At 45.3% G+C, this 57,671-nt stretch carries 59 protein-coding genes (1 of these 59 running past the window's edge); 49 read left to right on the top strand and 10 right to left on the bottom strand.

All coding sequences use genetic code 11. The features are described 5' to 3' along the window. The 49 genes from nifS to LUCIF_RS05850 all read left to right on the top strand — a co-directional run. On the top strand, positions 1 to 554 hold the 3' end of the coding sequence (gene nifS, locus LUCIF_RS06095) for a cysteine desulfurase NifS (protein ID WP_122626994.1). The gene continues 655 nt to the left of window position 1, outside the view; the window shows 554 of its 1,209 coding nt (coding positions 656-1,209); its start codon lies beyond the left edge, outside the window; the stop codon is at positions 552 to 554. A gap of 24 nt (positions 555 to 578) precedes the next feature. Further along, positions 579 to 950: a Fe-S cluster assembly scaffold protein NifU gene (gene nifU / locus LUCIF_RS06090; protein ID WP_122626993.1), complete on the top strand. Its 372-nt coding sequence runs from the start codon at positions 579 to 581 to the stop codon at positions 948 to 950. A 4-nt stretch (positions 951 to 954) separates the two neighbouring features. After that, positions 955 to 2,049, top strand: coding sequence for a tRNA 2-thiouridine(34) synthase MnmA (mnmA, locus tag LUCIF_RS06085; protein WP_122626992.1), 1,095 nt, complete (start codon positions 955 to 957; stop codon positions 2,047 to 2,049). A gap of 189 nt (positions 2,050 to 2,238) precedes the next feature. Further along, a complete protein-coding gene (locus LUCIF_RS06080) occupies positions 2,239 to 2,757 on the top strand; it encodes a PRC-barrel domain-containing protein (protein WP_122626991.1) in 519 nt (172 codons plus the stop codon). 18 nt (positions 2,758 to 2,775) lie between these two features. Then, positions 2,776 to 2,973, top strand: a complete 198-nt coding sequence (locus tag LUCIF_RS06075) for a YrzR-like zinc ribbon domain (protein ID WP_122626990.1) — start codon at positions 2,776 to 2,778, stop codon at positions 2,971 to 2,973. Position 2,974: 1 nt separating this feature from the next. Further along, on the top strand, positions 2,975 to 3,175 hold the full coding sequence (locus LUCIF_RS06070) for a hypothetical protein (protein WP_126720579.1): 201 nt from the start codon (positions 2,975 to 2,977) through the stop codon (positions 3,173 to 3,175). 131 nt (positions 3,176 to 3,306) lie between these two features. Beyond that, positions 3,307 to 4,332: an AI-2E family transporter gene (locus LUCIF_RS06065; RefSeq protein ID WP_122626988.1), complete on the top strand. Its 1,026-nt coding sequence runs from the start codon at positions 3,307 to 3,309 to the stop codon at positions 4,330 to 4,332. Between the two features lie 85 nt (positions 4,333 to 4,417). After that, positions 4,418 to 7,030 (top strand): alanine--tRNA ligase, encoded by a 2,613-nt coding sequence (gene alaS / locus LUCIF_RS06060; protein WP_207857085.1) that lies wholly within the window; start codon positions 4,418 to 4,420, stop codon positions 7,028 to 7,030. Positions 7,031 to 7,149: 119 nt separating this feature from the next. Further along, complete coding sequence (locus LUCIF_RS06055) at positions 7,150 to 7,404, top strand: IreB family regulatory phosphoprotein (protein WP_122626986.1); 255 nt, start codon at positions 7,150 to 7,152, stop codon at positions 7,402 to 7,404. Positions 7,405 to 7,430: 26 nt separating this feature from the next. After that, positions 7,431 to 7,847, top strand: a complete 417-nt coding sequence (gene ruvX / locus LUCIF_RS06050; protein WP_122626985.1) for a Holliday junction resolvase RuvX — start codon at positions 7,431 to 7,433, stop codon at positions 7,845 to 7,847. 127 nt (positions 7,848 to 7,974) lie between these two features. Further along, positions 7,975 to 8,313, top strand: a complete 339-nt coding sequence (locus LUCIF_RS06045; protein WP_122626984.1) for a DUF1292 domain-containing protein — start codon at positions 7,975 to 7,977, stop codon at positions 8,311 to 8,313. 69 nt (positions 8,314 to 8,382) lie between these two features. Then, entirely contained in the window at positions 8,383 to 9,399 is a 1,017-nt protein-coding gene (gene mltG / locus LUCIF_RS06040) for an endolytic transglycosylase MltG (protein WP_122626983.1), read from the top strand. Then, the gene (locus LUCIF_RS06035; RefSeq protein ID WP_122626982.1) at positions 9,400 to 10,011 is read left to right on the top strand and encodes an O-methyltransferase; all 612 of its coding nucleotides are present in this window, start codon (positions 9,400 to 9,402) and stop codon (positions 10,009 to 10,011) included. Then, positions 10,004 to 11,221, top strand: coding sequence for a peptidase U32 family protein (locus LUCIF_RS06030; protein WP_122626981.1), 1,218 nt, complete (start codon positions 10,004 to 10,006; stop codon positions 11,219 to 11,221). Before LUCIF_RS06035 ends, LUCIF_RS06030 begins: the two co-directional genes overlap by 8 nt. A gap of 4 nt (positions 11,222 to 11,225) precedes the next feature. Continuing rightward, entirely contained in the window at positions 11,226 to 11,426 is a 201-nt protein-coding gene (locus LUCIF_RS06025) for a DUF4911 domain-containing protein (protein ID WP_122626980.1), read from the top strand. A 41-nt stretch (positions 11,427 to 11,467) separates the two neighbouring features. Then, a complete protein-coding gene (locus LUCIF_RS06020; RefSeq protein ID WP_122626979.1) occupies positions 11,468 to 13,126 on the top strand; it encodes a peptidoglycan D,D-transpeptidase FtsI family protein in 1,659 nt (552 codons plus the stop codon). Positions 13,127 to 13,286: 160 nt separating this feature from the next. After that, positions 13,287 to 14,360 carry a M24 family metallopeptidase gene (locus LUCIF_RS06015; protein ID WP_122626978.1) on the top strand — a complete coding sequence of 358 codons (1,074 nt, stop codon included), beginning with the start codon at positions 13,287 to 13,289 and terminating at the stop codon, positions 14,358 to 14,360. A gap of 15 nt (positions 14,361 to 14,375) precedes the next feature. Further along, entirely contained in the window at positions 14,376 to 14,933 is a 558-nt protein-coding gene (gene efp, locus LUCIF_RS06010; protein WP_122626977.1) for an elongation factor P, read from the top strand. A 128-nt stretch (positions 14,934 to 15,061) separates the two neighbouring features. Continuing rightward, positions 15,062 to 15,523 (top strand): CD1247 N-terminal domain-containing protein, encoded by a 462-nt coding sequence (locus LUCIF_RS06005; protein WP_122626976.1) that lies wholly within the window; start codon positions 15,062 to 15,064, stop codon positions 15,521 to 15,523. 496 nt (positions 15,524 to 16,019) lie between these two features. After that, entirely contained in the window at positions 16,020 to 17,048 is a 1,029-nt protein-coding gene (locus LUCIF_RS06000) for an ABC transporter substrate-binding protein (protein ID WP_122626975.1), read from the top strand. Positions 17,049 to 17,091: 43 nt separating this feature from the next. Further along, positions 17,092 to 18,423 (top strand): 30S ribosomal protein S12 methylthiotransferase RimO, encoded by a 1,332-nt coding sequence (gene rimO / locus LUCIF_RS05995; protein WP_122626974.1) that lies wholly within the window; start codon positions 17,092 to 17,094, stop codon positions 18,421 to 18,423. Positions 18,424 to 18,527: 104 nt separating this feature from the next. Next, positions 18,528 to 19,775, top strand: a complete 1,248-nt coding sequence (locus LUCIF_RS05990) for a competence/damage-inducible protein A (RefSeq protein WP_207857083.1) — start codon at positions 18,528 to 18,530, stop codon at positions 19,773 to 19,775. 18 nt (positions 19,776 to 19,793) lie between these two features. Continuing rightward, positions 19,794 to 21,377 (top strand): DEAD/DEAH box helicase, encoded by a 1,584-nt coding sequence (locus LUCIF_RS05985; RefSeq protein ID WP_207857081.1) that lies wholly within the window; start codon positions 19,794 to 19,796, stop codon positions 21,375 to 21,377. A 43-nt stretch (positions 21,378 to 21,420) separates the two neighbouring features. Continuing rightward, a complete protein-coding gene (gene recA, locus LUCIF_RS05980; protein ID WP_122626973.1) occupies positions 21,421 to 22,482 on the top strand; it encodes a recombinase RecA in 1,062 nt (353 codons plus the stop codon). Beyond that, a complete protein-coding gene (locus LUCIF_RS05975) occupies positions 22,463 to 22,939 on the top strand; it encodes a regulatory protein RecX (protein WP_122626972.1) in 477 nt (158 codons plus the stop codon). The genes recA and LUCIF_RS05975 overlap by 20 nt, the downstream gene beginning before the upstream one ends. A 188-nt stretch (positions 22,940 to 23,127) precedes the next feature. Then, complete coding sequence (rny, locus tag LUCIF_RS05970) at positions 23,128 to 24,663, top strand: ribonuclease Y (protein ID WP_207857147.1); 1,536 nt, start codon at positions 23,128 to 23,130, stop codon at positions 24,661 to 24,663. A gap of 131 nt (positions 24,664 to 24,794) precedes the next feature. Continuing rightward, entirely contained in the window at positions 24,795 to 25,316 is a 522-nt protein-coding gene (locus LUCIF_RS05965; protein ID WP_122626971.1) for a hypothetical protein, read from the top strand. A gap of 166 nt (positions 25,317 to 25,482) precedes the next feature. Next, positions 25,483 to 25,743 (top strand): stage V sporulation protein S, encoded by a 261-nt coding sequence (locus LUCIF_RS05960; protein WP_122626970.1) that lies wholly within the window; start codon positions 25,483 to 25,485, stop codon positions 25,741 to 25,743. A gap of 179 nt (positions 25,744 to 25,922) precedes the next feature. Next, the gene (locus LUCIF_RS05955) at positions 25,923 to 27,425 is read left to right on the top strand and encodes a leucyl aminopeptidase (protein ID WP_122626969.1); all 1,503 of its coding nucleotides are present in this window, start codon (positions 25,923 to 25,925) and stop codon (positions 27,423 to 27,425) included. Continuing rightward, positions 27,422 to 28,249: a PHP domain-containing protein gene (locus LUCIF_RS05950; RefSeq protein ID WP_122626968.1), complete on the top strand. Its 828-nt coding sequence runs from the start codon at positions 27,422 to 27,424 to the stop codon at positions 28,247 to 28,249. The genes LUCIF_RS05955 and LUCIF_RS05950 overlap by 4 nt, the downstream gene beginning before the upstream one ends. A 55-nt stretch (positions 28,250 to 28,304) precedes the next feature. Continuing rightward, positions 28,305 to 28,577 carry a translation initiation factor 2 gene (locus LUCIF_RS05945; RefSeq protein WP_122626967.1) on the top strand — a complete coding sequence of 91 codons (273 nt, stop codon included), beginning with the start codon at positions 28,305 to 28,307 and terminating at the stop codon, positions 28,575 to 28,577. A 127-nt stretch (positions 28,578 to 28,704) separates the two neighbouring features. Beyond that, positions 28,705 to 29,532 carry an Asp23/Gls24 family envelope stress response protein gene (locus LUCIF_RS05940; RefSeq protein WP_122626966.1) on the top strand — a complete coding sequence of 276 codons (828 nt, stop codon included), beginning with the start codon at positions 28,705 to 28,707 and terminating at the stop codon, positions 29,530 to 29,532. A 21-nt stretch (positions 29,533 to 29,553) separates the two neighbouring features. After that, complete coding sequence (locus LUCIF_RS05935; protein WP_122626965.1) at positions 29,554 to 29,901, top strand: DUF3870 domain-containing protein; 348 nt, start codon at positions 29,554 to 29,556, stop codon at positions 29,899 to 29,901. A 174-nt stretch (positions 29,902 to 30,075) separates the two neighbouring features. Further along, positions 30,076 to 31,440: a tRNA (N6-isopentenyl adenosine(37)-C2)-methylthiotransferase MiaB gene (miaB, locus tag LUCIF_RS05930; protein WP_122626964.1), complete on the top strand. Its 1,365-nt coding sequence runs from the start codon at positions 30,076 to 30,078 to the stop codon at positions 31,438 to 31,440. A gap of 27 nt (positions 31,441 to 31,467) precedes the next feature. Beyond that, positions 31,468 to 34,059 carry a DNA mismatch repair protein MutS gene (gene mutS / locus LUCIF_RS05925; protein ID WP_122626963.1) on the top strand — a complete coding sequence of 864 codons (2,592 nt, stop codon included), beginning with the start codon at positions 31,468 to 31,470 and terminating at the stop codon, positions 34,057 to 34,059. Beyond that, the gene (mutL, locus tag LUCIF_RS05920) at positions 34,056 to 35,861 is read left to right on the top strand and encodes a DNA mismatch repair endonuclease MutL (RefSeq protein ID WP_122626962.1); all 1,806 of its coding nucleotides are present in this window, start codon (positions 34,056 to 34,058) and stop codon (positions 35,859 to 35,861) included. The genes mutS and mutL overlap by 4 nt, the downstream gene beginning before the upstream one ends. Before the next feature lie 33 nt (positions 35,862 to 35,894). Next, positions 35,895 to 36,677: a class I SAM-dependent methyltransferase gene (locus LUCIF_RS05915; RefSeq protein WP_122626961.1), complete on the top strand. Its 783-nt coding sequence runs from the start codon at positions 35,895 to 35,897 to the stop codon at positions 36,675 to 36,677. A gap of 1 nt (position 36,678) precedes the next feature. Beyond that, a complete protein-coding gene (gene miaA, locus LUCIF_RS05910; RefSeq protein WP_122626960.1) occupies positions 36,679 to 37,608 on the top strand; it encodes a tRNA (adenosine(37)-N6)-dimethylallyltransferase MiaA in 930 nt (309 codons plus the stop codon). A 50-nt stretch (positions 37,609 to 37,658) separates the two neighbouring features. Further along, positions 37,659 to 37,916, top strand: coding sequence for an RNA chaperone Hfq (gene hfq, locus LUCIF_RS05905; protein WP_122626959.1), 258 nt, complete (start codon positions 37,659 to 37,661; stop codon positions 37,914 to 37,916). Positions 37,917 to 38,089: 173 nt separating this feature from the next. Then, positions 38,090 to 39,016: a type I phosphomannose isomerase catalytic subunit gene (locus tag LUCIF_RS05900; RefSeq protein WP_122626958.1), complete on the top strand. Its 927-nt coding sequence runs from the start codon at positions 38,090 to 38,092 to the stop codon at positions 39,014 to 39,016. A 246-nt stretch (positions 39,017 to 39,262) separates the two neighbouring features. Next, positions 39,263 to 40,219 (top strand): AAA family ATPase, encoded by a 957-nt coding sequence (locus tag LUCIF_RS05895; protein WP_122626957.1) that lies wholly within the window; start codon positions 39,263 to 39,265, stop codon positions 40,217 to 40,219. Then, entirely contained in the window at positions 40,216 to 40,821 is a 606-nt protein-coding gene (locus LUCIF_RS05890) for a GTPase domain-containing protein (protein WP_122626956.1), read from the top strand. The genes LUCIF_RS05895 and LUCIF_RS05890 overlap by 4 nt, the downstream gene beginning before the upstream one ends. Further along, positions 40,802 to 41,389, top strand: a complete 588-nt coding sequence (locus LUCIF_RS05885) for a hypothetical protein (protein WP_122626955.1) — start codon at positions 40,802 to 40,804, stop codon at positions 41,387 to 41,389. Before LUCIF_RS05890 ends, LUCIF_RS05885 begins: the two co-directional genes overlap by 20 nt. Beyond that, positions 41,386 to 41,619 carry a hypothetical protein gene (locus LUCIF_RS05880; RefSeq protein WP_122626954.1) on the top strand — a complete coding sequence of 78 codons (234 nt, stop codon included), beginning with the start codon at positions 41,386 to 41,388 and terminating at the stop codon, positions 41,617 to 41,619. Before LUCIF_RS05885 ends, LUCIF_RS05880 begins: the two co-directional genes overlap by 4 nt. A gap of 503 nt (positions 41,620 to 42,122) precedes the next feature. After that, positions 42,123 to 43,925, top strand: coding sequence for a GTPase HflX (gene hflX / locus LUCIF_RS05870; RefSeq protein ID WP_122626952.1), 1,803 nt, complete (start codon positions 42,123 to 42,125; stop codon positions 43,923 to 43,925). Between the two features lies 1 nt (position 43,926). Then, positions 43,927 to 45,180 (top strand): methionine gamma-lyase family protein, encoded by a 1,254-nt coding sequence (locus tag LUCIF_RS05865; protein ID WP_122626951.1) that lies wholly within the window; start codon positions 43,927 to 43,929, stop codon positions 45,178 to 45,180. A gap of 302 nt (positions 45,181 to 45,482) precedes the next feature. After that, on the top strand, positions 45,483 to 46,370 hold the full coding sequence (locus LUCIF_RS05860; RefSeq protein WP_165865904.1) for a hypothetical protein: 888 nt from the start codon (positions 45,483 to 45,485) through the stop codon (positions 46,368 to 46,370). A 50-nt stretch (positions 46,371 to 46,420) separates the two neighbouring features. Further along, positions 46,421 to 47,206, top strand: a complete 786-nt coding sequence (locus LUCIF_RS05855) for a PRC-barrel domain-containing protein (protein WP_122626949.1) — start codon at positions 46,421 to 46,423, stop codon at positions 47,204 to 47,206. Between the two features lie 159 nt (positions 47,207 to 47,365). Further along, a complete protein-coding gene (locus LUCIF_RS05850) occupies positions 47,366 to 48,637 on the top strand; it encodes a VanW family protein (RefSeq protein WP_207857076.1) in 1,272 nt (423 codons plus the stop codon). Positions 48,638 to 48,729: 92 nt separating this feature from the next. Here LUCIF_RS05850 and LUCIF_RS05845 read toward each other — a convergent pair whose 3' ends face one another. The 10 genes from LUCIF_RS05845 to LUCIF_RS05800 form a co-directional block, all read right to left on the bottom strand. After that, positions 48,730 to 49,668 carry a ketopantoate reductase family protein gene (locus tag LUCIF_RS05845; protein ID WP_122626948.1) on the bottom strand — a complete coding sequence of 313 codons (939 nt, stop codon included), beginning with the start codon at positions 49,666 to 49,668 and terminating at the stop codon, positions 48,730 to 48,732. Between the two features lie 26 nt (positions 49,669 to 49,694). Then, a complete protein-coding gene (locus tag LUCIF_RS05840) occupies positions 49,695 to 50,135 on the bottom strand; it encodes a MaoC family dehydratase (protein WP_122626947.1) in 441 nt (146 codons plus the stop codon). 36 nt (positions 50,136 to 50,171) lie between these two features. After that, the gene (locus tag LUCIF_RS05835) at positions 50,172 to 51,761 is read right to left on the bottom strand and encodes an acyl CoA:acetate/3-ketoacid CoA transferase (protein WP_122626946.1); all 1,590 of its coding nucleotides are present in this window, start codon (positions 51,759 to 51,761) and stop codon (positions 50,172 to 50,174) included. Positions 51,762 to 51,799: 38 nt separating this feature from the next. Continuing rightward, the gene (gene aroQ / locus LUCIF_RS05830; RefSeq protein WP_122626945.1) at positions 51,800 to 52,243 is read right to left on the bottom strand and encodes a type II 3-dehydroquinate dehydratase; all 444 of its coding nucleotides are present in this window, start codon (positions 52,241 to 52,243) and stop codon (positions 51,800 to 51,802) included. Positions 52,244 to 52,462: 219 nt separating this feature from the next. Further along, complete coding sequence (locus LUCIF_RS05825; protein WP_122626944.1) at positions 52,463 to 53,353, bottom strand: LysR family transcriptional regulator; 891 nt, start codon at positions 53,351 to 53,353, stop codon at positions 52,463 to 52,465. A gap of 47 nt (positions 53,354 to 53,400) precedes the next feature. Beyond that, complete coding sequence (locus tag LUCIF_RS05820) at positions 53,401 to 53,868, bottom strand: NanQ anomerase/TabA/YiaL family protein (RefSeq protein WP_122626943.1); 468 nt, start codon at positions 53,866 to 53,868, stop codon at positions 53,401 to 53,403. A gap of 512 nt (positions 53,869 to 54,380) precedes the next feature. After that, entirely contained in the window at positions 54,381 to 55,202 is an 822-nt protein-coding gene (locus tag LUCIF_RS05815) for an XdhC family protein (protein WP_122626942.1), read from the bottom strand. Positions 55,203 to 55,392: 190 nt separating this feature from the next. Continuing rightward, entirely contained in the window at positions 55,393 to 55,716 is a 324-nt protein-coding gene (locus LUCIF_RS05810) for an ArsR/SmtB family transcription factor (RefSeq protein WP_122626941.1), read from the bottom strand. 161 nt (positions 55,717 to 55,877) lie between these two features. Beyond that, on the bottom strand, positions 55,878 to 56,693 hold the full coding sequence (locus LUCIF_RS05805) for a sulfite exporter TauE/SafE family protein (protein ID WP_122626940.1): 816 nt from the start codon (positions 56,691 to 56,693) through the stop codon (positions 55,878 to 55,880). A gap of 69 nt (positions 56,694 to 56,762) precedes the next feature. Then, positions 56,763 to 57,368 (bottom strand): FmdE family protein, encoded by a 606-nt coding sequence (locus tag LUCIF_RS05800; RefSeq protein WP_122626939.1) that lies wholly within the window; start codon positions 57,366 to 57,368, stop codon positions 56,763 to 56,765. Positions 57,369 to 57,671 lie beyond the last annotated feature (303 nt).

The following is a 57,671-nucleotide window of genomic DNA, read 5'->3' as shown; positions in this document are numbered from 1 at the left end:
GGCTGGAAGCCCAGCAGCAGGGCGGTGGACAAGAGCGCAGTATCCGGCCGGGTACGGAAAATACGCCAGGTATTATCGGGCTGGGAAAAGCGGCGGAAATTGCCAAGCGGGATATGAACACCAAAATTGCCCAGGTTGCCCGCCTGAGAGATAAGTTAATTGCGGGTATCGAGGCAAAGATTCCTCATATTAAATTAAACGGCCATCGTACCATGCGGGCGCCGGGCAATGTTAACTTTAGCTTTTTATATGTCGAAGGGGAATCGCTGTTACTTAATCTTGATTTAAAAGGAATTGCCGCTTCCAGCGGTTCAGCCTGCACGTCCGGTTCGCTGGATCCGTCCCACGTACTTTTGGCAATGGGTCTAACCCATGAAGTAGCCCATGGGTCGCTGCGGATTTCTTTGGGGCGCGGCAATACGGAAGAAGAGATTGATTACTGTCTGGAAGTACTGCCCGGAATTATTGAAAAACTCCGCAGCATGTCGCCGCTCTATGGAACGGAAATGCAGCCAATGTCCTCCAATCCGTGCAATCTGTGTCACCGTCATTAATTCGTCTAGAGGAGAGGGTTTTTTATGTATACAGAAAAAGTTATGGATCACTTTACCAATCCCCGTAATGTCGGCGAAATTAAAAATGCCGACGGCATAGGCGAAGTTGGTAATGCCAAATGCGGCGATATTATGCGCATTTACTTAAAAGTGGAAAATGACATTATCGAAGATGTAAAATTTAAGACTTTTGGCTGCGGTGCCGCCATTGCCACCAGCAGCATGGTCACGGAAATGGTAAAAGGAAAAACCTTGTCGGAAGCGCTCCAAATTTCCAACCAGGCGGTAGCGGAAGCGCTGGACGGTTTGCCGCCCGCTAAAATGCACTGTTCCAATTTGGCCGCCGATGCACTGCATGAGGCCATTAAAGACTACATCCAGAAACGGGGAAAGTGATTGCATGGGTACTAAAGCAAGAGTCTTAGTGGCCATGAGTGGAGGGGTGGACAGTTCATTAACTGCCGCCCTTCTTGTACATCAGGGCTATGATGTAATTGGCGCCACAATGCAGCTATGGGATGAGAATTTACCGGCTGCCGATCCGGAACACCGGGGCTGCTGCTCCCTGTCGGCGGTGGAGGATGCCCGGCGGGTTGCCGATAAAATCGGGATTCCCTACTATGTTTTGAACTTCCGGCAAATGTTCCAGCAAACCGTGATTGATTATTTTATCCGGGAATATTCCGCGGGACGAACACCGAACCCTTGTATAGCCTGCAACCGCTATCTGAAATTTGACGGCTTTTTGCAAAAGGCCCTTGCCTTGGGGGCGGAGTATGTCGCTACCGGCCATTATGCACGCATCCGCTATGACGATTCACTGGGCCGTTATTTATTATGCAAAGGACTGGACAATACGAAAGATCAGTCCTACGCCTTGTATCACCTGACACAGGCCAGTTTAAAACATTTTCTCATGCCTCTGGGGGACTACACCAAAGTCCAGACCCGTCAAATGGCCAGAGAATTCGGACTGGCGGTGGCGGAAAAACCAGACAGCCAGGAAATTTGTTTTATACCGGATGACGATTATAAGCGTTTTATGGAAGAACAAGCGCCGGAAGCATTGCGGCCGGGAAATTTTGTCGATACTCACGGCAGAATTATCGGGCGCCATAAAGGATTACCCCTTTATACGGTAGGACAGCGCAAAGGCTTGGGACTTGCCGCCGGCAAGCCGCTGTACGTGGTCGGTCTAAAGCCGGAGAGCAATGCAGTAATACTGGGGACTAACGAAGAAGTCCTTGCCCGGGAACTCATTGCCGGCGATCTCAATTGGATTCTATTCGACCAGCTTGATAAACCGCGCAAGATAAAGGCCAAGATCCGTTACAGCGCGAAAGAGGGCGATGCCGAACTCACCCCGTTGCCCGCAAACAGGGTTTTGGTCCGGTTTAAGGAACCGCAGCGGGCTATTACGCCGGGGCAGTCGGTTGTTTTTTATGAAGACGATCTTGTTGTCGGCGGTGGTACAATTATTGAGAAATCAGGCTGAAAAATTCATGAAAATGCAATAAAAACCCCTCATAATGGTCATAATAGAAATACAATCTGTTTTAGCCCACTTTTCGCAGTCCGCTGTCATTCGACAATAATTCTCCCGCGTTATTTGCTTTGTGGCTATAAATTAGGAGAAATATTGTTGCCATAAGTTCAGGGTGCGAAATGTGGGTGGGAGGCCGTTATGCAGAAAGTGTCCAATGTATTTGGCCTGCCGGTGCTGGAAACGGAAACCGGTACCCAGATTGGAGAGGTGCGGGAAGTAGTTTTAAATTTTCATCATGCCGCTGTGTGGGGACTTATTATTGCTGGTATGGATTGGCTAATAGAAAAAGAGCAGGGTATTGCTTTTTTTGATTTGCTTAGTATCGGCAGAGATGCCGTTATGATTCGCAATTATGAGTGTTTGCAGATTATGACGGATGTTTGCCAGCAGGAACCGTCTCTGCATCTTGTGCATGACCTTCTAGGCAAGCCGATTTTTACGGAACGGGGCCGGGAATTAGGGATTCTGACCGACATTGTTTTTGAGGAAGTTACCGGTGAACTTAAGGCATACGAAGTGTCCGACAGTTTACTGACCGATTTGTTGTATGGACGCCAAATGATGCCCTTGCCGCCCGCGCATGTAATAGGTCAGGACAAAATGATTGTTCCTGAATGCATGAAGGAACTACTTTATACCAATCCTCTATCTCAGTAATACTATGAGGTGGTTGGGATGATAACCTGTCCTGTGTGCGGACAGCGAACTGTGGGAAAAGTTGGTGCCGACCAGTATTTTTGCTGGGATTGTTGTGTAGAGTTCATAATGAGCGGCCAAAGTTTTAAGGTTTTCGATGTAGAATTGGACGGCACGCTGACTCTGCATGATGATCCAATGCAGAATGCTGTCAATTTAGAGGTACAAAAGGGGTGATATGATGCGCAGTAAATTTTGGCAGGGACTAATGTGGGGCGGAATTCTAGGTACCGTAGTTGGCGCCATCATAGGGCCCGCGGCCAGGCCGCAGAAAAAGCCTTTAGTAGAACGCAGCACCGACGCGATTCGTTGTACAACTCGAAATTTGATGCGGGAAGCCCGTTTGGCGCGAAAACGCTTAATCAAAAAAATGGATTAGTCATGCCGTGGAGACCAAAATGGTCTCCCTTTTTTTCAGTAACAGAAAGTAAGACCCTTTGGATCTTTCTTGAGGAAAAGAATTACACATGTTTTGCTTTTTGGTTACATACATTATCCGGGGTGTTGAATATGCAAATTACAAAACGTGTTGTCCGTTTTGTCGTTGCCGGCGGAGCATGTATAATCGGCTTATATGGTTTATGGCTTGTTCGCCGCAGCCTCTATCCGTTTGCGATCGCTTTATTCTTAGCTTATCTTCTAAATCCGTCCGTATGCCTTTTGGAAGCGAAAGGTTTAAAACGGTCCTGGGCCATTGCCGTTGTTTATTTTTTTGTTTTTGGCGGTCTTATGATCGGTGGTTCCCAACTGTTACCGGCTTTAATCCGCGAGATGGAAAACTTCGGTAAAGATATGCCGCAAATGGTTAAAAAAGGGGAGGAGTTTGTTTATAACCTTCAGTGGCATTATTCAAACTGGCAAATTCCACAAGCGTTTCGTACGGCCTTGGATGACACGTTATTTGCCTTGGAAGAAAGTGTACAGGACTCCATTCATGGAATTATAAACGGGCTCATCGGCCTGCTCGGCCATTTTATCGGCATATTAATCAGTCCGGTACTAGCATTCTATCTTTTGCATGACTGGGACAACATTAAAGAGGGACTGCTTCATTTACTGCCGGGGTACTGGCGGCATGAAGTCGTGCTGACTTTCAAAGACGTTGATAAGGTGCTGGGCGGCGTTATCCGCGGACAATTTATGGTGGCTGTCCTGGTAGGTGTTTTGGCTGCCACAGGCATGTTCTTTTTGCATCTGAAATATGCCTTGTTAATCGGCATATTTGCCGGTATCCTGGACATTATTCCTTACTTCGGCGCATTTATCGGCGCAGCGCCGGCAGTTGCCGCCGCCTTGCTTGTTTCCCCCTTGCTAACTTTAAAAGTTATAGTCCTGTTTTTTTTTATACATCAGTTGGAGGGTTCGGTTATCCAACCCAAAATTATTGGTGATTATACCGGGCTTCATCCTTTATCGGTCATCTTTTTTGTTTTTGTCGGCGGAGAACTGGCCGGATTGACGGGAATGTTGCTGGGGGTGCCGGTAGCTGCCGTTATCAAAGTATTTTTGCAACATTTGGCGCGTCTCCTTATTTAGGCGATACTCTCCAATTATTGACATTGCAATTTAAATTATGTATAATTCCAGAAGAAAACGCCTGATAATTTGGAGGTTGATTAAATTGACCGGAAACGAACTGCGTAAGAAATTTTTGCAGTTTTTTGCCAGTAAAGATCATCTGATTCTACCCAGCGCTCCTTTAATTCCCGAAAATGACCCAACCTTGCTTTTGATTGGTGCCGGAATGGCCCCGTTTAAGCCATTTTTCACCGGCAAGATGAAACCGCCCCATCTCCGGATTTCGACCAGTCAAAAGTGTGTTCGTACCGGTGATATTGAAAATGTTGGGCGAACCGCCCGTCATCATACATTTTTTGAAATGTTAGGCAATTTTTCCTTTGGCGATTATTTTAAGAAAGAAGCCATTGGCTGGGCCTGGGAGTTTATTACTCAGGAGCTTACGCTGCCGGTTGATAAACTCTGGGTAACAATCCATACCAAAGATGATGAAGCCTATGATATATGGAAAAACGATATTGGCGTCTCGCCGGAACGGATTATCCGGCTGGAAGATAATTTTTGGGAAATTGGACCCGGTCCCTGTGGTCCCTGCTCGGAAATTTATGTTGATTTGGGAGAGGACCGCGGCTGCGGTAACCCGGACTGCGGTGTCGGTTGTAACTGCGACCGGTTTCTGGAAATATGGAATTTAGTATTCACCCAGTATGACCGCGATGAGGCCGGCAATTATACGCCGCTGGCGAAAAAGAATATTGATACCGGCGCCGGTCTGGAACGGATCGCGTCGGTATTGCAAAATAAAAAGTCCAACTTTGAAACGGATTTATTATTCCCCCTCATTGAGCAAACCGCGAAACTGGCTGGTGTAACTTATGGCCAGTCGGCTAAAACCGATGTATCTTTAAAAGTAATTGCCGATCATGCCCGCAGTGTAACCGTTATGATTGTTGACGGTATTTTGCCGTCCAATGAAGGGCGGGGCTATGTAGAGCGGCGGGTGCTGCGGCGGGCCGTCCGCCATGGCCGCCTGCTGGGCATCAATAAACCGTTTATGGCTGACTTGGTTGATGTTGTGGCCGCGATTTTTTCCGAACCGTATCCCTATATCGCCGAAAAGAAGGCCTATATTAAAAGAATAATCCTCCAGGAAGAAGAACGTTTCGGCGAAACTCTGGCCCAGGGAATGGAATTATTGAATACCCATATTCAGAACATGAAACAAAATCAGGTTAAGGTACTGGACGGGGAAATTGTTTTCCGGCTCTATGATACGTTCGGTTTTCCCTGGGAATTAACGCAGGAAATTCTGACGGAGCATGACTTGTCTTTGGATAAAACCACCTTCGATCAGGCCATGGATAAACAGCGGGAACGGGCCCGGGCGGCACGCCAGGAACAGGCGGAAAAAGTGATCATTCCCGATTTGTCCCAACTAGTCACCCAAGAGCTTGGTTATGACGAAAAAGCCGATACCGCCGAGATTGTATTGATTTTAAAAGACGGACAAGTTGTTGAATCGGCAGTTCAGGATGAGGATGTCGCGGTCATTATGAATGTCACGTCCTTTTATGCCGAAGGAGGCGGCCAGGTGGGCGACATCGGCCGTATTACGGCTCCGGCCGGACAGATCACCGTCGTCAATACCAAAAAACTGCCCGACGGAACCATCTATCATATTGGTCATGTCTCTGCCGGAACTGTTAAAACCGGGGAGCCCGTTAAATTATTGATTGATGCGGCCCGGCACCGGGATACGGCCAGAAACCACACGGCAACTCATCTTTTGCATGCCGCTTTAAAGCAAGTGCTGGGGAGTCATGTAAATCAGGCCGGTTCTTTAGTAACTCAGGAACGGCTGCGGTTTGATTTTTCACATTTTGCCCAGGTCACAGAGGAAGAATTAGCCCAGGTTGAGAGCATTGTCAATCAGGTTATACTAGCCGGTATTCCTGTCGGTATCATCGAAACTACGCAGGAAACGGCTAAAGAAATGGGTGCCATGGCGCTGTTCGGCGAAAAATACGGTGAACGGGTCAGAGTGGTCATTGCCGGCGATTTCAGTAAGGAACTGTGCGGCGGTAGTCATGTAAGCCATACCGGGGAAATCGGTTTGTTTAAAATCATCGGGGAAGCCGGTATTGGTTCGGGGCTGCGGCGTATCGAGGCTGTAACCGGCCAAGGTACTGTCAATTATGTTAAGCAGTTGGATGATGTGATGGCAAAAGCGGCCCGGTTGTTAAAGATCCGGCCCGACGCCCTTGCCAACCGCCTCGAGGCTGTGCTGGCTCATGTTAAAGATTTAGAAAAAGAATTAACTTTGGCAAATGCGAAACTGGCCCGAAACCAGGTGCAGGAATTGCTGAACACGGTCAGTGATGTCAATGGCATTCAGGTTGTTACCGGTCAAGTCTCAGCCGCCGATATGGATGATTTACGCTCCATTGCGGATATGGCCAAAGACCGCCTGGACAGTGGTGTGGTTGTTTTCGGAGCAGTAAGCAATGAAAAAGTAAATTTTGTTGCTATGGCGACAAAGAAAGCGGTTGAACGGGGAATTCACGCCGGAGCCATCGTAAAAGCAGCCGCACAAATGGCCGGCGGCGGCGGCGGCGGCCGGCCGGATATGGCGCAGGCCGGAGGCAGACAGCCGGAAAAAATTGCCGCCGCTTTAGACAAAGCCAAAGAAATAATTAAAAACCAGATAAATAAATAGAAGCGGGTCCAGGCCCGCTTTCTCCACTTTATAAATTTGTCCCGCTGGACAGGAAAATACTAGCTAAGGTAGAATATAATGGTTATGGCAGGAGATAATATAAGGGAGGAGGATGTTCAATGACTAATTTATCCGAAGAAACGATGATGTTTCGTGTCGACAACGAAAAAAGCGATGCCGCAGTTATCATTGAAACTGTCTATCAGTCATTAAAAGAAAAAGGCTATAATCCTATTAATCAGCTTGTCGGATATTTGTTGTCCGGCGACCCTACATATATTACCAGTCATAACAACGCACGGGGTTTGATACGTAAACTGGAACGGGATGAACTCCTGGAAGAACTGGTCAAGGCGTATCTTGCGGATAAATAAAACAGAGAGTTTATTGGAGTGATTTTGTGGGTATACTAGCGCTTGACGTCGGCGATAAGACGATTGGCGTCGCGGTTAGTGATTCCTTGCTATTAACGGCTCAGGGGTTGGAAGTAATTCGCCGTACGTCCATAGCCAACGATTTTTCCCGGTTAAAGGAAATTATTGCTCAATATCAGATTCATACTATTATTGTCGGATTTCCCAAAAATATGAATGGTACCATCGGTCCGAGAGGTGAACTGACAAAAAAATTCGCCAGCCAGTTATCGCAGTCGTTCTCTCAAGTTCAAGTCAAATTATGGGATGAGCGCTTGTCCACGGTAGCCGCCGAACGGTCGCTGATTGCTGCCGATGTAAAAAGGGCCAAGCGGAAGAAGGTAATTGATAAAATGGCGGCGGTGTTTATCTTACAAGGTTATCTGGACAGTTTACCACGCTAGTGATTTGGCAGTGACAACCTATAGAGTAAGTATGTTCTGTTTGGGCAAAGATCCTTTGCTCTTTCTTGACAGTATAAATTTTCTAATATAAAATTACATTACACGGAAAAGGATGGGGTGACAACCAATGGATGATTTTGAAAAAGAGGATATGGAAGAATTCGATGATGAACCTGTCGTTGTTATGACCGATGAAGAAGGTAATGAATATTATTATCGTGAAGATATGGTTATTCCTATTGGCGAAAAACGTTATGCAATCTTAGTGCCGATCGATATTGAAGAGGATTGCGATTGTGGTGACGAAGCCTGTGATTGCGGTTGTGAGGATGAAATCGATGTCTACATTGCCCGGGTCGATACCGATGAAAACGGGGAAGAAATTTATGTCGACCCGACGGACGAGGAATTCGAACAAGTCCGCCAGGCTTATGAAGAATTGATGGACGAAGAGGAAGAAGCTTAACGGCTTCTTTTTTTCTGTCTATTTGTGTATAATATACTTACTCTGGTTATGGAACTGAGGTGATATAATATGCAGTTGAAATTCATCAGGAATCAATGTTTGGCACATCGCAAGATATTACTGGAGGCATTCGCGCTTTTCTTTTTTTCCGGTATCGCCTATCTGGGACTAGCCAATCTGCCTACCGGCGATGAACCAGTTTTTGTTACGATTCGGTCCGGCATGACGACCCGGGAGATAGGTGACTTATTATACCGGGATGGAATTATCAATAATGTATATTTGTTTCGCATCCTGGCACAAATGGAGGGTCTGCAAAAATCATTGCAGGCGGGAGAATATTCCTTTACTCCCGATATGACATTACGTCATGTAGTTGACGTGCTGGCTAAGGGTGACACCGACTATATACAGTTTACGATTCCCGAAGGATACACCATAGACCAGATCGCCAAGCTGATCGAAGAGAAAAAACTTGGCAGCGGCACCGAATTTAAAGCGCTGGCCAAGAATTTTACCCCTTATGATTATATGCGGCCCGGCGCCGGAGTAATTTACGCCAGCGAAGGGTTTGTCTTTCCTGATACGTACAAAGTCTCCCGGAATATTAAAGAAAAAGACCTGTTGCAAATGATGGTCACTCACTTTGATAAACAATTTACACCGGCCATGCGTAAGCAGGCTCAGAAACTGGGTCTTTCCATCCGCGAAGTCATCATTTTGGCCTCCATAGTGGAAAAAGAGGCCAAAATAGAACGGGACCGTCCGATTATTGCCAGTGTTTTCCTCAATCGTTTGAAAAAAGGCATGCCGTTGCAATCGGATGCGACAATTCAATACATCTTAGGGAACTTGAAACCGGACCTGACGATTGAAGATACGAAAATTTCCTCTCCCTATAATGCGTATCAGCATGCCGGGTTACCGCCGGGGCCCATTGCCAATCCGGGATTAGCTTCGATAAAAGCTGTATTACAGCCGGCAAAAACAGATTATCTCTATTTCGTTGCCGACAAACAGGGAATGAACCACTTTAGTAAAACCTACGAAGAACATATGGCTCTGGTAGAGAAGGTGCGCAGCTAAATGTCCGATGTGACCGCTATACTAGAGAATATGCAAGAATATGCCCGGCAATTCCGGGTGCCGATTTTATCGGCGGAGGGAGTTTCTCTTCTGTCTCAGGCAATTCAGATCCATCGTCCCCAATCAATCCTGGAAATCGGTACGGCAATCGGTTATTCCGCCATAATCATGGCCGGACATGCTTCCCCCGGTGCCCGGATCCTAACCATTGAGCAGGATGAGGCCCGTCTGATGACAGCCCGGCATTTTATTCAACAAGCAGGAATGGAAGCCATGATTACGGTTGTACCCGGTGATGCGGGAAACGTGTTACCCGAGTTAACCGGCCGGTTTGATTTTGTTTTTATCGATGCGGCCAAAGGCCAGTATTTAAATTATCTGCGGCAAATTATGGACCGGCTGCTGCCGGGGGCCGTCATTATCGCCGACAACGTTTTATTTCGCGGCATGGTCGGAAAAGCCGATCCGCCACGAAGATACCGCACCATTGTGAAACGTCTCGAACAGTATTTGACGTTTGTCACGGAAGACCGCCGATTTCAAACGACAGTTTATTCCCGCGGCGACGGTATCGCCATATCCCGATTTCAAGGAGACATAGCACATGAATAAACCTGAATTGTTAGCACCTGCCGGTAATTTGGAAAAATTGAAGATGGCGCTGATTTACGGTGCGGATGCCGTGTATCTGGGAGGGCAGTCCTTTGGGCTCCGGGCATTTAGCGATAATTTTTCCGAAAGTGAAATGAAAGAGGGAATCTCTTTCGCCCATTCCTTGGGAAAAAAAGCCTATATCACGGTAAATGTCTTCCCTCATAATGAAGACCTGGCTGCACTGCCGGCTTATCTCCAGTTTATATGGCAAGCCGGTGCCGACGGCATTATTATTTCGGATGCGGGAGTATACCGGGTCGCCCGTGAAATAACTCCCGGCCTTCCATTGCACATCAGTACCCAGGCCAATAATACAAACTGGTCGTCGGTACTGTTCTGGCAGGAATTAGGCGCCCGGCGGGTTGTCCTGGCCCGGGAACTGTCTCTGGCCGATATAGGCGTCATTCGTAAAAAAGTAAACTTGGAACTCGAGGCTTTTATCCACGGGGCTATGTGCATATCTTATTCGGGACGCTGCCTGCTCAGTAATTACTTTACCGGACGGGATGCCAACCGGGGCGAATGCGCTCAGCCATGCCGCTGGAAATATGCTTTGCAGGAAGAAAAAAGACCGGGACAATATTTTCCGGTTGTGGAAGACGACCGGGGAACCTATATCTTTAATTCCAAGGATTTGTGCCTTCTGGGGCATTTACCGGAACTAATAAACAGCGGCCTTAACAGCTTTAAAATTGAAGGACGCATGAAAAGTGTTCACTATGTAGCTACGGTTGTCAAGGTATACCGGGAAGCGATTGACGCCTACGCTGACGCTCCCGAAAAATTCCAGGTTAAGCAGGAATGGAAGGATGAACTGGAAAAAATATCTCATCGTGCTTACACAACCGGTTTCTACTTTAATAAAACGTCCGCCGAGGATCAAATATACGGATCGTCGTCCTATATGCAGAGCCACGAATTTATTGGGCTGGTAAAGGCCTACGATTCTCATACGGGCTTGGCGGTGATCGAACAGCGTAATAATATGAAAACCGGGGAAGAAATTGAAATTATGCAGCCCGGCCAGCCCAACTTCAGTCAAAAAATAGAAATTATGTATAACGAATTCAATGAACTAATTGATGTGGCTCCCCATCCGCAACAACTGATAACAATGCCAATGAAAAAAGCGGTAGCGGAGTACTCCATGCTGCGCCGGAGGGTTTGATTTTATGACTGATATGATACGGATCCGCGTCAACTCCCAAGACATCAATTATATAAACCGGATTATGGAAGGGTATGAGCACCTGGGGGTTGTCACTACGGTCAATAAGGAAGAAGGAGTTCTCGCGATCCGGGTTACGCCGGACACCCGGCGGGAAGTGGAAACGATCCTGAATCATCTGCCGGTTTCCTTTCAATTTGTATAATAGGCTGCTTATAAGTGCCATACTATCCTTGAGGTGGAAGTATGGTATTTTTCATTCGCCGTATTTATAAAATCACGCTGTTCTTTTTGTTAATCGTCACGGCGCTGCTTTTACGGCTCTTTTATTTACAGGCGATGGAGGAAAATAAGCTGGCATCCCAAAGTTTAAGCGGCCGTATCTATGAAATGCCGGTAGAGGTAGCACGCGGTGAAATTTTGGATCGCAACGGAACTCCTTTAACCAATACGGCATTGCATTTCAAGGCAATACTATTTCCCCGTTATATCAAGGACCAGAAAAAAACAGCGCAGTCTTTATCTTCACTGGCCAACGAAAAAGCGGAAACAATTTTAGCGGAATTTCCGCAGACGGACCATCCTTTCCAACTGCATACAGAACTGGATGCGCTGGCGGCAAAAAAGGTGAGCAGTCTAAAGCTGCCGGGAGTGATCGTGGTCGGTGAACGGATGCGTTATGGCTACAGCAGTCTGGCATCGCATGTTGTCGGTTATATTAATTCGGCCGATAACAAAGGGGTCAGCGGCATTGAAGGAATGTACGATTCCGTACTGCGGGGAAGCCGGCCTGAATATGTGGCCGCCATTGTCGATGCAGGGCGGCGGATTATTCCGGGACTGGGCTATAAACGGCTGCGGATGGGAAACGGCGCAGAACCGAATAATATCATATTAACAATAGACAGCAATATCCAAAAAATTGTCGAGAATGTTATGGATCAGAAAATAACCAAAGGGGCGGTAGTCGTCATGCGGCCGTCAACAGGGGAAATCTTAGCTATGGCTTCCCGGCCGAATTTTGATGCCAATAATCTGAGCAATTATCTGCAGAAAGATACGGCCCCCCTCATGAACCGGGCTTTGGCCGCCTATCCGCCGGGATCGGTCTTTAAGCTGGTTATAGCCGCCGCCGCGCTGGAAAACAATCTGGTTCATCCCGATGACCTTTTTTTTGACCCGGGTTACATTGATGTGAATCATCAACGCTTCAGAGGCTGGGATTATGATACGGGAGGGCTGGGAAATTTGACATTTACGGAGGCGTTGGCCTATTCCAGCAACCCCGTGTTCATTCAAACCGGTTTGAAAATAGGCGCAAACCGTCTTATTGCTTATGCGAAACGATTTGGCTTTGGTAGCCGGACAAAATTGGATTTCAGCGGAGAAGCAGCAGGAAATCTCCCGGAACCGGACACTATGTATGCCGGTGATTTGGCCAACCTTTCCATCGGCCAAGGCTCCCTGGAAGTAACACCCTTACAAATTGCGGTTATGTTGTCTACCATCGTTAATGACGGAATAAAGGTCGCTCCTTCTGTTGTCAGGCGCTTAACGGCTGCGGACGGTACCACGTTAAAAAGTTATCCCTTATCTGCCGGCACCAGAATCATTTCGCAAACAACAGCGGCCCAGCTAAAAAAAATGATGTATGAAGTCACCCGGATCGGAACCGGTAAAGAAGCATATATTGAGGGAGCCGGTGCGGCCGGTAAAACCGGTACGGCCGAAACCGGACGGTTCGATGCCAATGGCCGGGGTATCAACCATGCCTGGTTTGCCGGTTATACGCCGCTCATCAATCCGAAATATGTCATTGTCGTATTGGTAGAAGACGGAATGTCAGGGGAAGACGTGGCGGCGCCGATTTTTCATGCCATCGCAACCCAGATATTAAAACAATAATAGGAGTGCCTCCTCCGCCTTGCCTTGCAAAGAAATCGTCACGAATTCAACTTATATCTTTAGAGTTAACAGGGTACTAGGCAAGCGAAGTAAATTATGGTAAAATGAATTAGTTCTTTATATTCAAAGTCAGGCGACGGAATCGAGGCGATAAACCGCCATGAATAACCGGATCAAAAAAGTGCGCCAAATTCTCAGCGATAAGAATCTGGATGCGCTTATCGTCAGTAAGCCGGAGAACCGTCATTATTTAAGCGGTTTTACCGGTTCGGCGGGAATGCTGGTATTAAATCCGGACCGCAATCAATTAATAACGGATTTTCGTTATCTCGAACAAGCGGCTTCCCAAGCCGCTGATTATGAGATTGTTCGCTTGGAAAACAATCCCTATGAAACCATTAAAACAATTTTGTCAAGGGAAGAAAGACCGCTGCAAGTCGGCTTTGAAAGTGATTATGTTACCTGGGAAGCTTACAATAAATTGCTCTCGTATTTACCGTTTTGTCAATTGGTACCGCTGTCATTGGATCGCTTGCGAATGATAAAGGACAGTCGGGAACTGATGCTGATTCAAAAAGCGGTAGACATTGCCGATCAGGCTTTTACGCATATTCTGGGTCTAATTAAGCCCGGCATTAGCGAATATGAAATTGCCGCTGCCCTGGAATATCAGATGCGTAAATTGGGCAGTGAAAAAACGGCTTTTGATACAATTGTAGCTTCCGGCGAGCGGGGCGCTCTCCCGCATGGAATGGCCACCGGTAAAACAATTCAGTCCGGTGAAATGGTTACCATGGACTTTGGAGCGGTTTTTCAAGGCTATCATTCCGACATAACCCGGACCGTTGCCGTGGGTAAAGCCAATGACCGGCAGCGGAAAATATACGATATTGTTTTAACTGCTCAACAAGCCGGAATTGCGGCGGTCCAAACCGGGAAAACCGGCAAAGAAGTTGATGCCGTCGCCAGAAACGTAATCCAGGCCGCAGGCTATGGTGAGTACTTCGGACACGGATTAGGACATAGTTTGGGACTTTATATTCATGAAGAACCTAGACTTTCGCCCAGTAATACGGATACTTGCCTGCAAGAAAATATGTTGGTTACTGTTGAACCGGGTATCTATTTGCCCGGCTGGGGCGGTGTCCGCATTGAAGACGTGGTTGTTGTCACTGCTGACGGCGCTAAAGTATTAACTGCCAGCAGTAAACAATTCATAGAAATTGATGGATAGCAGGAGGTTATACAAATGATATCAACTAACGATTTTCGTACAGGTGTAACAGTTGAAATTGATGGAGATGTCTGGCAAGTCGTTGATTTTCAACACGTAAAACCAGGCAAGGGAGCGGCCTTTGTCCGGGCTAAGATGAAAAATGCCCGTACGGGTGCTGTAATTGAACGTACTTTTAATGCTGGTGAAAAATTGCCCAAGGCGCATGTAGACCGGCGCGATATGCAGTACTTGTACGAAAGCGACCAAATGTATAACTTTATGGACACGGAAACCTATGAACAAATTGCTCTTAACGAGGACCAATTAGGGGACGCGAAAAAGTTTTTAAAGGAAAATATGAATATCGCCGTCATGTTTTTCCAAGGAGCGGTAATTGGTGTTGAATTACCTTATTCCGTTGAATTGACGGTAATCGAAACAGACCCCGGCATTCGTGGTGACACAGCTACCGGTGGAACCAAACCGGCAAAACTGGAAACGGGCTATACGGTTAAAGTTCCTTTATTTATAAATATCGGCGATGTCTTGCGGGTAGATACGCGTACCGGTGAATATATCGAACGGGCATAAGAAAAACCGCTGCGCGGTCTTTCGGCTCATACTATAACTTATAAGAAAAAACCCTCCGGGTTATGTTTTTGCGAATTTTGGGGATCCTACCATTATCGCGCAGAATATAGCAAAAGGGGGGTTTATTTATGGGCAATTTTAAAGAAAGAGTGGCCTACTTACAGGGACTTACCAAAGGGCTGAATGTCAGCGACCATTCAGCTGAAGGAAAATTACTATTAAATATTATTGATGTATTGGATGACTTAGCGGATGAATTTAATAATATCTACCTATCTCAGCAAGATTTGGAAACATATGTGGAGAAAATTGATGAGGACTTAACGGATTTGGAAAATGAAGTTTACGACGAAGAAAGCTACGATGAGGAAGCTTACGATTCTTCCTCCGACGAGGATTTAATCGAAGTAAACTGTCCCGTATGCCATGAAACGGTGACATTTGATGCCGATTTGTTAAATGAAGCGGAGGCATTGGAAGTTACCTGTCCTAGTTGCGGCGGAGTCGTTTATGATAATACGCAGGGCTTCGAAACCACGCTGGAGAGCCGTGAACTGGACGAAAAAAATATGATGGAACCCGGCATATAAGAGGAAAGACTGCTAAAGCGGTCTTTCGGTCCATGGCTCAGGGCTCGGTGCGCAGGGAAACCATCTTGGGCGAACAATCCAGGCAGAAGGATCGTCTTGTCATAAGCGGAGGTTAAGTGATAACGGCGGAGCGTTAAGGCGATTCTTCTGCCGTTAACGGCTAGAAACTGCGGTCTTTCAGTCTATGGCGCGGAATTTTGGAAGAAAAACCACTCCGTTTATTCAGCACGGAGTGGTTTTTTAATATAGGCTATGAATTTTTATTTAAAAAATTGTAAACCCTATTGATTGATTTCCACAATTGCAGCCTTCATATCCAGTCTTGGTAAATTAAATACCGCCTGCGAAGACAGTTTCTGCTTTACAAATAGCAGCATTGTGGAAAGACTTGGTATGACCAGGTCTTTTTATTATGTTCTTAGTAGGAATTTTTGCTTGCGTAACGAACAAATACAAGATATAGTTATAGATAGTCTGTTTTTAAGGGAGGACCTTTATGCGACGCTATTTACCCCTTATATTAATATCGGTATTTTTATTGGTCTTTTTGCTGGCCGGCGGCACCTATCTAGCCGGTTATGCCAATAAATTCAATCAGGAAAACCAAAACGCCATTACTGTTTATACAACCCTGCCGGTTGAACAAGCATCGGCCTTGGCAAAAACCTATGAGCAAAAATCGAATATTCCGGTAAATATCGTAATTTTATCTACAAGCGACCTCTTAAAACGACTGGAATTGGAACGGGATAAACCGCAGGCCGATATTGTCCTGGCCGACAGGACAACCTTAGATCAGGTAAAAAAGCTGCATGTTCTTGCCGCCTATAATTCCGAACAAACAGATTTGATACCGCAGCGCTTCCGCGATGCGACTAATCTTTGGACAGGCCTTTGGTATGACCCGATTGTTTTTGCCGTCAATCTGGATTATTTAAAGAATACTTCCCCGGTCCCCAGCAAATGGACAGATTTGGCAAATGGGAAATCCAGACTGGCGATCACCGATTTTTTAGCCAGTGATGTATCGGCCAATATACTTTACGCTCTGGTTTCGGCCCGGGGAGAAAAGGAAACTTTAAATTATTTCAAAAAGATTCACTCCCAGATCGTACAATATGCTAAATTCATAGCGACTCCCGTTCGTATGGCCGGTATGGGAGAAGCCGATATTGGTATTGCCCCGTTAAGTGAGGCCACAAAATATTTGGACGACGATTTTCCCGTAAGGATTATTTATCCGCAGGACGGATCACCGTATCTATTGACTGGTGCGGGATTAATTCAGGGAGCTTTGCATAACCGCGAAGCACGGCAATTTTTAGAATGGCTCCTTACGGATCCGGCCCAAATTGCCTTACTGAAAAGTAAATATCACGTAGTTCCAACCAATCCTGCCACGCATATGTATAAATCTTTTGCCGGCAAAAAAATTGTCCTCCTGGAAAAGAAAAATCTTGGCGATGCCCGGGAGCACCAGTTATTGGACAAATGGGTACAGACCGTACGGCTGAATATGAAATAGAAAACGACTCCTATACTTATAAAAAAACTTTGAGGTGGAATTAATGATCAGGGCTGGATTTGTCAGCCTAGGTTGTGCAAAAAACCTGGTTGATACAGAAGTTATGTTAGGTATTTTGGCCGATAATCATATTATGCTCACGGATGAACCGGCCAAAGCGGACATTTTGATTGTAAATACGTGCTGCTTTATTGACTCGGCGAAAGAAGAATCTATCTCCACCATTTTGCAAATGGCGGACTATAAAACCAATGGCGTTTGCCGGGGCCTGATTGTTGCAGGCTGTTTAGGCCAGCGCTATAACCAGGAGTTACTGGATGAATTGCCGGAAGTGGATGCAATTATCGGTACCGGCTCCTGGCACCGGATTATGGAAGCCGTCAATGCGGTCTTAGCCGGTGAACGGGTGTTATTAACCGGCACGGTGGATACAATTTACGATGAAAAGATGCCGCGCATTAATACGACGCCTTTTTACAGTGCTTATATTAAAATCGCCGAGGGCTGCAATAATTGCTGTTCTTATTGTATTATTCCCAAGGTTAGAGGGCACTTCCGCAGCCGGACCATTGAATCCGTGGTTGCAGAAGCTTCTATGCTGGCTAAACGCGGTATCCGGGAAATCAATTTGATTGCCCAGGATACAACCAGCTTTGGCCGCGATATTTACGGAACCGCCAGATTAGTCGATCTCTTACGGGAACTCGTAAAAATCGAAGAGCTTCATTGGATCCGCTTATTATATTGTTATCCTAAATATTTTAACGATGAATTAATTCAGTTGATCGCAACGGAAGATAAACTGTGCAAATACATTGATCTGCCGTTGCAGCATGCTCATGACGAGATTCTCCAGGCCATGGGCCGTCATGACTCCCTGCAGGATATCGAAATTCTTCTCGGTAAGCTGCGGCGAAATATACCCGGTGTAGCCATCCGCACCTCATTTATTGTCGGGTTTCCGGGAGAAACGGAAGCGCATTTTCAGTTTTTAAAAAAGTTCATGGACAGGCAAAAATTTGACCGGGTTGGTATTTTTACTTATTCCCAGGAAGAGGAAACGGTAGCCGGCTCAATGCAGAATCAGATTCCGGAAGAGGTTAAGCAGGAACGTTACCATGACTTAATGTCCTGGCAATGCCGGATATCGGAGGAATTAAACCGTAATCTTGAAGACCAGACCGTCGAGGTGCTGGTCGAGGGGACAAATCCGGAGCAGCCGTCGGTAAAATTTGGCCGCTCCTACCGGGAGGCGCCGGATGTGGACGGCCGTATTTTTATTGAAAATACGGCGGAAAGTCAACCGGGAGAATTTATTCGCGTTAAAATTGTGCAGGGGTTTACCTATGATTTATTGGCGGAGCGAATATCGTGAATAATTTCAAATGGTAAAACACTGAAAATAGTAGAGCCATAGACTACTATTTTCTTTATGAAAAAAGATATAACAAGTATAACGTATTGGTTAAGGAGGGATTAATGAAAATGATCGTTGAAATCATTACTACCGGCACGGAATTGTTATTAGGACAAATTATCAATACCAATGCGCCGTATTTAGCGCAAAAATTAAATGAAATCGGCTTTAGTGTACTCTATCAAACTACGGTAGGTGATAATCGGGAACGAATGCGTAATGTTATGAAAACGGCACTGTCCAGGGCCGATATTGTTATTACATCCGGCGGCCTGGGCCCCACCCAGGGTGATATAACCAAAGAAGTAACCGCCCTAGTTCTGGACCGTCCCCTGTTTTTGCATGAACCCAGTGTCAGCCGCATCCAAAATTATTTTGCGAAACGGCACATGACCATGCCGGATAATAATTTGCGTCAGGCGATGATGCCTAAGGGGGCTATCGTGGTTGACAATGAGCGGGGTACCGCTCCGGGAGTCATCACGGAGGCAGATAATAAAATAATTATCAATTTACCGGGACCGCCGCATGAATTAAATTGGATGTTTGAAAACCGGATTCAGGCCTATCTTCAAGAACGCTTCGGCAGCCAGGGGGTCATAATTTCCAAAGTGCTTCGCACCTATGGAATCGGCGAATCCTCCCTGGAAGAAAAAATCAAAGACCAGATTCTAGAGCAAAACAATCCGACCATCGCCTTACTGGCCAGGGAGGGGGAAATCCATATCAGACTAACGGCAAAGGCGGGCAACACGGAAGAAGCGAACCGGTTAATTGGCGAAGTTGAGTCGAAAATGATGCCGGCCATTGCGCCTTACCTGTTTGGAGTTAATGATGAGACTCTGGAAAATGCTGTAGGACAGATCTTACAAAGTAAAAAACTAACCATTGCTTTGGCGGAATCCTGTACGGGAGGCCTGGCAACCAGCCGGCTCACCGATGTTCCCGGCAGTTCAGCCTATCTCATGGGTTCGATTGTTTCGTATAGCAATGAGATAAAAAATAAATTTCTCGACGTTTCGGAACAAATCCTCGCCAGTCAGGGCGCCGTAAGTGCCGAGACAGCCACGGCCATGGCCTGCGGCGTCAGGAAGCGACTGGGTACCCATATTGGCGTTGGTATTACCGGAATCGCCGGTCCCGGCGGTGCTACGGCCGATAAACCGGTGGGGCTGGTGTTTATTGCCGTGGACGGTTCCCGCGGACCACGCTATTTCCAGTATAACTTTACCGGCCAACGCAAGGAAATCAAGAACCGCACCGCCAAAGCCGCATTATTCCACATCAGAGAATATCTACTATCATTATAGAATAGAGGAGGAAATATTTTGAAAGAAAATGGATATTTTGGTACGATTCCCTTAAGCAAAAAAACGCTTGCCTCGATAACAGAAATGGGGTTCGAAGAGCCGTCACCCATACAAAGTCAAACAATCCCGTTAGTCATAGAAGGAAATGATGTAATTGGCCAAGCTCAAACCGGTACCGGAAAAACCGCTGCCTTTGGCATTCCCATTATGGAGCGTATTACGGACCAGCGCCAGATTCAGGCTTTGATTCTCACACCGACCCGGGAATTGGCGATTCAAGTGTCGGAAGAAATCGCTAAAATCGGCAAATTCCGGCGGGTTAAGACCCTGCCGATTTATGGCGGCCAATCTATTGACAGGCAAATCCGCGCCCTGCGCTTCGGCGTTCAGGTTGTAATCGGAACACCGGGACGGTTGCTGGACCATATCCGGCGCAACACAATCAAACTCAATGCCGTAAAAATGCTAATACTGGATGAAGCCGATGAAATGCTGGATATGGGTTTTATAGAGGATATCGAAACGATTTTTCAAAATATCCCCACGGACCGGCAAACATTGCTTTTTTCCGCTACCATGCCGCAGGCAATCATCAATCTGGCCGAAAAATACATGAAAAATCCTGTTACCATAACGATCAATAAAGAACAGCTTACGGTGCCGCTAATTGATCAGTTTTATTATGAGACCCGCGATAAGATTAACGGATTATGTCGGGTGCTGGATGTTGAAACGGCGGAACGGACTATTATTTTCTGCCGTACCAAAAAAGGCGTCGATGATTTGGTCGCAACATTGCAAGGCCGGGGTTATATGGCCGACGGCTTGCACGGTGACTTAAGCCAGGCTCAGCGGGACCGGGTAATGAAAAAATTCCGGGACGGTAAACTGGAAATTCTGATTGCTACCGATGTCGCAGCCCGGGGCTTGGATATTGAGCATATTACCCATGTTATTAATTATGATATTCCGCAGGACCCGGAATCGTATGTTCACCGGATCGGCCGCACAGGGAGAGCCGGCAAAAAGGGAGTCGCCATCACCTTTATTGGTCCCCGGGAATACCGGCAGCTGAAAATAATTGAAAAAGTAGCCAAAACCCGTATTGTTCGCCGCCAATTGCCTTCTCCGGCCGATATCCTGGACCGTCAGCGGGAATTTATCAAAAATCACCTGATCCAAACCATTGCCCAGGGAAACTTTACTGATTATCATCCGATTATATCGGAGTTGGTGGATGAATATGACGCGGTGGATATTGCGGCGGCAGCCCTTAAACTGTTTCAGGAAGGATTAACGGGCAATAAGGAAATTGTTTTGGATGAAAAAGCATTTACGTTTGGTAATACTGGCGCGGAAAGGGGAATGGTCCGTTTATTTATCAATGCAGGCCGGGCCCAGAAGATAAGGCCGGAAGATATTGTCCGGGCTATCGCGGAAGAGGCGGATGTCCCCGGTAATGTGATTGGTGTTATTAATATTTATGAAAAGTTTACCTTTGTTGAGGTTCCGGAGGACCTTGCCGAACGCGTGCTATCCGTAATGCATAAAAATACAATAAAAGGCTACCGAATTAATGTGGAACCGGCCCGGGGCCGCTAGCCGTTTACTTTTTCTTGACTTTACGAACAAATGTTTGTAAAATATGGATAGAAGGAAGCGTAGGGGAGGATTGAAATTGGACAAGCTAACGGCATTGCAAAATGCCATGCGTCAGATTGAAAAGGATTTTGGCAAAGGATCCATTATGAGACTTGGCGAAGCTGCCGAAAAAATGAATATAGAGATCATTCCCACCGGTTGTCTCCCGCTGGATATTGCCCTGGGAGTAGGCGGCGTACCCCGTGGCAGGGTGGTGGAAATCTACGGACACGAATCATCCGGAAAAACCACCGTGGCCTTACATATTATTGCCGAGGCCCAAAAATTGGGAGGCATTGCTGCTTTTATTGATGCCGAGCATGCTCTGGACCCTCTTTATGCCAAGAAACTGGGTGTCGATATTGATAATTTGTTAATTTCCCAGCCGGATAACGGGGAGCAGGCTCTGGATATTGCCGAAGCATTGGTTCGCAGTAATGCCATTGACGTTATTGTTATAGACTCGGTGGCCGCTCTGGTTCCCCGGGCGGAAATAGAGGGCGAGATGGGTGATGCCCATGTTGGCCTGCAAGCCCGGCTTATGTCCCAGGCATTGCGGAAATTGACCGGTATAATCAGTAAATCCCGTACTACTACTATATTTATTAACCAAATTCGCGAAAAAGTCGGCGTTATGTTCGGCAACCCCGAAACAACCACCGGCGGACGGGCCTTAAAATTTTATTCGTCGGTCCGTCTGGAAGTAAGAAAAGCGGAAACCCTTAAACAGGGTAATGATGTTGTCGGCAGCCGCACCAAAGTCAAAGTAGTGAAAAATAAAATTGCTCCCCCCTTTAAGCAAGCGGAGTTTGATATTATGTACGGCGAGGGAATTTCACGGGAGGGCAGTCTGGTTGATGTTGGCACCAGCCTGGAAATCATCAGCAAAAGCGGTACTTGGTATTCCTACGGGGATGTCCGGCTGGGACAAGGGAAGGAAAATACCAAAGAATTCCTGAAAGATAATCCGCAGACCGCCGCTGAAATTGAGACCAAAATCCGGGAAGAATTAATGGCCGGAACCGCAAAAATACCTTTAGTTCCGGATGAAATTGCCGTTGAATGAGCAGGATGTTTTTCAACTCGCGTTAACAATGCTGTCCCGCCGGTCCTGTAGCGAAGCCGAAGTCGCCTTGCAGTTAAAGCGCAAGAACGTGGACGGAGCGACCGTCATGGCGGTAATTTCCCGGTTACGTGAATACGGCTATTTAAATGATGCTGCTTTATGTGATTTATTATTGCATAAATACAGCACTTCAAAGAAGTACGGAATTCGGGCAATTGTGGATAAACTCAAACGCCGCGGATTACCCGGCCCGGTAATTCAGAATGTCATAAACAGTTTTGATTATGCGGGAGAATTAAAAAAAGCGCAGAATTTAATCCAAAAATACATTACCGCTAAACCCGTCAGTAATTACGAAATTCAAACTAAAGTTGCACGTTTCTTATATACAAAAGGTTTTTCACAGCATACAATTAATGCGATACTGGAAGAACTGCCGTCAGCGGGGCAGGAATAATCCCCGTGATGAAGGTGCCAGCTTGACACTCTGTTGAAAAACCTTTACAATTAAAGTAACCAGTCGTGTAACTTTTAAGAGAACCTGAATGCTGTAGGGGAGCATCAGTAGGAACTTTTAAAAGCCGAGTTATATACTCGGCTTTACCCTTAATATTGATAGGAAAAAGGAGGTGGAATATTATCGTAATACTTGAAATCGTTCTGACAGCTGTTATTGTTGGTCTTTTGGGATTTGGACTCGGTTATTGGATACGGAAAAACATTGCTGAAGCTAAGATTGCAACAGCAGAAAATGCTGCCAGAAAAGTGATAGAAGACGCGGAAAAAACCGCAGAGGCAAAGAAAAAAGAAGCACTTTTGGAAGCAAAAGAGGAAATTCATCGACTGCGAAGCGAGTTGGAACGGGAAATTAAAGAACGTCGCAGCGAGCTGCAGCGGTTGGAGCGTCGTTTGGTGCAAAAGGAAGAAAACCTTGACCGAAAAATCGATTCTCTTGAGAAAAAAGAAGAGATTCTTAGTCGTAAAGAGACTGAGTTAGATAAAAGTCAAGAAAAAATTAACGATTTGTATGCCAAACAACAAATAGAACTGGAGCGCCTGTCCGGTTTAACTTCGGAAGAAGCCCGCAACCTTTTATTAGCCAGTGTAGAAGAAGAAATAAAACACGAAACAGCTATGTTAATTAAAGACATAGAACAGCAGGCCAAGGAAGAATCCGATAAAAGGGCTCGTGAAATCATTTCTCAGGCGATTCAGCGTTGCGCCGCTGACCACGTTGCCGAGACAACCGTATCCGTTGTCGCTCTGCCAAATGATGAAATGAAAGGCCGTATTATTGGGCGGGAAGGTCGGAATATTCGGACATTAGAAACTTTAACAGGAATTGATCTAATTATTGATGATACACCGGAAGCCGTGATTTTGTCCGGTTTTGACCCGGTCCGACGGGAAGTGGCCAGAATTGCCCTGGAAAAACTAATTACCGACGGACGGATCCACCCGGCCCGAATTGAAGAAATGGTGGAAAAGGCGCAGAAAGAAGTCGAACAAAAAATTAAAGAGGCCGGTGAACAAGCTACATTCGAAACAGGCGTGCACGGGTTGCATCCTGAACTGATAAAACTGTTAGGACGCTTAAAATACCGTACAAGCTATGGTCAAAACGTATTAAAGCATTCCATTGAAGTAGCTCACTTGGCTGGTGTTATGGCCGCTGAACTTGGTATTGATGTTATGATGGCGAAACGGGCCGGTTTGTTGCACGATATCGGCAAGGCTGTTGACCATGAGGTGGAAGGTCCCCATGTGACGATCGGAGCCGATTTAGCCAAAAAGTACCGGGAAACATCGGAAATTATTAATGCAATTGCGGCGCATCACGGAGATGAAGAACCAAAAACAATTCAGGCCGTGCTGGTAGCTGCAGCAGATGCAGTTTCAGCCGCCCGTCCGGGAGCTCGGAGAGAAACTCTTGAGAGTTATTTGAAAAGATTGACACGATTGGAAGAAATTGCCGAGTCGTTTGATGGTGTAGATAAATCGTTTGCTATCCAGGCGGGTCGGGAAATTCGCATTATGGTTAAACCGGATAAAGTGGATGATTTAGGTTCGATTCGCTTAGTTAGGGATATTGTCAAAAAAATTGAAAGTGAACTGGAGTATCCCGGCCAGATAAAGGTTACGATTATTCGGGAAACCCGGGCTGTGGATTACGCAAAATAAATAATAAAGTAAAAGCGGTCTTAGACAAGACCGCTTTTCATTTTCCAATAATTTAAAAGAGGAATTACTCCCCGCTTAAGAGAATAAGATCATAAATATTTATGTGAGCTTAGTAAATTGGAGTGAAACCTATGCCGAAATATATGCAAGACGACGACCAAATATCAGATGGAGTAAACTTATTAATTTCAATCCTGGTACGATACCCGGAAATTGGCACAGTCAGTTTTGACCCTGATAATAATTCAATTAAACTAACCTTTATGCTTTCCGGCATTTCCTGGAATGCGGAAATTAAAACTGCCAAACAGTGCATTATTGACAGTATTGCCGCTTATCATATGCTGCAAAATATCCATCCGGACATTACCGATGTAATTTTGACCGATGCTTATGAACAAATCGCCATGCTCACAATTAAAAGAGATGTACATACCTTGTCCAAAGGCGAAATTGCTCTAATCATTGCCCTCCTGCGTGACGGCTTCCGGGAGCGTTTAATGAGCGACCAAAATGATACGATGCAGGAAGAAGACCTCATGCTCCAGGAAGAGTTAATTGACGATATGCTGGAGAACTTAAAAAAGAAACGTACCGGCCACGGACTGATTGGTATCCGGGAAGACGGTCGCGTTCTTGTATTCAATAAATAAATTAAAAAAACGTTTATAACCAGGATTTTCTTTGAAATTCCTGGTTATATAAATTTATATAATTATTTGAAATTTTGGAGACGTAAAAAAGGAATTTTTTGGTGAATAAAGAATATGATACCATAGGACTTAAGGTTGTTTTTATTAAAGGAGGGTACAAAATAACATGGAAGTCTTAAAGGTATCAGCAAAATCCAATCCTAATTCTGTAGCAGGTGCTTTGGCTGGAGTGCTTAGAGAGCGTGGTGGTGCTGAAATGCAGGCCATTGGCGCCGGCGCCCTTAACCAAGCAGTGAAAGCGGTAGCAATTGCAAGAGGATTTGTAGCTCCTCACGGTGTAGACTTGATATGCATCCCTGCCTTTACCGATATCATGATTGATGGGGAAGAACGAACCGCCATTAAGTTAATTGTTCAACCGCGATAAGTAATCTTTAAGCAGGAAGAAAGTATTTTACTTTTCGGTATTTCGCGAAAAACGGCTTGTATAAGAATATCCCGAAAAGTTATACTTTCTGTTACTGTAAAAAAACCTGTTCGTATGAACAGGTTTTACTGTTTCAATTAAAAATTCCGGATAATACTACTACCTAAAGAGGTGTTTTTATGGAAATTGAAGTAGTTTGTGGCTCAGCGGCCAAACTTGTATGTGATGCATTAATTTTAACGCTCTTCGAACAAAAAACGGAACCGGAATTTTGGACCAAGCAAGTGGGGCCGGAAATGGCAGCCTATATCCAAACTATCATTCAAGATCAGCCGCAATGCAGTAAATTGAATGAGATTACAGTTCTTCCTACGGGAAATAAGCTTGGAGCCAAACAGATCATCTTAGCGGGCGCCGGTGAAGAAAAACGGTTTACAATGGACCGGCTGCGTTCTGTTTGCGGTACTGCCGTGCAAACGGCTCAAAAATTAAACGCAACTTCTATCAGCTTTTTGACCGCTCATCCTGCGCTGGAAAAATATGCGCCCGCTACAACCGCTCAAACAATCGTTGAAGGAATTATATTGGGCTCGTATCAATTTAATCAATATAAAACAGAGACTGATTCGAGCCCGGCTGTAAAAAAAATCATCCTTATAAGTCACGATACCGATAGAATCGCCGCGCTGGAACAAGGGTGTAAAACAGGCAAAATCATTGCCGAAAACGTAAACGGTGCCCGCGATTTAGTCAATCATCCCTCTTCGTATATGACTCCTTCCCGGATGGCCGAATATGCTGCGGCAATTGCCAAACAAGAAGGGGTGTTACTGACGGTTCTCGACAAGGCCGAAATGATCAAGCAAAAAATGCATGCCTTGCTGGCTGTGGCGCAAGGCTCCCAGGAGCCTCCCCAAATGATTATTTTGCAATATTGGGGAGACCGGCAAAGTAAGGAAATCGCCGCTTTAGTCGGCAAGGGAATTACCTTTGACAGCGGTGGCATTTCCCTTAAGCCCAGTGAGGGAATGCAGGAAATGAAAGATGATATGGCCGGCGGTGCCGCGGTAATGTATGCCATGGCGGCTATTGCCCGGTTAAAACTTAAAATAAATATTATGGCGATTATTCCCTGTACAGAGAATATGCCTTCCGGAACGGCCTTTAAACCGGGTGATGTTATTACCTCGATGGCCGGAAAAACAATCGAGATTATTTCCACCGATGCCGAAGGGAGACTGATCTTGGCCGACGCTATAACCTATGCGCGAAAACTTGGCGCAACCCAGCTGATTGATGTTGCGACGCTGACCGGTGCCTGTGTAATTGCCTTGGGTACCATCGTATCCGGTATTATCACGAATAATAAAGGATGGTGCAAAAAATTAATGCAGGCGGCGGCGGCAGCAGGTGAAAAAATGTGGCAGTTACCTAATTATGAAGAATACAAGGAACAAATCAAAAGTTCGATTGCCGATATGAAAAATTCCGGCGGCCGGCCGGCCGGTGCGATCACAGCTGGGATTTTTATTAGCCAATTTGTCGACAACCTTCCCTGGGTTCATATTGATATTGCCGGAACGGTAACCAGTGACAAAAATCAGGGCTATCAGGTAAAAGGTGCGACCGGGGTTGCTGTCCGGACCTTAGTTCAGTTAGCCCGGGATATGAGCGCTTCATGATTGCGGATCTGCATATTCACACAACGGCTTCGGATGGACGACTTTCTCCGGCCGAAACAATAAACGCCGCCATAAATGCAGGCCTCACCTGCATTGCAATAACCGACCATGATACGGTGGCAGGTATTAAGGAATTAAATAGCAGTTGTCCGTCTTATGCCAAATCCTTGTCGGTAATTCCCGGAATCGAACTGAATACGGATTTGCCTACGCATGAAGTCCATATTCTTGGTTATTTTATTGATATTGATAATGCGGAACTGCTTTCAGAGCTGGAATCCATTCTTCGCGGCCGCCGGCAACGGGCCCTGAGGATGGTGGAAATCTTAAATCAACTGGGTTATGCAGTTCAATATGAACGGGTAAAAGAAATAGCCGGCCAGTCCGTAGCCATCGGTCGTCCTCATATAGCCAAAGCGTTACTGGAGAAAGGCTATTTTGGTACCACCCAGGACGTCTTTACGGCCTTGCTGGAAAAAAACGCGCCTGCTTACGTTCCCCACTATAAATTGAATCCCGCTAAGGCGATTCAGCTCATAAAAAAGGCCGGCGGAATTCCCGTATTAGCTCATCCGGGGTTGATCGGCGACGACATGGTTGTCAAAGAAATGATGACAGCCGGAATCCAGGGCCTGGAAGTATATCATCCTAAACATGATTCCGTCACTACGCAAAAATATTTGAATTTGGCCCTTCGTTCCAAACTGCTCGTTACCGGTGGTTCGGATTTTCATGGAATTCCCGGTCGTCTTCCGGAAGAACTAGGTACTTTTTCCATACCCTTGCAATTAGCCCAAATTTTGCAATCCCGTATCCAGGCATGAAAAATGGGAAATAGAATATACTTTTGATACAAGAGACGATTCAGGAGGATGGTTTATGATCGACGACATCAGCCTGATTGAGGATTTAAAAATGCGGGTACAGGAATTGGAAAATAAGGTGGCCGCCTTACGCATCAGTCGCCGGGTACTAATGAACCTGATTGACACATTGGAAAAAGAAAAGCGGGAGCGGCTGGCAATACTGGAAAGTCAAAATGAAAAATTGCAAAAAAACAACTGCCGGTATGCCCGCGCCATAATGTATCGCAATGTACGCATTGTTGAATTGGAAGAGCAATTAAAATATTTCCGCTTGGCAAAAAAATAAAAGCGACAGTTATACTTGACAACACCTGAAAAGGTGTTTATTTTTATTATGAGTATACTTTACTATTTAGCCCACTTTTCGCAGTCCTCTGTTACTCAACAATATGTGGGATTTAGGAGGCCATCGGATGAATATCATTGCCTTGGTCGGGCCGAGCGGAACGGGAAAGAGCCACCGGGCACTGGTCGTTGCTCATGAACATAATGTAGATACTATAATCGATGATGGCTTACTGATCAAAGATAGTAAAATCATTGCCGGTTATTCTGCCAAAAAAGAACCGAGTAAGATCCGGGCCGTAAAACGGGCTATTTTTATGGACCCCGACCATGCCCGGGAAGTTCGTGAAGCAATTACCAAAGTAAAACCGGAACGCATGCTAATTTTAGGAACCTCAGTGAATATGGTGGAAAAAATTCTCGCCGCCCTCGAATTACCGTCAATCAATCAAACGATTCGAATTGAGGAAATTGCTACTAAATCGGAAATCGAAAAAGCCCGTGAGAGCCGTTTAAAAGAAGGCAAACATATTATTCCCGTACCAACCATTGAACTGAAGGCCCATTTCTCCGGTTATTTAATCGATCCCCTGGAGATATTCTTTAAAAAACCGCAAGCGGCTAAACGGCGGAAATTAGGGGAAAAATCAATTGTACGGCCGATGTTTAGTTATTATGGAAAACTTTTGATTTCCGACGCCGCCATTGCCGCCATTGTTGATTATGTTGCCACCAGAGAGCCGGGAATTACCCGCACTATGCAAATTGCGATAAAAAATTTCTTTGAGAAAGAAAAAGGCATCTCCATTTCCCTTGATGTAACGGTAAAATATGGCTATCCCTTGTGGGATGTTGTGCATCAAGCCCAGCATCAGATTAAAAATACGGTGGAATATATGACCGGAATGCTGGTAAAAGAAGTTAACATCGAAGTAAAACGTCTTAGCCTCGATTAAACGACGATAGGGGGATTTTCCGTGGATAAAGCAGGGTCGAATTTGGTGTTATTTTCAGGTTATGCAAAATTACCTACCGGTATTACTGCCAGCGAGATGTATAAAGTAATTGGTTTAGTTGTTCTTATCGATGTAGACAGCGGTGAAATTGTGGAAGCGGATTGTACGCTGGCCACGCGAGTTGCCCGGGATCACGTCTCGACTGCCTTAGTAGGAAACAGCATAAAAAATGGACCTGACTATCTAATTCATTTAATTGACCGGATTTATCAAGGAAGTGCCAAAAAAGCGGTAATTACAGCGATTCGCATTATTTACGACAAATACCGCAGTTATAAGGAAGGTTGGACACCCAGTATATTGGATTAATTGAAAAACGTTTCCCAACAGAACAGCCCCATAGCGGGCTTTTGTTTTTACCGTACCGGAAATTGTCGCCATAAATTTCAAGGTGAGAAATGTAGGTTAGAGCAGTAGACCGGGTTTGTTTGTAAACCAAAATTAGGATATAATATAACAAAGAACCACCATCAGGAGGATATAATGTCGATTCAGGAGAAAAATTCCGGCTCTACGCCAGTTGAAGCAAAAAATAGAGAGTATTTTACAACCATCACCTATGGCTGTCAGATGAATGAAAGCGATTCCGAGCATATTGCCGGCCAGCTCCAAAGCATGGGCTATCAATTTACCGCCGACATTCATGTGGCCGATATTATTATCATCAATACTTGTTGCGTCCGGGAAAGTGCGGAAAAAAAAATCTACGGAAAAATCGGTGAATTGAAAAAGCTAAAGACCGCGAAACCGGATTTAGTCATTGCCATTTCCGGCTGCATGGCGCAAAAAGACAAGGAAGCTTTATTCAAAAAAGCGCCTCACGTTGACTTGGTCATTGGAACTCATAATATTTATCAATTCGTTGAAAACATAAAACAAATCAAAGCCTCCAAAAAGAAAGTCCTGGCTGTTGGCGAAGAAGGGGAACGGCCATCCCCGGCCGTACCGGCGGTTCGTAAGGGGCAGGTCTCCGCCTGGGTACCTATCATGCATGGCTGCAATAATTTTTGTACCTATTGCATTGTCCCGTATGTGCGCGGCAGGGAACGCAGCCGTCCCCTGGAGGATATTGTCACTGAAGTAACCGAATTAGGCAAGGCAGGCTTCAAAGAAATCACGTTACTGGGACAGAATGTAAACTCTTATGGTAAAGACACTCCCACGAACGCGGATTTTGCCGATTTATTGCAGGCTATCGACCAAATTGACAGTATTGAACGAATCCGCTTTATGACATCGCATCCGAGGGATATGAATGAGAAAGTGATCGAAGTCATAAAAAACGGCGCTAAAATTTGTGAACACGTTCATTTACCGGTCCAATCCGGCAGCGATACCATCCTGGCCCGGATGAACCGCGGTTATACAGCAGACCACTATCGCCGCCTGGTAGAACAAATCCGGGAAAAGATACCGGATGTAAGCATTACAACGGATATTATCGTCGGTTTTCCGGGCGAAACAGAGCAATTATTCGAAGAAACCTTAGCTTTTCTCAAAATGATCCGCTTTGACGCCGCTTATACTTTTTTATATTCGCCCCGTTCAGGAACACCGGCGGCCGAAATGACTGAGCAGGTTCCGCCGGAAATCAAGAAAAGGCGGCTTCAACAATTGATGCAGGTACAAAATGAAATCAGTTTGACAATTAACAAGCAGTTGGAAGGCCGGCGGATGGAAGTGCTGGTGGAAGGAACCAGTAAAAATGATGTTCATAAAATGACGGGCCGGACCCGTACCAATAAAATAGTTATTTGGGATAAAACCCAGGAAAAAATCGGTCAATTAGTTGAGGTTATGGTTACCGGCGCCCAGACCTGGGTACTTAAAGGACAAATTGCCAATTAACTGATTTTAGGGAAGAGGAGAATTTTTATGGCTCCCAGCTATACGCCAATGATGGAACAATACCGGGAAATAAAAAAACAACATCCCAACGAATTGCTGTTTTTTCGCCTGGGTGATTTTTATGAAATGTTTTTTGAGGATGCCGAAGTTGCCTCCCGGGAACTGGAAATTACGCTGACCTCCCGGGAAGCCGGGCTGAATGTCCGTGTTCCTATGTGCGGCGTCCCGTATCATGCCGTTGATAATTATATTGCCCGCTTAATTAATAAAGGTTTTAAGATTGCTATTTGTGAACAGGTGGAAGACCCCAAGCAAGCTAAAGGCATTGTCCGCCGGGAAGTCATAAAAATCGTCACCCCCGGAACGGTCTTGTCCGAAACGTTATTAACCGACAAGGGAAATAACTTCCTGGCCGTGCTGTACGAAGAAGATGCAACACTCAGTTTAGCGGCGGCGGATATTTCTACCGGCGAATGCCTCTGGGAAGTATTTACCGGTGCGTACCGTCTTGCTACGGTGTGCGATTATTTATTTCGTTTAATGCCGTCGGAACTGATTATTACCAGCCGGATTGAAGAACTGAGCAACTTAAACGACTTTATTGCCCAGCGCATTCCCCATTGTGTACAAACTACGATCCGGGTCGATGACCTCAACATTCTGGCCCAACTGTTACGGCAGCATTTCGGTGCCGACGAACTGCCGGCCAGCCATAGCGCCGAAATGGCCAGCGGTTATTTATTATATTATCTGCATCAGACCGTGAAAAATGATTTATCCCATATCAACCGGTTGTCTCAGTTCAATGCTAACGAACATTTAATTATTGATGCCTCGACTCTGCGTAACCTGGAAATAACGCGTAATATGCATGACGGCGGTAAAAAGGGCACCCTCTTGTCGGTTTTGGATTTTACCAAAACGGCAATGGGGGGACGGTTATTAAAAAAATGGCTCGAAGCGCCCCTGTTGAACCCCTTACATATAGACAACAGGCAGTCGGCAATCGGTGAATTGTTGGACAAACCGTCCATTCGTCACGAACTGCAGGAGGCCTTGGGTGAAATCTATGATTTTGAGCGCATCGTAACCCGAATCGAGATTGGTTCAGCCAATGCCCGAGACCTGATCTCGCTCAAAGCCTCCTTGTCCGTACTGCCGCAAATTAAGCGTTGCACCCAGGTAACCGAAACAAAGCTGCTCTCAGGCATCAGTCAGACCTTACAAACGCATACGGATATTGTGACTTTAATTGAAAATGCTATTGTTGACAATCCACCCCTTTCCGTCCGGGAAGGAGCAATGATTAAACCGGGTTATGACCTGGAATTGGATGAACTGCGTACTATGGCCCGCAACAGCAAGGAATGGGTGCAAAATCTGGAAACCCAGGAACGGGAAAAGACGGGCATCCGTTCCCTCAAAGTCGGTTACAACAAGGTATTCGGCTATTATATTGAAGTGACTCATGCCAATAGCGGTTCGGTTCCGCCAACTTATATCCGCAAACAGACACTGGCCAATGCCGAACGTTATATTACGCCGGAATTAAAAGAATTTGAAACCAAAATTCTCGGTGCGCAGGAAAAAATAGTCAATCTGGAATATCATTTATTTACCCAAATTAAGGATCGCGTCAAGGCCCATATAAAAGAAATTCAGCAAACGGCGCGCAGTGTGGCCGAATTGGATTCCATTTACAGTCTCGCCGAGGCTGCGGGGCGCTACGGCTATGTAAAACCGCAAATCAATACCCGGGAAATCGTAATCAAAGACGGCCGTCATCCCGTAGTGGAACGGTTATTATTGCAAGAAATGTTTGTTCCCAACGATACTGTCTTAAATCATAAAGATAATGAGGTTCTAATTATTACCGGACCGAATATGGCGGGAAAATCAACGTATATGCGCCAGGTTGCGCTTTTGGTCCTCATGGCCCAGATCGGCAGCTTTATTCCGGCCCGGGAGGCTTCCATCTGTCCGGTAGACCGCATTTTTACCCGGGTAGGCGCCAGTGACGATTTAGCTACGGGGCAAAGTACCTTCATGGTAGAGATGAATGAAGTAGCGCAAATTATAAAACATGCTACCACCAAGAGTTTGATCATTTTAGACGAGATCGGCCGGGGGACCAGCACGTTTGATGGTATGAGCATTGCCCGAGCCGTAGTCGAGCATATTAAAGACCGGATTAAAGCAATGACCTTATTTGCCACGCATTATCACGAATTAACGGAGTTAGCCGAAAACAGTCCGGTAGTTAAAAATTATTCCGTTGCCGTCAAAGAACGGGGAAACGAAGTTGTATTCTTACGGCGGATTATTCCCGGCGGCGCAGATAAAAGCTATGGCATTCATGTTGCCCAATTGGCAGGGTTACCAAAAAAAATTATCGAGAGGGCCCACGAACTGCTCAGTGAACTAGAAGAACAGCATGGTGTTAACAGGCTGGATTCACCGGCTCCCATCGCTGCTGCTACGGGAACGCAGTCACTATTTCAAAGTACCCTGGCGGAAGATTTGCTGGCCTTGGATATAATGACCCTGACCCCATTAGAAGCACTGAATCTTCTCTATAAGCTGCAAAATCAGGCCAAACAGGAGGTCGGCCAGTTATGAGCCCTTCTGTCATCCGTATTCTTGATGAGAATACAGCCAATAAAATAGCGGCCGGAGAAGTGGTAGAGCGGCCGGCCTCAATTATTAAAGAACTGGTTGAAAACGCCATTGATGCCGGCAGCCGGAACATTGAGGTGGAAATCGCGGAAGGCGGCACCGCTTTTATTCGAGTGACCGATGACGGCAGCGGCATGAGCCAAGAAGATGCCCAATTAGCTATTTTGCGGCATGCAACCAGCAAAATCCGTTCGGCGGAAGACCTCGGACGAATTGCTTCCTTGGGTTTCCGGGGGGAGGCGCTGCCCAGCATAGCCTCCGTATCGAAATTTTCTATCACAACAAGGCTGCATGACGCCACACTGGCAACCTATGTGGAAGTAGAGGGCGGTGTGGTGACGGAAGTCAGGGAGGCGGGGGGAAATGCCGGAACAACCGTCACCGTAAGAGATCTTTTTTACAATACACCGGCGCGGCAAAAATTTCTTAAATCGCCCGCGTCGGAAAGTTCTCATATTCATGATATTCTTGGCAAACTGGCCCTTTCCCATCCCGAAATCATTTTTCGCTTAATCAACAATACACGCGTTGTTTTATCCACACCGGGAAACGGCAAACTGGCCGACGCCCTGGCAGGATTGCACGGCTACAAGGTAGCTACCGATATTCTGCCGGTGAATTATACCCTGGATTCAATCCGTGTTTCCGGTTTTGTAGGTAAGCCGACCCTCTTAAAAAGCAGCCGCCAGTGGCAAACCTTTCTGGTTGATTCCCGGGTGATTAATAGCCGGTTAATCGCCAAGGCCCTTGATAATGCCTATCACTCCCTGCTGCCAAAAAACGGCTATCCGCTGGCTGTGCTGAACATTGAAATTCCTCCGGACCTGATTGATGTAAATGTCCATCCGCAAAAGAGTGAAATAAAGTTCAGTAACGAACAAACGATTTACCGCGCTGTTTATCACGCTATTGTTGAAGTTTTAGCCGACAAACACTCCCCGGGAGAGTTAGCCGCTTCCTTTCCGGTAAAGCAGCCAAACAATCACTATAGCGTCGGCAGGCAGTCCTTTGAAATTCCCCGCGCCATTCCTTCCACTCCTTCCGCTCCGCCGTCTTCCTGGCGGGAAGAACCGCTCTCTTTTCCCGAAACCCAGCAGGTAATCCGGGAGGAAAAATTATTGCCCAGTACCGGCCCGGTACCGGTCGATGCCGATATCGAAGCCACGCCGGAACCGGATATTATTTTACGGCCCTTAGGACAAATCGAAAACTGCTATATTGTTGCCCAGGGTGACGACGGCCTGTATATTATTGACCAGCATGCCGCCCATGAACGGATTTTGTATGACCGGCTGGGCCGTACGACGGACCGGATACCGGCCCAGCAGCTGTTAGTGCCGCTGTTTTTGGAATTTGATCCACAGGAAACCAATATAATATTAGAAAAAGCAGATACATTTTATCAACTGGGCTTCACATTGGAATTGTCAGGCCCCAATACATTTCGCTTGCTGGAAATGCCAAGTGATATTTCCCAGACTGAGGCTGACGAGGCCTTGCGCCAAATTTTAAGTCTCCTTCATAATCTGCACAATCCCACGCCACAGGATATACGGCATGCTTATCTGCAGACGGCGGCCTGCCGGGCAGCCGTAAAAGCCGGCGAAATGTTGAATATGCGGCAAATGCAAGCCTTAATCAGTGAGCTTTGTGCCACAACATTACCATATACCTGTCCTCACGGCCGGCCGGCCATGGTTCGGTTCGCTCCGGAGGACCTGGCAAAATTATTCAAACGTACATAAAATTTTTAAAATAACACAGATGGGGCAGCGGCTATGATCATAACAACCGTACATCATCCTTCACCGAATTTAGAAGAACAGGCGCATGAGACCGCCAAGAGTCTCATGCTCCCGTTTGTCGCCCGGGAAAATCATTCCCTGGCGGCCTTAAAAGCACAATACCATACGGAGAATATCCTGGTAATGACCACCCAAGGCCCCCTTGTGCATACCGCCGGCGGTGAATACTTTTTTCATTTAAGCATGGCGGATCTGCGTATAAAAAATCTCACAAATGGTAAACATGACCATATGGTGACAGCCATGGGTCTCCAGCCGGGAATGTCGGTGCTGGATTGCACCTTGGGTCTGGCTTCCGATGCCGTCGTAGCCAGTTTCGTCACCGGTGAGGGGGGAACCGTTGTCGGGCTTGAGGTGTCACCGGCCGTTGCCATGATAGCGCAATACGGACTTGCCAACTTTGTCGGTGATGACGAACGCATTACCACAGCTTTACGCCGGATCCAAGTAAAGAATATTGATTATGATTCTTATTTAGCCGGTTTGCCGCCGGGAAGTTTTGATATCATATACCTTGATCCCATGTTCCGGTGCCCCGTCGTAACCAGTGCGAACGTAAAACCGCTCAGATATTTAGCCGATATGCGTCCGGTCAGCAGGGCCGCGATCGAACAAGCCTGTCGGGTTGCTAAACAAAGAGTGGTCATCAAAGAGGCTCATGAAAGCCCGGAATTCAAACGTCTGGGTATAACCAATCTGACAGGCGGCAAATATAGCAGCGTGCAATATGGCGTTATTCCGGCGGGGAGCCATTAAAATGGAACAGCTAATTGCCATATTGGGCCCGACTGCAGTCGGCAAAACGAAGCTGAGCATTGATTTGGCCCGGTTGCTGAATACGGAGATTATATCCGGTGATTCAATGCTGGTATATCGGGAAATGAATATCGGTACCGCCAAACCCTCACCGGAAGAACGTTCCGGCATTGTCCATCATCTTATCGATATCCGGGAGCCCGGCGAACTTTTTAACGTAGTTGATTTTCGGCAGCTTGCCGTCCAATGTATAACTGCCATTCAGCAAAAAGGGAAAATACCAATTTTGGCAGGAGGCACGGGGCTATACGTTAAGGCTCTATTGGAAGGATACCAGTTTAATCAGTCTGCCGGCGACGAATCCTTACGGAAAAAATATACCGCCTTGGCCGAACAACATGGCAAGGAATACGTGTATTCTTTACTTGTCAAACTGGCACCCGAATCGGCCCGCCGGGTACATCCGAATGACCTGCGGCGGATTATAAGGGCGCTTGAGGTCTATCACCTTGAGGGCAATACGGTTTCTGAACGCAAATTCTCCGACCAGCAGACGCTGATGTATGATGTCCTGGCCATAGGGCTTACTCTGAGGCGGGAGCTATTATACGAGCGCATCAACAACCGGGTAGACCAGATGTTTGCCAATGGGCTGGTCGATGAGGTCCGTCTTTTGCTCTCTCAGGGAGTCTTACCGGCGGCCCAGTCAATGCAAGGCATCGGTTATAAGGAAGTATGTGATTATTTAGCCGGTACAGCCAGCCTAAACGAAACGATGGATAACATAAAACAGGCAACGCGGAGATTTGCGAAACGCCAGTTAACCTGGTATCGTAAAATGCCATATATCCATTGGATAGATATTGACAATTTTGGTAGTTATGATAAAATGTTTACATATATTTACAGTCTGATTGCAGGAAAGTTTTAGACCCGAGTAGAATAGAATAAATATTATTGATATACGGAGGGGTTAGATTCATGACAACAAAAGTAATTAATTTACAGGATAGTTTTTTAAATCAGGTCCGCAAGGAAAACGTACCGGTCATTATTTATTTGGTTAATGGATTCCAATTGCGCGGAGCTGTTAAAGGTTTTGATAATTTCACCGTGATTATCGAAAATGAAGGGAAACAACAGCTGGTCTATAAGCATGCCATATCAACAATTACACCCTTCCGTCCGTTGAATTCCGGTTTTCACGATAAAAGGGAAGAACCTAAATTGGATAAATAGAATAATAGTATGGCCTATCCGGTTGAGAAAGAAATGTTTCTCAACCTTTTCTTTTTCTTTTGCCGTTACCACATCGCTGTGGTAAACTTTTTGAATTATTACGGTATTTAAAATGCTCTTCCTGTTTGCTATGATTAAGAAGTAGACAAAACGTGAGTAAAGGTGGAAAAACTATGTTATATCCGTTAAAATTCAAACCAATTTATAAAGAAAAAATTTGGGGCGGCAAGAGCATAGCCGGCATTTTTAACCGTGACGTACCCTGTGACAGGGTAGGAGAAAGCTGGGAACTGTGCAGTCACCGGAATGGGACCAGTATGGTTGTCAACGGTATTTTAGCCGGGGAATCGCTGCAAACGATTATTGAGCGCTACGAAAGGGACTTACTGGGCGCCAAAGAGCTGCTTCCCGGCCGGAAATTCCCGTTATTACTTAAAATTATTGATGCCAGCGATAATTTATCACTACAAGTGCATCCGGATGATGCCTATGCCTATCAGCAGGAACAGGAACCAGGCAAAACGGAAGCATGGTACATTGTGTCGGCCCGGGAAAATGCCCGTATTATTTATGGTCTAAAAGAATCCGTCACCAGAAACGAATTTCTCAACGCCTTGCAACAAAATCATTTTGAAAATGTGCTGCGGACGGTACCAGTAAAAAAAGGGGATATGGTTTTCGTTCCCGCCGGCACGGTACACGCTCTGCTGGAAGGGGTAGTTGTTTACGAGGTTCAGCAAAATTCCGATACCACCTACCGGGTATATGATTACGGACGCCTTGGCCCTGACGGACGGCCACGGGAGCTGCATACGGACAAAGCGGTTGAGGTAATCCGGTTTGGCCGGCAGGAAACGATTGATTTTTCCCGGTCAAAGATCGAATGTCCTTACTTTCAAATGGAAAAAATCACCGTACCGGAAGAATGGCGCGACGCAACCAATAATCAGTATGCTATCTATTGCATTCTTAACGGGAAAGGCATTATCGATTCTGTACAGGGGGAAGAAAGAGTAGAAAAAGGCGAAACCATATTGATTCCCGCCAGTCTGGGCAATACCCGCCTCCGGGGAAATCTAGATTTGTTACGTATCTCCTAAGCAAAACCGCTAACGCGTGGTTTTGCGGTCTGTGGCGCAGGGCTCGGGGCGCGGGGAACCATCTGGAAATCATTTTGGACGCCAATCCAGACAGAAGGATCGTAAAAAAGACTTGGTGCAAACTAAGTCTTTTTTCCTGCGCCATGAGCCGAAAAACCGCGTCAGCGTTTTTCTCATAGGCCAAGCACCTTTCGCATCCTTTTGCGTATAATGGATATCACCGATACCCAGGATGAGGTGACTACAATGGCATATCTGTGGCCACAGGACGTGTTGTCTGCTGTCGAGACCGGAGATATTTCCGCTTTGGAAGCCTTTCAGCTACTACAGGAAATGGACCAAGTCGACCGATTAGCAAAATATAAAGATACCAGCAGTTCATCCAATTCGCAAAAAAGGGTGGAGGAAATTTTGCACGAGTTAGACAGCTTAATCGGCTTAAACTCTGTAAAAAAGTTGGTCCGTGAAATTTATGCCTTTATTGAAATTCAAAAACGGCGGGAAAAAGAGCGGTTAGTTACGGAGCCGCTGGTTTTACATATGATTTTTAAAGGCAACCCGGGTACGGGAAAAACTACGGTAGCGCGTATTTTGGGAAAAGTCTTCCGGGAAATGGGAGTTTTGTCCCGCGGCCATCTTATCGAAATCGAGCGGGCAGACTTGGTGGGAGAATATATTGGACATACGGCGCAAAAAACCCGTGACCAGCTAAAAAAGGCCTATGGGGGAATTTTGTTTATTGACGAAGCCTATTCCCTGGCCAGAGGCGGAGAAAAAGATTTTGGCAAAGAGGCTATTGATTGTATGGTCAAGGCAATGGAGGATCATAAAGACGAATTAATTTTAATCTTAGCCGGCTATCAGCAGGAAATGGAAAATTTTCTGTTGACGAATCCGGGGCTTCGCTCCCGTTTTCCCATTCATATTGATTTTCCGGATTACAACGATAACGAATTGCTATCCATTGCCGACCAAATCTGTGCGTTGCGGCAGTATAAAATAAGTCAGCAAAGTAAGCTGGCCATGTTAAAAATCTTAAATTCACTAAAAAACAATGAAGTTTCCGGCAATGCCCGCACTGTCCGGAATATCATTGAAAAAGCCATCCGCCGGCAAGCGGTAAGACTAATGTCCAAAACGATTACAACCCGGGAGGAATTAATGCTTTTGGAACCTGCAGACCTCTTGGAGGTGAAAGAATGAGGGAATGTCTGATTGTCGGGCGGCCTAACTCGGGAAAAACTATGTTTACTCTTAATTTTGCCGCTTATCTGGGAAACAAAACAATTGACATCCTGTTCAAAACATATGACGGATTACTGACCAGCCGCCATTTTACAATTGATGATGCCAAACGGGAACTATGCGATACTTCTCCCCATAAAACACGGCTGCCCCAATCCATTGAACTAAAAATGCCACAGGGAAAAACGGCGGCTCATTTTAAATTGACCGACACCTGCGGTGTCGCGGAAAAGATCTATAAAGAAGAAACGATCCGGAAAGGAATGGCTCAAACCTTAAGTTTAATTCGTTGTGCCGATTTTATTATTCATCTGTTGGATTTGACGGAACTTACCGTTGAATATTTAAAGAATCCAGCCAATATTGACCACGAAATATACAACTACGGTATGGTAAGACATAATTATATTATGCTTTTAAACAAAATAGACCTGGCCGCAACACGAGAACCCGTATCCCGGGCAGCCGAAGCCTTTCCCCAGGTCGTCATTTTACCGATTTCGGCCCGGTATAGCCAAGGGTTTAAAGAGGTGAAAAATTATGTGGCCCGAAATATATAACTTTCTTTTGAATGTAAGCGCCGTAATTTTATGCTGCATTGCGGTAAAACTGACCGATGATTTTCTTGATCAGGAATTTGATATCCATTCCGGCATCAATTGGGCCCAAAGATACGGCGCAGGAACCATGGTTTATGCAATGCTCATTCTTGCTCTGGCCGCGGCAATGAATCCGCCGCTTACCCTGTCTCTGTTTCTAGGCAGCTATATCGTCGGCATGTTTAATCAATTTACCCGCTTATTTCCCAGCCATTTAACAGGTTGGCAGGAATCCCTGCTTGTGTTTTTCATCGGGGCAATTCTTTTCGGCTGGAATTTGATGCTTTTTGCCGTACTCTTTGTATTATCCGTACAACTGCTGGATGATTGCCTGGACCGTCACCTCGACTCGATGTGCGGCATGCGTAACCTGGCCCAAAAATACGGTCTTACTGAATGCGCCTTACTGGCCCTATTCTGTTTGATGGTTGCCTGGCTGGTTAATGAACAAATATTTTCTGCCGTATTCAGCGGCTTTGTTATCTTTTATCTTACAATGCTTCATTTTCAGAGGAGGGCCAGTCAATGAATCTTGAAATAGCTATTTTTTTACTGGCGTTCTTCCTTTTGGGATATATACTGGGCAAGCATCAAGGAAAACAGTCCGGCTATAAACAAGGCCTGGCAACTACCCCGTTACTTTTACGGCAAAAATCATTAGAAGCAGGTTTTTGCCTAATCTGTGGCAGTTATGAATCAGACCATATAGCCGAACCGGTTGATGAAATCCCACAGCATTCGTCGCCCAATCGTCCTTAACCAGCCTGCAGGCATGGCTGGCTAAAGGAGCGGACAGGCTTCTGATGAATAAAAGTGGAATCGTTCATTCATAATAAACATAATAGCAGGGGAGGGATGCAGGGTGGACATTTCCCGGCGAATGCGCAAGCAAAAAACCTCGCAAATTTTTTTGAAACGCTTCTTTGCCTTTTCTACGGGAAGTTTTTTCATTTTCCTATTAGGCGCAATGTGGTTCCTGGAAAATAAGTTTGCTTTTTTCCTTTTATCGGTTATAATTTTTTTTGGTATGTTATTATTTAATCCCGGTAATGTTAAGAGATTCTTTCCGTTTTACCGGTCATCCGCTTATTGGGTACGACTGGCAGCCTCATTCGTTTCCCTGATAACTACCATTGCTTTAATTAGCCGCATTGCTCACAGTTAATGCCAAAAATTCTTTTCAATGCTGCCGTTGTTGAATAAGGCTAATTTGTAGCCTTTCTTTTATTTTAGGAAATATATCTACACAGGGAGGTGGTAATTTGGCTACAATACATGGAGATATAACTGGAATCCGGAAAAGTATCCTAAAAAGGTTAGAAACCCTATATGAATTTGAAATTTCTCGTAACGAGATCATTACGCTTGATTTAGCGCAAGTGTTACTGTCCATTTCGGACCAAATACAACGTGAAATTGCCATTTACCTTAACCGCCACGGCAGAGTCACCAGCGTTGCCGTCGGCGATATCCGCACCGTTGGCTTACCGGAGCTAAACGGCCGCAGAGGACAAAACAGATTGTCCGGCATACGGTGCATCCATACCCATCCCAATAGCAGCAGCGCGTTAAGTGAGCTGGATATAGCCTCCTTACGGGAAATGCACTTCGACTTAATAGCTGCGCTTAGTACCGGCCCGGAAGGAAAGATTGACGCCAGTTATGCCTATATAACGAAAATAATTGAAGATGAAACTGATATACATTATATTGGGCCGGTTAATCTTGATGAATTTATAAAAACGGATTTTACGGCATTGCTTTTGTCGGTAGACCATCGCGCGGAATTAATGAATACAGTACATATCGCCGAAAAAGAATCTGCGTTACTGGCAGGAATTGAGCAAACTAAAACAGAGGACATCCGCCTTTCTTTGGATGAGCTGGAACAGTTGGCCCAAACAGCCGGAGCCATTGTCGTCGGTAAAGTCTGGCAGAAGAGGGACCGCCCGGACCCAGTCTATTATTTAGGACGCGGCAAAATTGAAGAAATTAAGTTTTTACGACAAACGAAACAGGCCAATATGATTATTTTCGATGATGAACTTTCTCCCACCCAACAACGGAATCTGGAAGAAAGCCTGGGTATCAAAGTCCTGGACCGTACCGCATTAATCTTAGATATTTTTGCCCAGCGGGCCCGCTCCTATGAAGGAAAATTGCAGGTGGCGCTGGCTCAGATGCGCTATAATCTACCCCGCCTGGGCGGCCAAGGACTTGTTTTGTCCCGGCTGGGAGGGGGAATTGGCACCCGCGGTCCGGGTGAAACCAAGCTGGAAATCGACAGACGGCGTATCCGTTCCCGAATTGCCGAAATTGAAAAGGCAATCGAAGAATTAAAACAGCAACGAACTCTACACCGTCAAAGAAGGCAAAATGAACAAAAGATTGCGGTTGCTCTTGTCGGCTATACCAACGCGGGAAAATCAACCCTGCTGAATGCGTTAACGGCTGCCGGTGTTATGGCGGAAGACAAGCTTTTTGCCACTCTGGACCCGACGACACGCCGGGCGGTATTACCGGATGGGCAGGAAATACTAATCACCGATACGGTAGGATTTATTCAGAAATTACCGCATCAGTTGATTGCCGCGTTCCGCGCTACCTTGGAAGAAGTAGTTCAGTCAGACCTGTTAATTCATGTTGTGGATGCCGCCCATCCCGGATACCAGCGGCAAACCGAAGCGGTTTTTCAAGTTTTGAAAGAACTGCAGGCCGACACCAAGCCGGTCATTACCGCCTTTAATAAAATTGACAGCATTGACAGCCCTTACCAGCTTGAGCGCCTGTTGCGCCAGGATAACAGCGTCGGCATATCCGCTCTTTCGGGGCAGGGAATCGAACGATTGCTGCAAATGGTTCAGGAATACTTATATACCAATAAACAACAGCAAAAGCGCGAATTGCTGTTACCCTATGATCAGAGCGGCCTTCTGGCCACTCTCTACAAAAATGCGGCTGTCCACAAAGTGCAATATTGTCCCGAAGGGATCCGGGTCATAGTTTCCCTGCCGCTAGCCATGATTGATTTTTACCAGACTTATGTTTTACAAGGGGATGAATAAAATGTATAATTTTCCGGATGAAATTCTGGCGATTCGTGACAAAGCCTTTAGAGAGACCGCTCCCTTATTGGCGTCAGTCGATAAAATCGCCGAAGCAAATACGTTAAAAGTATTAGATACGTTCCGTAAACATCAGGTTTCGGATTATCACTTTCGGACGACTACCGGCTACGCCTACTCCGATGCCGGACGGAACAAACTGGAGATGATCTGGGCTGATCTTTGCGGCTCTGAACAGGCTTTGGTCCGAACACAATTCGTATCGGGCACCCATGCTCTTGCCGCCGTATTGTTCGGGATTTTGCGGCCTGGCGACGAACTGTTGTCAATAACCGGAGCACCCTATGATACCATGCAGACCGTAATCGGCTATCCGCGGCGTTCACCAGGCTCATTACTAGATTTTGGTATAAGTTATGCGGAAATGCCCTTACGCGAAAATGGCATCCATTTCTCTCAAATTCAAACCATGCTTAAGCCTGCTACCAGAATGGTACTAATTCAGCGTTCCCGGGGCTATAGCATGCGTCAGGCTTTAAGCTTACAAACGATTAAGCGCGCATGTGAGCAAATTAAAAGTGTCAAACCCGATTGCATCTGTTTTGTCGATAATTGCTACGGCGAATTCGTTGCCGAAGCGGAACCAACGGCAGTCGGCGCCGATATTATGGCCGGATCGCTAATTAAAAATCCCGGGGGAGGGCTTGCCCCAACCGGTGGCTATATTACCGGCCGGCGTGAGCTGGTTGAACTGGCTGCCTGCCGGTTGACGGCACCGGGAATCGGCAGTGAGCTGGGAGCATCCCTGGCGGATAACCGTCTGCTTTACCAGGGGTTATTTATGGCTCCCCATGTAGTGGCCCAGGCGGTAAAAGGGGCTATCTTTGCGGCTGCTTTCTTTTCCCTGCTGGGATATCCTGTTTCACCACGACCTGAGGACCGGCGTGATGATATCATTCAAGCCATTGAATTAGGGTCACCGGAAAAAATGGTGGCTTTTTGCCGGGGCCTGCAAAAATATTCTCCCGTTGATGCCCATGTGCGGCCGGAGCCAAGTCCTATGCCGGGATATTCTGATCAGGTTATTATGGCGGGCGGCACTTTTGTCCAAGGCGCATCCATTGAGCTAAGCGCGGATGGTCCGTTGCGGCCGCCGTATGCTGTTTATTTACAAGGCGGGTTAACCTTCGAACATACCGTAGTAGGCATTATGGGCGCTGCGGCTGAAATTCTGGCTATGCAACACAATAAATAAATTCGACCAAAAATTAAAGGAATTGGCATAATCTTTGAAAAGGTGACAGGAAATATGCCAAGTATGTCGAATAAAAATTTAGAAAAGTTTTATTTTGGTGGGATTCTGTGGAATACATAGCAGTCATTTTTATTACTCTCACTGTCACCACTTTTATTATATTTAAAGTGGCCAATAATTTGCTGGGACTTAAATTATGCCTTAGGCCTTTAGTTTTGTGCGCCCTTTGTTCCCTGCTTCTCAGCATTGTCTTACCGCGTGTTGTCGTAGGCTTTGCCGGCCTGGCCGGTACCATTGTGGTTTTGGCTGTTTTTGCCGTTATTTTCGCTTACCTGATTGCTTATTTCGACGATGTTGCCCAAACCCGGCAAAGCCAGAAGGAAATAATTCTTGATCTTGATATACATAATGAGGCTTCTTTCTCCTTTATAATTGAAAAAACTGGGCTTACGGAGCAACCCCCGGCAATAGCAGAAGTAAACTCCGACCTCATTCAGGAACAAACTGAAACGGCAGCATCTTTCCCAGCCGAACTTGCGATCGCCGAACAAAATACAGCCTTATTGCCGGCTAGCAGCGAAGAGGACGATTGTGATTCTATTATTGACTGTGCAGTACCGGCTGACGTTCTGGAGCTCATTGCCGCATCAGAAGAGGAAGCGGCAGCAGACGTCGCCGCGGAATTAGAATTAGAATTAAATGAGGAAGTAAAAGAAAAAGGGGCTTCGTCTCCAGTCTTTATTACTTCAGAAGCCCCTGCTGAGGAGTATGTTATGAATGTTATCATCGAGGAAGCCGGACTAAACTCACTGGATGATCTGCTTGCTTATGCTTTTACCCAAAAAGAACAGCACAATGACCTGCAGGCTCTTGCGGCCTTCCAAAAGGCCCTCCAGCTCCACAAAAGTGATGAGGTTGCACCTTATTTAGTTATGGAAATTGCTAATATTTTGAAAAATAAAGGTGCTTACGACGAAGCCATTACAGTGCTTTCCGACGGCAGAAACCTGCCCGGGTCAAAAAATGCAGACAGTATCGAAACGGAGTTTGTTAATACGATTGCCTATCTGCGAATTATTAAAAATACATTATTACAGCATCGTCTTGGTCTTATACCTTATCAGGATATTCCACCGGCCATATTTAAAGAAATTGATGAAGAATTTCACGAATGGCGCAATCTGACATGAAACTTCAATTTATGCTTTTATTTATATAATAAATAGGAGGGCTATCTACAATGAAAAAAAGCGAATCGATTTTGGGGTTATCTGTTGTCAGTATCAGTGAGGGTAGCGAGCTTGGCACCGTAAAAGACCTTGTCATCAATCCCGGCGAAGGCACTGTTGCCGCACTTTTGATTGATGACGGCAAATGGTATCTTGGCGCCAAGCTGCTGCCTTATACGGCAATTATCAGCATTGGTGAGTATGCTGTAACGGTAGAGGCCGGTAATAGCCTGCTGGACATTCATGATGTTCCTGAACTGGAACAGTTATTAGCAGAAGAGGTCAAAATTATCGGCACTAAGGTTTTAACCAAAACCGGTCAGATCACAGGAAAAGTAACTGAATTTATTATTGATGATGCGGGAAAAATTTCTGCCTGTGAAATTGAAGAAATCAGCGGCAATATCGTTCAGATTCCGTCACAGCGCATTGTAACATTTGGTAAAAGTGTACTCGTTATTACTGCCCCTGCCGATGAACCAGCCCAGGACCACAACAAACCGGCCTCCGCTATCGTAACAAAGCCCGCCGAAGTAAAAGCTGTACCGGCAGAAACTGCCACTACGCCGGATTCCGCTCCGGTGGAGCCTAGCCAGCCGGAACAACCAACGGATGATTCCGCCAAAAAATTTGACGAGCGGCATCGCAAATTTCTGGTAGGCAAAAAAGCCAGTCGCCGGATTGAAACGGATCACGGTGTGGTTATTGTTGAGCAGGGTGGTGAAATCACGGAAGAGGTATTACAAAAAGCGAAATTAGCGGGAAAATTGGTAGAACTGTCGATGAGCACTCAGTAAACAGCAACACTAGTAATATAATATTAATCTATGCCTTGATTGGAAGTGTGCTCGGCTGTGCAGATTCAAATATCTAAACGTGTAAGCAATTTGATTGTTTTTTTAGGCTTTATTATTCTGTTTAGTTCTGTTAGTTTATTTGCCACCATGAGTGCATTTATGATGACCGACGAAATTTATCAAGGTGTCACGGTGGGGGGGATCCCGGTAGGCGGTTTATCCGTCGATGCTGCCGAACAGAAAATCCGGGACCATTTTCAGCAGTATTGGGATCGTCCCGTCATCCTATTTACGTATAATAAGCAACAATGGCCGATTACGCCACAAAATTTTGATCTGACCATTGATGCTCATAACCTTGCCTTGGGCGCCTATGATGTCGGCAGAAACGGTAATATCATTCATCGCCTGCTGCAGCGTTATCTGACCTTAAATCAGGGCTACCAGATTTCCTTACCGTTATCATATAATAAAGATAAACTTGTGCATATTCTAACCGGCATTGCCAATTCAATAGACCGTCCGGCGCAGGATGCGCGCATAAAACAAAGCCAAAATGGCACTGTAATCAATGTAATTTCCGAAGTGACCGGCCGAAAAGTCGATATCTCCAAAACGGTCGCGGCAGCTCTAGGCAAGCTCCACAGTGATCTCTATGCCAGCGTTCCTCTTATCGTGCAGGAGACCACTCCTCAGATAACCGCGAAAGACCTTGCCAACATTGATGGGGTTATTGCATCTTATACCACGCAGTTTGACCCCTCGGACAACAACCGGGACCAAAATATTCGCCTGGCGGCAAAGAGGATTCATAGCGTTTTGTTGCGGCCTCGTCAAAAATTTTCCTTTAATACTCAGGTAGGGCTTCGTTCGCCGCAAAATGGCTACAAAGAGGCTCCTGTCTTCATTGACGGCAACCTTGTGCCGGATTGGGGCGGCGGAGTCTGCCAGATAAGCAGTACCCTTTATAATGCGGTCCTGTTGGCTGATCTCAAAATTCTGGAACGGACTTCTCATTTTCATCCACCCGGGTATGTACCGGTTGGCCAGGATGCTACCGTAGCCGATCATTTAATTGACTTTGTTTTTGCCAACAATTTACCAAATAATATCTATATCACCAATGAAGTCACCGATAATCAGGTTACCTTTTATGTTTTGGGCCACCCAAAACCCAATTCGCCCGAAATTCACGTTGCAGCGACTACAAAAAAAGTTTTGGAACCCAATACGGTCATAAAACAAGATCCTAATTTGGAATTAGGAAAACAAATTATTGAATCCGAAGGCCAAAAAGGATTTTTGGTAACCACCTATCGGATTAAGTCGCTAAACGGCAAAGAGATCAGCCGGGAGTTTCTTGCTACAGATGAATTTAAACCGGTTGACCGGATAATAAGAATTGGAACAAAAGCAATACAAAAAAAATGAACCCTAACATACACGCACGGGTTCATTTTTTTCTCCACCACCAACGTCCGATAATATCTATTATGTTAAGTAAATGAGAGAGAGGGGTAAAATTATTTTTTATTAAACATCCTGTATTCAATTCCCTTAACACAGGCTACCAGCGTTTTATTTATCGGGGTCTCTACACCAAACTTATCTCCTTCACGAGCAATAGCACCATTAAAGTAATCAATTTCGGTTTTCATCTTACGTTCAAAACTCTGCAGCATAGATGTTTTAAATTCATATGGCAGATTCTCTGCAGCCATATACCAAATCTTTTCCACATCCTCTGTTTTTAGACGAATGTTTTTCTTATGAGCCACAGCAATACCTTCCCGAATAACTGCCATCCCAACCTGCTTAATTTCAGGAATACTTTCATCCTGATAAATCGGACCATATGGTAAGCCTGTAATCGCAGTTAACGCACCAGTAGCCGCATTGATCAGTAATTTGTCCCATATCAGACCCATAATATTATCGGATACTTCTGTCATCATGCCAGCAGCATTTAACACATCGGCAATCTTTTGAATCCGTTCGGTTTTTTTACCGGTCAATTCCCCTATATAGGTCATCTTATTCTTAATAGTTCGCCGAACATAGCCAACATCAAGCATGCCACCGCCGACATAAGTTTTCCCGGAGACAACCTTATCCGAACCGATAACATCAGCAATCATATTTTCATTGCCAAAACCATTTTGCAAAGACATCACGACCGTATGATCACCAATAATGTTCTTAGCCGAATTAATGACTTCACGCGTTGCAAAGGATTTCACCAAGACAATTACGAAATCAACAACATCCAGAGATTTAGTGTTCTCAAATGCCGGAACCCTTACTACCGTATCCGGTTCATCAGCAAAAATCAAGCCTCTCTTATTAACAGCTTCTACATAAGGCTTAAAAATATCCACTAGATAAACTTCATTTCCTGCCTCAGCCAACGTTCCGCCAAACGTTGAACCTAATGCTCCTGCACCTAACAAACAAATTTTCATTGTTTCACCTCATTGATAAGGGTATACTACGCATCCTCCAACGGAAAGAACTTTAAAATATGATTCGCAGCTACTACAATATCACCATGTTGATTAAATACTTCTACCTTCGCAACCGATTTCAACTTTTCGTTATCAACCTCAGTTATAGTATATTTGGCTGTCAATGTATCGCCGATGAATACAGGTTTAATAAACCGTAAACGATCATAGCCGTATGACACAGAAGGAATCGGCGACTTTGCTTGTAGTTGAATCAACGTCGATGCCGTTGAACCAAAAGCAAAAGACAACACACCATGGACAATTCTCGTCTTGTACATTGTTTTCTGCATAAATGCTTCATTCGTATGCATTTGGCTAAAATCGCCTGTAATGCCTGCAAAACCATATACGTCAGATTCACTAACAGTCTTTGTAAATTCGCAAGTATCGCCTATTTCAAAAGGTACCTTTACCTCCGCCACAATGTCCACCCCTTTATTTACCGATCAAGCACTAGCTTAGCGGTTTAGAAATTCTTCTTTAATATTCATCTTGCCTTCACTAAATAGACATGAATCCATTTTCTTTAACTGCTTTGAAACATTCACAGAAAAACCGATTTGATCAAGAATGTCCTTTTTCAAGTCCATGCCAGGTGCAATTTCAATCAATTCCAAACCACTAAACGTTAGTTGGAATACAGCCCGTTCTGTTATATATATAACCTCTTGCCCGTTTTTCAAAGCTTCTTCGCCATTAAAGGTGATTTCTGAAATCGTATCAATCAGCTTTTCAAATTTGCCTTCCTGATCAATGACTAATTTTCCATCTACGATAGATTCCTTTAAGTTGCCAGCACGTAAGGTACCGCAAAACACGACTTTTTTTGTATTTTGACAAATATCAATAAACCCGCCGGTACCCATTATTTTACCGTTAAATTTATGAACGTTGACATTGCCTCTTTTATCAATTTCAGCAAAACTCAAAAAGCATACATCTAACCCGCCGCCATGATAAAAATCAAACTGGGCCGGCATATCCAATAATGCCTGCAAGTTTATCGTTGCTCCAAAGAAAATTCCCTGAGCAGTAGCACCGCCGACCGGCCCCGTTTCTACAGTAAGTGTAAATTCTTCGCTTACACCTTCTTCCTGAGCTACCGTTCCGATGCCATCCGCAATTCCAACCCCTACGTTACCCACAAAGCCAGGCTTTACTTCCATTAGACATCGTCTGGCTACCACCTTCCGCTGCGATAACGGCAGCGGCGTAATGTCTTCCAAGTCTAACTTATAATCGCCGGAAAATACCCGATTAACCTGCGGTCCAACATAAAGCTGCGACTGTTCGGAGTCTACTACAAGTGCCTCAATCAAGTAACCAGGAATATTGATTCTCTTGGGATGGAGAGTTCTTTTCTTTACTACTTTTTGCACCTGACAGATTACAATGCCGCCATTATTATGAACTGCTTGCGCTGCTGCTAAAGTATCGAGATAAGCAATCTCATCTTCCATTGAAATATAACCATCCGCATCTGCTGTCGTTCCGCGAATCAAAGCAACATTAGGATATACGGCTGGGTAGAACAGATATTCTTTGTTATCAAATTCAACTAATTTAACTAATTCTTCAGCTGTAACCTCGTTTAAACGACCTCCTCGCTGACGCGGGTCCACAAAAGTACCAATCCCTGTCCTAGACATTATGCCCGGTTGATGAGCGGCAGCCGTTCTTAAAAGTTGAGCCATTATCCCCTGGGGAAAATTATAAGCCTCAATCTCATTTCGTTCAGCCATTTCGGCCAACCTTGGCGACTGTCCCCAATGACCGCCAAAGATTCGTTTTACCATCCCTGATTGTGCTAAGGGCGACATACCTCGATCCGCCCGGTCTCCAAGTCCTGTAGCATGCCAATATGTCAGATTTTTCGGCTGTTGTTCTTTTTTATATCTATCAGCCAAAGCAACAATTAGTTTGGTAGGCTCAGATAAACCACCGCCAGCGCCGGAAAAGACAATAACGTCCTCATCCTTAATAAGCTTGACGGCGACTTCCGCTGTCATGATCTTTGCTTTGTTTCCGTTCCGAATACCTTTTGCCATGACGATTCCCCTCATTAGGCGTTTTATTTAGGCTTCAATTATTTTTTAAAATCGCGATTGTACAGAGCACGAAGACCCAGAGTATATACATCAGAACCAAGACCAACAATAACGCCTGTCGCAATATCAGAGATCACTGAAAAATGTCTAAATTCGTCACGGGCATGTACATTAGACATATGCAGTTCAATAATCGGGCATTCCAGCATCAACAGAGCATCCCTCATCGCATAACTATAATGAGTCCAAGCACCCGCATTGATAAGCACACCATCGACTTTATCCAGCACTGCTTTATGAATAAAATCTACAAATTCGCCTTCGCTGTTCGATTGATGCGGTTCAATTTCAATTCCCAGTTCTTTACCCAAGTTAAAAAGATTGTTATTAATTTCATCCAACGTAATCGTACCATATTGCTTTGGATCTCTCTTACCAAACATATTGTGATTAACACCATGCAGCATTACAACTTTTCGCATTTTTTCTTTCCTCCGTAATTGCATAATATATATTTTCCCATACACCCGAATCGCTCATTGAATTCTTGCCGGGCTGTGATTACACTGTAACACTATCCTATGTTTTAAAACAATCTAAGTATTTTTTAATTCAATCTGTATTTTTTATGATTTAATCTAGGAATTCGCAAAAAAAAAACAAACTGTCTATTAATAAGTTTGCTTTTCTTTACCTGCTGGTTATGTATTTAATTTTTCATAATGGGACAAAATGAAATCTCTTAATTTTTTATTAGCAGTAAGCAATTCGCTTCCTTTGAGCCAATTCATACAGATTTCACGTCTATATTCACAGTTCTTCAACTCTACTGCCTGTACCTGATAAGACTGAAGTCTTTGGGAGTGCGGAATCAGGGCCACCCCCAACCCGCTTTCTACAAATTGAGCCACCATTGAATCGGTCGCAGCTCGGTAGTGAGAATGGATTTTCAGATTTTCGCTTTGAAAAATATTATCAATTAATTTTTGGATATGAAGTCCTTCGCAAAAGAAAATAAACTCTTCATTTTTAATGTCCGGTAGATCGACTGCCTGACAATCGGCTAACCTATGCCCCAAAGGAACAATTAACACAAATTTTTCACTGTAAATAGGGATGGAAACCACATCTTTGTCATCAATCCGATTCCCAAAACCCAAGGACACATTGCCTGCTTTCATACCTTCGAGCATTTCCATCGTATCCATTTGCAACAGTTCAAAACAAATATCCCGGCTTGCCGGAGAAGCTTTAAAGAGCTTAATTAATTCTACGATATACTGAGTACTCAAGGACTCCATGCAAGCAATCACCGCTGTCTGCAAATTCGGCTGCCGCAGATCATGCATTTCTTGTATGCCTGCCTCCAAACGGCTAATAACATCCTCTACGTATTCCAAGAATACCTTACCATACTTGGTGATCCTAACATTCCGACCGTACTTATGAAACAGAGGTACACCGAGTTCCTCTTCTAAAGCAGTAATAGCATAGCTTATACCAGATTGAGAAGTCATCAATTCTTCAGCAGCTTTTCCATAATGCTCCATCCGAGCTACCGCCTTAAAATAATATAAATGTTGCAGATTCATTGGGACGCTCCTCTCTTACGACATTCTCTTAAAAACTTTTCCGCTGCTTATAAAAGCTCTACAGCTACTTTGATAATTGCCTTACGAAGTTTGGGCTCATCACCATATTTATATATGGAACGGTGCACGTCATTAGGGAAAAAAACAAAGAAATCACCTGGATTAGAGTCAATATACTTTTCATAAGCAACGCTGTTAAAAAATAAGATATCTCGTTCAGCCAACAAATTTTCAACCAAATTGTTTTGATGACTTTCCGGCGCAAAACCATATTGTTCTTTACCGTTAGCCGAAAACTGAATATCAATATACTTCTGATGGGTTTCCGCCTTTCGTTCTTCCCATGTCAACTTACCGACTTCAATGACTTCAATGTATACTTGTTTTCCTTCAATTTCATGTATCCCTAATGGTATTTCAGATATATCTATATTTTTTAAATATTTTAGCATCTCAAAGATCTTTTCCGGATACTCATAAGACTTCCCTAACCATTTTATATTACCATAAATCATATAAATACCTCCTAAGGCTCATTTTTTCTCCGCATTGAAATATTTCAAGAATTTATGATCATTTTAGCAAGACAAAATATTAAACACAATTTCAATTAATCAATATATCAGTTTAATTTCACTAATATTTTTTATGAATCTTCAAATAATTATTTAATTATTCATATTCCTTTATTTAAAAAACCCACTTTACCTGCAAATGTCTGAACCATATGACGACACATTATAGACAATACACGGATTTTTTTCCGTAATACCCAGTTTCAAATATTCATTCAATTTTTTCTAGTTGAGCAAGTGGATTCTATCCTTCAAATGCACAATCCCAAGCCGACGATATCGCACCCGGTACTTCTATATTGGGCTTAGCAGCATATTTAACACATAATTTCTTGGAGGTATAAAATATTTTATTTCCGCTCTTTGTGTCGCTGGACAGCTAACCAGCCACATTATCCAATTCTCGAATATTAACTTCGATCAACTATGGCTACGTCAAGTATAAGCTTTTTTCAGTCTGACTTCGGATAGTTCATGGAAGTACTATCCCTGCGGGATTTTCCCGTGCCGCCGTTTTTTATCATCAAAATCTCCGACAATATAGAGAATGCAACTTCCTCTGGCGACATATCACAGATATCCAGACCGACCGGGGTGTGGACTTGAGCAAGCAGAGCCTTACTGATCCCTTCAGTTTCAAGTTGTTGATACATTTCTTTTGTTTTTTTCATGCTGCCGAGCATACCCACATAAGCAAAACTTTTTTGCAGTGCGCCTTTGAGGGCGGATTTATCCTGCGTATGCGTCGGTGCGCAACATAAATAGTAAGCGCCGTCCGGAATACGTCCTTCCAGAATGCCTTCCTCATATGTCTTACAGGCGAGAAAACGGTCGGCAAGGTTTATCTTATCCTGAATTTGCTCAGGCAGCCGAGTATCAATTAGTGTCGTTTCAAAATGGAGTAGCTTTGCGAACTGTAATACCGCGCCGCCTACATGCCCGGCGCCGCAAACAACAAGCTGTATTCCGGGACTGACCGCTTCGACCAGCAATCCCACTTTAAAACTGCACCCCAGACCCGGTTCTTCGTAAGTGGGACTATGAACATAATGCTTATAAAAACTTCGTCTTTCTTTTATTGCCTGAGCAGCCTCTTCAAGCGCTTGACGTTCAAACGCACCGCCGCCTACCGTTCCCAAAGTCGTTCCATCTTCGAGCAACAGCATCTTTTTACCTACTGTACAGGGAGATGTACCTTCCGTTTCTGCTACCGTCAATACCGCGTAAGAGATACCCGCCTTGCTTGCTTTTAACTGTTCTTCCAGAATTCTCATTTTTCCCTCACGCCTCCTTGATAACAACACATATAAATATCAGTATTCACCCTCATTTTACTTGAGAAAGCCTTTGATTTCCTCCTTACCGGGTAACTTAACAACGCCGTCCACGACAAGAGACGGCAAGGTTGCTGCATTTTTGGCACCCCATGCCGAGGATTTCAATTTTCATATCCATTACCTCACATTATTTTAAAAATTTAAGAAAACTTTGGCTGTGGGCAATCTGTTCGCTGAGCGTTTTCTCCACCGCATCGACCACATCAAATACGGAAGGATAAATAACACGATACATTACCTTTTGCCCGTCCTTCCTTGAATCAATCAAGCCTTGCTTTTTCATAACACCTAAGTGCTGCGATAAATTCGATTGTTCGATATCAAGTTCCTCAATCATCTCGCATACGCAGCGTTCCCCATCTTTAAGAAGGCGCAGAATGCCAACCCGTACCGGATGAGAAAGGGTTTTGAAAAAATCCGCCGTTAGTTTAGTAACAATCTCTTCCGCCATTTCTTCTACCTCCTACAAAATCGCATTAAATAAATACCCAATAATTAATAATGATTGATATTGATACAATGCCGGGAAATATTGCTAGCATGCCTTTCTCCACCAGCGCCTGCACAATGGGAATTTTAGAATATCAATGGTATATTCTTTAGCATACCGTATTATTTTAACAAGTCAAGCAGCATTTTGCCAGCTATTAAATACAGCAAAACGCCAATTATAATCTTGACTTGTTTATTCTGCAGTTTTTTACTCATCAGCCAGGAGCCCAAGAGCGCCCCGGCTATCGAACCGGCCACCGTATAAGCCAATAACACTCCGTCGAGGTTGCCTAACGACGCCCGACCGGCAAATCCGGCCAGTGATGAAAAGATTACAATAAACGAACTGGTAGCCGATGCCTTTTTGGGTGAAATGCCCAGCCATACCAGCGCCGGCACAATAATATTGCCGCCGCCCACTCCCAGGAGACCGCCCAGGAAACCAGCCACACCGCCCACCGGCGCACCGATAGTCCACATGCCTTTAATCCCGTCCATAGCATTGCCTTCTTTATTATTGAACCCGTTATTTACAACCGCATTTTTTTCTTGGTTCGTTGTTTCAACTTTTTTCTTGCCGCCGGGTTTATAAAACAGCATCATGGAGGCCGCAAATAGGAGAAAGAGAATAAATAATAGCAACAGATGATTGCGCGGTACAAACTGGCTGGCATAAGCCCCTGCCGGTGACAGTACCGTAGCCGCAATCAAAATGGGTAAAGCCAGCCGCCATAGGATCAGTTTTTCCCGGGCAAACGTAATCGAAGCAAAAATCATCGAAATCCCGTTGAGTAAGAGCGCTGTACTCATGGACGTATGGAGTTCAATGCCTAACGCCAAATAAATTGGAACCAGAATAAACGCGGCTCCCACGCCAGCGACTGTTAATACGGTAGTCGCTGCAAATGTCACCAAGCCAGCCCATACTTCAATCATAATCATTCGCCGCCCTTATAATATTGGCCACCGGCAAGGCCGGCGGCCTCGTGATCCATACTATTATTTCTATTTCGTTTTTTCCGCGCAGGGAATGCAGACCTTTTTTCCTTTTACATCTTGCAGCTTATGAACGAACACACGCTCGCCGCACGCTTCGCACAAGTCGGTATCAAAGGTGCCTTTGCCCTTTTCAAACGGATAATCAAATACCGGGCTGATATCCAGGAATTCCTCCTCCGCTCGCTTCATAACCCCTTCTACCAGCGGGTCGGTAATGGATGCCGGTACGTCTTGCGGCGGTACGCCTTGTTTACGCTGCTGTACAAAAGGCGACTGCAGCATCTTGCCGAAAAATTCCGGTTTAAGCTGGACACGTACCGCTTTTTGTTTCTGGGTGTCAATGAGCGTAAACGCCATTTTGCCGTAGTATGTTTTTTTGATGTTGCTCTTGCCATACGTACAGCCCGTAATCGTCATCAGCCCATCGACAAAACAGCCGGCGGCATGGTCATTGCCGGTCTCGGCGAGCAGTACCAGTTCTTTGTCCTGAGACCGCTCCGCACCGAGAGCGTTCATTGCCGCCGCTCCCGCTCTGAGACCCAGCGGCATGGCCGGACATTTATGCCCGTGAAATTTGAGTCCTACCTCGAAAAAGTCCTTTGCTTGCATCATGATACGTATTGCCTCCTTATATTTTTTGAGTCAATGACCCGGGTTACCAAAGTTAACATTCAAGTTTACGCTGGCCACAACCCCGATAAAGCTATCATTATTATTCATCCCACCGGTCGGGGAGGGGGCATAATAAAATAAATTTAAGTCTAGTTTAGCGATCCACCATACTGGTCAAAATCTCTGTACCTCTACTGCGCTACTGAGAAAGTACATATCCCGCCCCGACAACCCCAGCAGTTCACCTCGGTGTTTTCTTCGCATAGACATTCCCTCCTCATTTACGATGACTCTGTTCTAAAT

This window comes from Allolucifera butyrica (assembly GCF_900476375.1).
GTDB classification, from domain to species: domain Bacteria; phylum Bacillota; class Negativicutes; order Sporomusales; family UPPP01; genus Lucifera; species Lucifera butyrica.
The sequence above is the reverse complement of the archived record's forward strand: the minus strand, read 5'-3'. Positions and strand labels throughout refer to the sequence as shown.

What these genes read in the sequence shown, in the direction of transcription:
- LUCIF_RS05850 (WP_207857076.1), top strand. Translation starts at nt 47,366, where the DNA reads ATGATGACCGACGAAATTTATCAAGGTGTCACGGTGGGGGGGATCCCG.
- LUCIF_RS06070 (WP_126720579.1), top strand. Translation starts at nt 2,975, where the DNA reads ATGATGCGCAGTAAATTTTGGCAGGGACTAATGTGGGGCGGAATTCTA.
- nifU (WP_122626993.1), top strand. Translation starts at nt 579, where the DNA reads ATGTATACAGAAAAAGTTATGGATCACTTTACCAATCCCCGTAATGTC.
- LUCIF_RS06055 (WP_122626986.1), top strand. Translation starts at nt 7,150, where the DNA reads ATGACTAATTTATCCGAAGAAACGATGATGTTTCGTGTCGACAACGAA.
- recA (WP_122626973.1), top strand. Translation starts at nt 21,421, where the DNA reads ATGGATAGAAGGAAGCGTAGGGGAGGATTGAAATTGGACAAGCTAACG.
- mltG (WP_122626983.1), top strand. Translation starts at nt 8,383, where the DNA reads ATGCAGTTGAAATTCATCAGGAATCAATGTTTGGCACATCGCAAGATA.
- LUCIF_RS06065 (WP_122626988.1), top strand. Translation starts at nt 3,307, where the DNA reads ATGCAAATTACAAAACGTGTTGTCCGTTTTGTCGTTGCCGGCGGAGCA.
- LUCIF_RS05825 (WP_122626944.1), bottom strand. Translation starts at nt 53,353, where the DNA reads ATGAATCTGCAACATTTATATTATTTTAAGGCGGTAGCTCGGATGGAG.
- LUCIF_RS06045 (WP_122626984.1), top strand. Translation starts at nt 7,975, where the DNA reads ATGGATGATTTTGAAAAAGAGGATATGGAAGAATTCGATGATGAACCT.
- LUCIF_RS05815 (WP_122626942.1), bottom strand. Translation starts at nt 55,202, where the DNA reads ATGAGAATTCTGGAAGAACAGTTAAAAGCAAGCAAGGCGGGTATCTCT.
- LUCIF_RS05810 (WP_122626941.1), bottom strand. Translation starts at nt 55,716, where the DNA reads ATGGCGGAAGAGATTGTTACTAAACTAACGGCGGATTTTTTCAAAACC.
- LUCIF_RS05805 (WP_122626940.1), bottom strand. Translation starts at nt 56,693, where the DNA reads ATGATTGAAGTATGGGCTGGCTTGGTGACATTTGCAGCGACTACCGTA.
- LUCIF_RS05950 (WP_122626968.1), top strand. Translation starts at nt 27,422, where the DNA reads ATGATTGCGGATCTGCATATTCACACAACGGCTTCGGATGGACGACTT.
- LUCIF_RS06015 (WP_122626978.1), top strand. Translation starts at nt 13,287, where the DNA reads ATGAATAACCGGATCAAAAAAGTGCGCCAAATTCTCAGCGATAAGAAT.
- LUCIF_RS05915 (WP_122626961.1), top strand. Translation starts at nt 35,895, where the DNA reads ATGATCATAACAACCGTACATCATCCTTCACCGAATTTAGAAGAACAG.
- efp (WP_122626977.1), top strand. Translation starts at nt 14,376, where the DNA reads ATGATATCAACTAACGATTTTCGTACAGGTGTAACAGTTGAAATTGAT.
- LUCIF_RS05800 (WP_122626939.1), bottom strand. Translation starts at nt 57,368, where the DNA reads ATGATGCAAGCAAAGGACTTTTTCGAGGTAGGACTCAAATTTCACGGG.
- mutL (WP_122626962.1), top strand. Translation starts at nt 34,056, where the DNA reads ATGAGCCCTTCTGTCATCCGTATTCTTGATGAGAATACAGCCAATAAA.
- rimO (WP_122626974.1), top strand. Translation starts at nt 17,092, where the DNA reads ATGATCAGGGCTGGATTTGTCAGCCTAGGTTGTGCAAAAAACCTGGTT.
- miaA (WP_122626960.1), top strand. Translation starts at nt 36,679, where the DNA reads ATGGAACAGCTAATTGCCATATTGGGCCCGACTGCAGTCGGCAAAACG.
- LUCIF_RS06080 (WP_122626991.1), top strand. Translation starts at nt 2,239, where the DNA reads ATGCAGAAAGTGTCCAATGTATTTGGCCTGCCGGTGCTGGAAACGGAA.
- LUCIF_RS06020 (WP_122626979.1), top strand. Translation starts at nt 11,468, where the DNA reads ATGGTATTTTTCATTCGCCGTATTTATAAAATCACGCTGTTCTTTTTG.
- LUCIF_RS05895 (WP_122626957.1), top strand. Translation starts at nt 39,263, where the DNA reads ATGGCATATCTGTGGCCACAGGACGTGTTGTCTGCTGTCGAGACCGGA.
- LUCIF_RS05880 (WP_122626954.1), top strand. Translation starts at nt 41,386, where the DNA reads ATGAATCTTGAAATAGCTATTTTTTTACTGGCGTTCTTCCTTTTGGGA.
- LUCIF_RS06025 (WP_122626980.1), top strand. Translation starts at nt 11,226, where the DNA reads ATGACTGATATGATACGGATCCGCGTCAACTCCCAAGACATCAATTAT.
- aroQ (WP_122626945.1), bottom strand. Translation starts at nt 52,243, where the DNA reads ATGCGAAAAGTTGTAATGCTGCATGGTGTTAATCACAATATGTTTGGT.
- LUCIF_RS05990 (WP_207857083.1), top strand. Translation starts at nt 18,528, where the DNA reads ATGAAAATGATCGTTGAAATCATTACTACCGGCACGGAATTGTTATTA.
- LUCIF_RS06035 (WP_122626982.1), top strand. Translation starts at nt 9,400, where the DNA reads ATGTCCGATGTGACCGCTATACTAGAGAATATGCAAGAATATGCCCGG.
- LUCIF_RS05855 (WP_122626949.1), top strand. Translation starts at nt 46,421, where the DNA reads ATGAAAAAAAGCGAATCGATTTTGGGGTTATCTGTTGTCAGTATCAGT.
- LUCIF_RS05845 (WP_122626948.1), bottom strand. Translation starts at nt 49,668, where the DNA reads ATGAAAATTTGTTTGTTAGGTGCAGGAGCATTAGGTTCAACGTTTGGC.
- mutS (WP_122626963.1), top strand. Translation starts at nt 31,468, where the DNA reads ATGGCTCCCAGCTATACGCCAATGATGGAACAATACCGGGAAATAAAA.
- LUCIF_RS05885 (WP_122626955.1), top strand. Translation starts at nt 40,802, where the DNA reads ATGTGGCCCGAAATATATAACTTTCTTTTGAATGTAAGCGCCGTAATT.
- miaB (WP_122626964.1), top strand. Translation starts at nt 30,076, where the DNA reads ATGTCGATTCAGGAGAAAAATTCCGGCTCTACGCCAGTTGAAGCAAAA.
- LUCIF_RS05965 (WP_122626971.1), top strand. Translation starts at nt 24,795, where the DNA reads ATGCCGAAATATATGCAAGACGACGACCAAATATCAGATGGAGTAAAC.
- LUCIF_RS05900 (WP_122626958.1), top strand. Translation starts at nt 38,090, where the DNA reads ATGTTATATCCGTTAAAATTCAAACCAATTTATAAAGAAAAAATTTGG.
- mnmA (WP_122626992.1), top strand. Translation starts at nt 955, where the DNA reads ATGGGTACTAAAGCAAGAGTCTTAGTGGCCATGAGTGGAGGGGTGGAC.
- LUCIF_RS05975 (WP_122626972.1), top strand. Translation starts at nt 22,463, where the DNA reads ATGAAATTGCCGTTGAATGAGCAGGATGTTTTTCAACTCGCGTTAACA.
- hfq (WP_122626959.1), top strand. Translation starts at nt 37,659, where the DNA reads ATGACAACAAAAGTAATTAATTTACAGGATAGTTTTTTAAATCAGGTC.
- LUCIF_RS06075 (WP_122626990.1), top strand. Translation starts at nt 2,776, where the DNA reads ATGATAACCTGTCCTGTGTGCGGACAGCGAACTGTGGGAAAAGTTGGT.
- LUCIF_RS06030 (WP_122626981.1), top strand. Translation starts at nt 10,004, where the DNA reads ATGAATAAACCTGAATTGTTAGCACCTGCCGGTAATTTGGAAAAATTG.
- LUCIF_RS05890 (WP_122626956.1), top strand. Translation starts at nt 40,216, where the DNA reads ATGAGGGAATGTCTGATTGTCGGGCGGCCTAACTCGGGAAAAACTATG.
- LUCIF_RS06005 (WP_122626976.1), top strand. Translation starts at nt 15,062, where the DNA reads ATGGGCAATTTTAAAGAAAGAGTGGCCTACTTACAGGGACTTACCAAA.
- LUCIF_RS05960 (WP_122626970.1), top strand. Translation starts at nt 25,483, where the DNA reads ATGGAAGTCTTAAAGGTATCAGCAAAATCCAATCCTAATTCTGTAGCA.
- LUCIF_RS05865 (WP_122626951.1), top strand. Translation starts at nt 43,927, where the DNA reads ATGTATAATTTTCCGGATGAAATTCTGGCGATTCGTGACAAAGCCTTT.
- LUCIF_RS05835 (WP_122626946.1), bottom strand. Translation starts at nt 51,761, where the DNA reads ATGGCAAAAGGTATTCGGAACGGAAACAAAGCAAAGATCATGACAGCG.
- LUCIF_RS06000 (WP_122626975.1), top strand. Translation starts at nt 16,020, where the DNA reads ATGCGACGCTATTTACCCCTTATATTAATATCGGTATTTTTATTGGTC.
- LUCIF_RS05820 (WP_122626943.1), bottom strand. Translation starts at nt 53,868, where the DNA reads ATGATTTATGGTAATATAAAATGGTTAGGGAAGTCTTATGAGTATCCG.
- LUCIF_RS05945 (WP_122626967.1), top strand. Translation starts at nt 28,305, where the DNA reads ATGATCGACGACATCAGCCTGATTGAGGATTTAAAAATGCGGGTACAG.
- LUCIF_RS05940 (WP_122626966.1), top strand. Translation starts at nt 28,705, where the DNA reads ATGAATATCATTGCCTTGGTCGGGCCGAGCGGAACGGGAAAGAGCCAC.
- LUCIF_RS05955 (WP_122626969.1), top strand. Translation starts at nt 25,923, where the DNA reads ATGGAAATTGAAGTAGTTTGTGGCTCAGCGGCCAAACTTGTATGTGAT.